Genomic DNA, 57,671 nt, shown 5'->3' with positions numbered 1-57,671 from the left:
TTACTTCAGCATTATCTGCCGTAATATTTTCTGCTACCTTAGCGATTTTACCGTCTTGTACGAGAAGATCTGTTGCTACAATTTTTCCTTCTTCATTCATATAACGACCATTTTTAAACAAGTAATTCATGTTTCATTCCTCCTAATACATTTGGTAAGGCGCGTTTTAGTACAGCCATTCTTACGTAAACTCCATTTTCCATTTGTTTAAATATGCGTGAACGCTCACACTCAACAAGTTCACTTGCAATTTCAACATCACGGTTTACGGGAGCTGGATGCATAATAATGCTTCCTTCTTTCATACGCTTTTCTCTTTCTACTGTTAATCCGTGTTTCTCATGATATTCTTTCATAATGTCTGTTTCATAATGATCATGACGCTCATGTTGTACACGGAGTAACATCATTACATCCACTTCTGGAACAAGTTCATCTAATGGTTTGTATGTTCCAAATGTGTTGTCTTCACCTTTCCACTCTTCTGGACTTGCAAAGTAAATTGTTGCACCAAGCTTCGTTAATGCTTCTGCATTAGAACGTGCTACTCGGCTATGACGAACATCTCCTACTATTGCAATCTTCAAACCTTCAAATCTTCCAAACTCTTGTTTAATTGTAAGAAGGTCGAGTAGGCACTGCGTTGGGTGGTTTCCACATCCATCTCCAGCGTTTAAGATCGGGATATTCACCTGATCTTTTAGTTCATCGAAGTAGCGATCTTGCTCATGGCGGATGACCACTGCTTTTGTTCCGATTGATTCTAGTGTTCTTATCGTATCGTATAAAGTTTCTCCTTTTTGTACGCTAGATGCATCAGCTGAAAAGTTTAAAACATCTAGTCCTAATCTCTTCTCAGCAACTTCAAAGCTAAATCTCGTTCTCGTACTATTCTCAAAGAACAAGTTTGCAACAAAAGTTTGCTCTGTCGTTTTGCTCTCTTTTCCATTCGCAAAATCTTCTGCGTCTTTTAGGATTTCTGAAATTTCTACTTCCGATAATTCACTCATCGTTAACAAATGGCTCATCGTCATCCCTCATCTTTCTGATTTTTATGTTACCACTTTTGTATTTTTATAACAACCTTTGCATAAAAATACCCTAGTCATGTAAGACTAGGGTGCAAGGAAGAAGCCACCCTTTTCCGTCTCACAGGACTGAATTAAAAGGTTATTTTTATGAAGCAATCTGCTTAGATTGTTTTGTATGTTTTTCTTGTTTTGTTTCTGGTAGTAGTAGATTTAACAGTACACCTACAATTGCTGCAAGCGCCATTCCTTCGACTTGGAATGAATCCCCTACGTGAAGTACCGCTCCACCAATACCGATTACTAGTATTACTGATGCAATCATTAAGTTTCGTTTGTCACTTAAATCTGTTTTATCATCTACCATCATGCGTAATCCGCTTGATGCGATTACACCGAATAGTAAGATTGATACCCCGCCCATAACTGGTGTTGGGATCGAATGAATCAGTGCAGAAATCTTACCGATAAATCCGAACATGATTGCGAATACTGCTGAACCGATGAATAAGTATACACTGTATGCTCTCGTAATTGCTAGCACACCGATGTTTTCACCATACGTTGTATTCGGTGGCCCACCGATTAGTGATGCAATTAATGTTGCTACTCCGTCACCAAAGATCGAACGGTGTAAACCTGGTTTTTCAATTAAATCTCTTTTAATAACATTTCCAAGTACAATTTGATGTCCGATATGTTCTGATATTGTTACTAGTGCAACTGGTACCATCAAGAGTACAATCTTCCATGAAAACTCTGGTGTGTATGTTACAAATGGTACTGTGAAATCTGGTACAACAAACCATTTTGCCTCAGCTACCGGCTTTAAGTCTACTAGCCCTTGGAAGTAAGCGAAGATATATCCGCCGATAATGCCAAGTAACACTGGTATGATACTGAAAAATCCTCTTCCGAATATCGAGCAAATGATTGTAATTGCTAATGTTACTAATGCTACTGAAAAATGTGTAAAGCTGTATTTGCCATCCGCACCGTTCATCGCCATGTTAACTGCTGTATGTGCTAAAGCTAGACCGATTACCATTACTACTGGACCAACTACGATTGGTGGTAGTAGTTTCATAATCCACTCTGATCCTGATTTCTTAATTCCGAGTGAGATTAAGATGTACACAAGCCCTGCTAGCAAACCACCAAGCATTGCTGCTCCCGGCCCACCTGCCGTTTTCGCTGTTATAATCGGTGCGATAAAGGCGAATGATGATCCTAAATATGCTGGTACTTGACCTTTCGTTATAAGAAGAAACGCTAGCGTTCCTAATCCACTTGATATTAATGCTACTGATGGATTCAATCCTGTTAAAAACGGAACAAGCACTGTTGATCCAAACATCGCGAACAAATGTTGTATACTTAAAAATAACCATTTTCCCGGTTTCGGTACTTCATTAACGTCTAACACTGGCTTTTGTTCCATTGTTACATCCTCCTTCAGTTTAAATCTTTGCAATAAAAAAACTCTTTGTGCCTGTGCACAAAGAGTCCTATACTTTCGTATGCCAAATTTGACATATGAAAGCCAAGACCCTTTGGCAGCCTCACAGGACTACATTTAAAAGGGCTTTACTTATCGTATATGCTTACTCGATCTTGTTGATCTGTCTCTTGCAAATCAACTTCGATACGCTCTTCACTTGATGTTGGAATGTTCTTTCCTACATAATCAGCGCGAATTGGTAATTCACGATGACCTCTATCAACAAGAACCGCCAATTGAATTTGAGATGGTCTACCTAAATCCATAAGAGCATCCATTGCTGCTCGAACTGTTCTTCCTGTATATAATACGTCATCAACGAGGATAACTTTTTTCTTCGTAATATCTACAGGGATATCAGAACCTTTTACAAGTGGTTCTTTATTTTTGGATTGTAGTGTTAAATCATCACGATATAACGTAATGTCTAACTCTCCAACTTCCATTTCTTTTCCTTCAATTTGACCAATTCGTTCTGCCAAACGTTGTGCAATAAAAATTCCACGAGTTTTAATTCCGACAAGAACACAATTATCGACACCTTTATTTCGTTCCACGATTTCATGACTAATTCGTGTTAAAGCGCGGCGAATCATTTGGTCATCTAAAACGACAGCTTTCTCTTGCATGCTCTACACCTCCAAGCTTTTTTTCTTGCGTGAGAGTAATGGTATAAAAAAAGTCCTCTCAGCGTGTGCGAGAGGACTTTTGAAAAAAGGGTACAACATACCCTAAGTATTTCAAACCGTTACCTTCTCAACCTCACGGGGCTGTGTTAAAGGATCATTATTTAACTGTTGTCAGTATCTCAGTTTTCTTATGATTTGTCAATACTATTTTCGTAAAATATTTAATGCGTCTTCAAACACTTCTGGAATCGGTGCCTCAAACTGAATATATTCACCAGTACGAGGATGATCAAAGCCTAAAATACCCGCATGAAGTGCTTGTCCATTCATATCTAATGTTTTCTTCGGACCATACTTCGGATCTCCTGCAAGTGGATAGCCAATATATTTCATATGAACACGAATTTGGTGCGTACGTCCCGTTTCTAAGCGACATTCTACAAGTGTAAAGTCTTTAAAACGTTCTAACACTTGGAAGTGCGTAACAGCGTTCTTACCATTTTCATCAACTGTCATACTTTGACGCTCTTTCTTATCACGACCAATTGGTGCATCGATAGTTCCCTTATCATGCGGAATCACACCGTGTACAATCGCTTTGTAACGTCTCGTTACTGTTTTGGCTACAAGCTGATTTACAAGCGATTCATGTGCCATATCATTTTTAGCAACCATTAATAGTCCAGATGTATCTTTATCAATACGATGCACGATACCTGGACGCATTACACCGTTAATGCCTGATAAGTCTGTACAATGGTGCATAAGGCCGTTTACAAGTGTACCACTTGTATGCCCTGGTGCTGGATGTACAACCATGCCACGTGGCTTATTTACAACAAGCACATCTGCATCTTCATAATAAATTTCTAAATTTAAATCCTCTGGTTGAATATCTAGCGCTTCTGGCTCAGGAATCGTTACTGTAATTTCATCCTCTTCTTTTACTTTATAATTCACTTTTACTGCTTTCCCGTTCACTGTCACAACATCATCTTTAATCCATTGCTGTACTTGTGAACGTGACCATTCGTTATTTATCCCTGTAACGAATTTATCAATTCGCTCGTTTTTTTGCTCTGCTGCAACTGTTACTTGTACTACTTCACTCATTCAATTACTCCTTCGCTTTCTTGCCTTCTAATAATGTTTGAATAATAATTAATACAACACCAATACATAATGCTGAATCAGCTATATTGAATACTGGATAGTTGTACGAGAAAATATACACGTGAATGAAATCCACTACTTCTTGTCTAAATACACGATCAATAAAGTTACCAATTGCCCCGCCCAAAATTAGACCTAACGAAATACCTAGAAGCTTGTCTGTTTTCGCATACTTTTTCATATAAAATACGATAAACACTACAAAAACAACTGTAATAATGTAGAAGAACCACATTTTATTTTCTAAAATACCCCAAGCAGCGCCTCTATTTCGATGTGATGTTATGTATAATACATTGTCGATAATCGGAATACTCGTACCCAATTCCATGTTCTTTACAATTAACCACTTCGATATTTGATCGATAGCAATGACAAATAACGCTATTACATAATATATCATTTTCATTTCCCCCACAAAGACAGTGTACCTCAAAATTTTAGCATAGCTGCTACCTTTTCACAATGAACCTTTATAGAAGAATAAAATAAATTAAAAAAAGGTAATATAATATCGTTGTGCGTATTCATACATTTACCTTTTCATAGAAGAATTCATGAATCGTACGAGCAGTCGGCATTGTCTTCATTTGCTTTGTCGAAATTAATCTCCCCGTCTCTTCACAAATACCGTACATGTCTATTTCCATTTTAAATAATGCGCGTTCTACATCCTTTAAATCCTCTTTTATATCATGTAATAGCAATTTTTTCTTTATCTCTTCCTTAATTTCATATCCAAGCTCTTGGCTGAACTCGACATCATATTTGTGCATTACTTCTTTAGCTAGTCTCTCTTGCAACTCTTTTCTCATCAATTGCAATTCTTCTTTTATTTCCATGTAAATTTCATTCACGTGTACATTCCTCCTAGCTGTAATGTACAGTTAGTGTGTCCGAAATTTATTTGCTTACCTCACACACATTTTTCCTTCACAGGAAAGAGTCTGAAAAGTTTTTTTGATATGCCATCAACAAAAAAACTGACTGCATGAATAGCAGTCAGTTTTTTATTATTTTACATAGTTTTCTTTAACAACTGTTGCACAACGCTCACATAATGTTTCATGTTCAGCATCTTTACCAATTGTTTCTGAAACTACCCAACAACGTTCACATGTTTCACCAGTTGCTTGAGCAACAACAACCGCTGTATGTTCATACTTCGGTGCATCTGCTGGCGCTTCATCCATCATACCACCAAGTTTATACTCAGAAACGATGAATAATTGCTTTAAGTCTTCGCTAATAGACTCTAACATAGCTTTCATTTCTGCAGTTGGATATAGCGTAATGCTTGCATTTAATGACTTACCGATTACTTTTTCATTACGAGCTACTTCTAGTGCTTTTAACACGTCATCACGTAATGTCATAAATGCATCCCATTTTGTTTTTAACGCTTCCGCGTCATCTAATTGTACAGCTTCTGGCATATCAGTTAATTGTACACTTTCTTCTGTTACGCCTGGAATGTATGGCCATACTTCATCAGCTGTATGCGGTAAGATTGGTGTTACAAGTTTCGTTAACGCAACAAGAACATCATATAATACAGTTTGAATTGCACGACGATCTTCGTGATTTGCACCTTCAATGTATAAAATGTCTTTTGCAAAGTCTAAGTAGAATGAACTTAAATCAATTGTACAGAAGTTATGAATTGCATGATACACAGCAGCGAAGTCGTATGTCTCATATGCTTCTTTAACTTTTGTAATTAAGTCATTTAATTTCACTAACATGTAACGATCTACTTCACGAAGTTCAGCTACAGCTACTGCATTTTCACTTGGCTTAAAGTCGTCTAAATTTCCTAATAAGAAACGGAATGTGTTACGGATTTTACGATACACTTCTGCTACTTGTTTTAAAATATCATCTGAAATACGTACGTCAGATTGATAGTCAACAGAAGATACCCATAAGCGTAAAATGTCTCCGCCTAATTGATCCATAATTTTCTTCGGTACGACGATGTTTCCAATCGACTTACTCATTTTACGTCCTTCACCATCTAGTACGAAACCGTGACTTAATACGCCTTTATATGGAGCTTTACCTGTTACAGCAACTGCTGTTGATAATGAAGAGTTAAACCAACCACGATACTGGTCAGATCCTTCTAAATATAAATCAGCTGGACGCTGTAAATCTTCGCGCTCTTCTAATACCGCTTGGTGAGAAGAACCTGAATCGAACCATACATCCATGATGTCTGTTTCTTTACGGAATTCGCCATTTGGGCTACCCGGATGTGTAAATCCTTCTGGTAATAGATCTTTCGCTTCACGCTCGAACCATACGTTAGAACCGTGTTCACGGAATAAATCTGCTACATGGTTAATTGTTTCATCCGTAATAATTGGATCACCATTCTCAGCATAGAATACCGGAATTGGCACACCCCATGCACGCTGACGAGAAATACACCAGTCACCACGGTCACGAACCATATTATGAAGACGAGTTTCTCCCCATGCTGGTACCCATTTCGTTTCCGCTACAGCTTCTATTAATTCTTTACGGAATGCTTCAATAGATGCAAACCACTGTGCTGTCGCACGGAAAATAATTGGTTTTTTCGTTCTCCAATCATGTGGGTATGAATGTGTAATGAATGTTAGTTTCAGTAACGCGCCTACTTCTTCTAATTTTTCTGTAATTGGCTTGTTAGCTTTATCATAGAATAAGCCTTCAAATCCAGGTGCTTCATTTGTTAATACACCTTTATCATCGACTGGGCAAAGTACTTCTAATCCATACTTTTTACCAACAACGAAGTCATCTTCCCCGTGTCCTGGTGCTGTATGAACACAACCTGTACCTGCATCTGTTGTTACGTGATCTCCTAGCATAACTAATGAATCACGATCGTAGAATGGATGTTTTGCAACTGTGTACTCAAGTTCGCTACCTTTTACTGTTTTCACAACTTCAGCATTTTCCCACTCTAACGTTTTTGCAACTGTCTCAAACAGCTCAGAAGCAATGATATATTTCTCATCATTTACTTTTACAATACTATATTCAAGCTCTGGGTGAACAGAAATACCTAAGTTTGCAGGTAATGTCCAAGGTGTTGTTGTCCAAATGATGTACTTTTCATCACCTTCTAATACATTCTTTCCATCTTTTACAGGGAATGCTACGTAAATAGATGCTGATTTTTTATCTTGATATTCAATTTCAGCTTCTGCTAAAGCAGATTCACTCGTTGGAGACCAGTAAACTGGTTTTTGACCTTTATAGATATAACCTTTTTTCGCCATGTCACCAAACACTTTAATTTGTTGTGCTTCATAAGCTGGCTCTAAAGTAATATATGGATTATCCCAATCTGCACGTACACCTAAACGCTTAAATTGTTCACGTTGACGTTCTACTTGTTCATATGCATACTCTGCACATAACTTACGGAACTCAGCAACTGTCATTTCTTTACGTTTTACGCCTTTATTTGTTAAAGCTTGTTCAATTGGTAAACCGTGCGTATCCCATCCTGGAACATATGGCGCACTAAAACCAGTCATTGATTTATAACGAACAATAAAGTCTTTTAATACTTTATTTAATGCATGTCCCATATGAATGTCACCATTCGCATATGGAGGTCCATCATGCAATACAAATAAAGGACGACCTTTTGTATGTTCTTGTACTTTTTCGTAAATATTCATTTCAGCCCATTTTTCTTGCATTGCAGGCTCACGTTTTGGTAAGTTCCCACGCATTGGGAACTCTGTTTTCGGCATCAGTAATGTATTTTTGTACTCCATGCTCAATTCCTCCTTACATGTATAAAAGAAATACTTAAAAAACGGAATAAAAAAGAGACTTTCTCATCCCAAAAAGGGACGAGAAAGTCTCCCGCGGTACCACCCTAGTAGATCATATACATATGTATAGAATCCTCTTTATATTCTTAACGCGAATACACGCCTACGCTTACTCTATTTATTCAGCGCGGAACTCCAGGGTGATATTCCCACTATCTCCTTATCCTGAGCTTACACCATCCTCAGTTCGCTATATAAGGTTTGAAAAGGTACTTATCCCTATCTTCGTTTTTCTTAATAAATATGTTGTTTAAAATTATATGTAATAATGAGAAAAACGTCAAGCTTACACTGTTTCTTCTTTTTTCAACAGTTCATCTACTTCGTCTTCTAACTCAATTAGTTTATCCCAATCATCGTTGTTTAACATTTCAAGCTGTGTTTCTAATAACATACGGAAACGAGTTCGGAATACTTTCGCTTGTTTCTTTAGCTCTTCAATATCAAAAGCAACTTTTCTTGATTTTACTAATGCTTCGTTAATAATACGATCAGCATTCTTTTCAGCTTCACGCACAATTAATTTCGCTTCTTTTTGCGCATTACGTTTTACTTCTTCCGCTGCTTCTTGCGCAACAACGATAGATTTGTTTAACGTATCTTCAATATTAGAGAAATGATCTAACTTCCCTTCTAACTGCGCAACTTTTTCTTCTAAAGCTTTTTTCTCACGAATGACCAATTCATAATCTTTGATAATTTGATCAAGAAACTCATTTACTTGATCTTCATCATAGCCACGGAATCCGCGACCAAATTCTTTGTTATGAATATCTAATGGTGTTAACGGCACAACGCCACCTCCAAGTAGTTATCTAAATTTCCTCTTTCAATTATATCTTTTCTTCGACAAAATAGGAGGATTTCCTTCTAAAAAACCAATCATTTTAGTATACCATACAAAATTCTCCATTTGTCGCGTTTTGTTCTACCTTCTACAGAAAATAATTTACTTCGGCCATATCCTCTAACAGAAAAAACGTCTCCTGGATAACATTCATAAGAAGTTTGCTCCACTGTTTTCCAATTGACTTTTACTAAACCATTTTTTATGAAAGGTTGTACTTTCTGTCTAGATAAATGTAACATTTCAGCTAACATAACATCTAAACGAAGTGAAGAAACCGTTCCAGATTTCTCCCCCCACGTTTCATGTATTTGTAGAATTTGTTCTCCTTGTACTGCTGATAAGGAGACTTTTACTTTTCCTATTGCTTGTAAGTTCATCTCAATGTACGATACGATTTCTTTCGCAACTACAATTTGGGCACGATTTTCTTGCAGCAAAATATCACCACATTTTTCTCTCGTTAAACCAAGAGACATAAATGTACCTAATATTTGCCTATGTTCTAGCGTATAAAACTTGGAAGGATAGTCAATTTCTAATACTTCTACTTGAAATTCTTCTTCATTTAATTCTAGATAGTCTGGATAAATGAGAGCTCTTTTACGCTCTGCATTAGGCGTTGCACCACCAAATTGTACAGCGACATCTCCTTGTCCAATTACCATAGAAACAATTTGTTGCTGTCTTGGATCAAGGAAATCTGTTAATTTCACTTGATGGTACTCCGCTGTTCGCTTCCACTCCAGCACTTTATCTACAAAGACCTCTTCATCAGGCCTAAAATGTTCGTAAATGCTCATGTATTTAACCTCTTACTATAAGAAATAGCTGAACAAACTGAACAAACCACTTTTAGCAAGTTTTAACGCAAAAATCGCAACGAGTGGAGAAATATCAATCATACCAAGCGGCGGAATAAATCTGCGGAATGGTTCTAAATACGGTTCACAAATTCGCGCCAAGAACTCTCCAAAAGATGATTCCTTTGCACCAGGAAACCATGATAGGAGAATGTAAATAATCAGTGCCCACGAGTAAATCTCGATAGCAGAACTTAACACCATTAAAACTGTTGTCATGGCGTATTACCACCTCTTTATATTTGTTTCTTCTTCTTCACCGAATAACTCTGAAATTGCCCCAACAATATCAACATTTTCAGGTGTACACATAAATGTTTTCGGTCCTATTTTTTGAATGTCCCCGCCTATAGCGTATACAGTACCACTTAAAAAGTCAACGATACGTACCGCTTGATCAGTAGACATTCTCTGCAAATTAATTACAACAGCTCGTCTACCTTTTAAGTGGTCCGCAATCCCTTGTGCTTCCGAATATGTGCGTGGTTCTAATAAAACAACTTTTGAAGATTGTTTTGCTGTTTCAATACTCACAACATTTTGCTTCGGTTGCGCTTTTGGAAACGTAACATCTTGTTGTTCTGGTGGATCTTGCTGCTTTTTCATGTCTGTTTGCTCCTTTTCATAACCATATTGAGCTGCTTCTTTTTCTTCCGGTGTATCAAAAAAGAAGTATTTTACTTTTGACCAACTCATAATAAGATTCTCCTTCCTTTTACGCTTTTCCTACTAAAATCGTTCCCAAACGAATATATGTAGCCCCTTCTTCAATTGCAATCGTGTAATCGTTGGACATTCCCATTGATAATTCTTTACATGGCGCATGTAATAACTCTAGCTCCTGCACCTTTGTTTGCAACATACGTAATTCCTTAAAACAGCGTCTGATTTCTTCCTCTTCTTCTGTAAATGGAGCCATCGTCATTAGTCCAACCACTTCAATTTTATCGAATTCTTGCAAACTTTGAATAAAAGAAACAACCTCTTCTATTGCTAATCCTTGCTTCGATTCTTCAGATGAGGTTTTCACTTGAATAAAGCATTTCACTTTCTTATCAGCACGTTTCTGAATTTCTTTCGCCAGGGAAAGACGATCTAACGAATGTAAATAATCAATTTCATTAATGATTTCTTTTACTTTTCTCGTTTGTAATGAGCCAATAAAGTGCCAATTAACTTTTGAACCGAAATGCTCATATTTCTGTAAGAAACCTTCATTTCTATTTTCACCTAAATCGATAATTCCAGTTTCAATTACTTCGTTTGTTTTTTCAATCCCTACAGTTTTTGTCACTGCAACAAGTTTAATATCTTGCAACGAACGTCCAGCTCGAACGCAAGATTCTTTAATAGCTTCGTTTACAATTACTAAATTTTCTTGTACTGTCACTTGCTTCCTTCCTCCTTAAAACCTATGAAACTCAACATTCTTCCTGTCTTACCTTGATCACGACGATGAGAGAAAAATAGTTGCTCTTCACAGCTTGTACAAAGAGATGACATTACAATATGCTCTTCTTTTATGCCTGCTTGTACACATAATATACGATTAATTTCTTTTAAATTAATTGCGTACTGCCCGTCAGAAATTTTTTGATGAGGAACAGCACCGTTAATTACTTTCTGTGCTGCTGTTAATACACGATCATCCACAACATAACAACAAGATCCAATCGACGGTCCAATTGCAACATGAATTTCATCACTTGAAATACCTTCCGCATTCCACTTTTGAATCATTTCCTTTGCAATCTCTTGTACAGTGCCTTTCCATCCAGCATGCGCAAGTCCTATCATACCATGTGATGGTGCATAAAAATAGAGCGGAACACAATCCGCGTAACAAGACGTTAACAGAACATCTTCATTACTCGTATAAATGCCATCTGTTTTTGAAATGCCGTCCTCATATGAATAAACGCCACTCCCTTTTTCCTGTTGCCCTACTTTTTCAACATGATGATCATGAACTTGTTCAGAGCAAATCCAGTTTTCTAATGGTTTTTGTAACTTATTTGCTAAAATGCGTCTGTTTTCATGAACGTTCTCCACGATATCATTCACATGTAATCCTAAATTCATCGCATGAAAGGAGCCCGTACTTATCCCACCATCTTTTGTCGTAAATCCAGCAGTAATGTTTCCAAGTTCTTTCCACGCTTGTAAATACAGTATACCGTCCACATATTTAAATGGTTCTCTCATAATAAAGCGGCTCCTTTTAATTAAAATAACAGAAAAAAGCATGGTACTTCCTGTCTATTTTACCATACTTTTATTTTTTCATAATCCTAACAGAAAAAAAAGAGGAATTTGTAATATTCTTTATGAAATTGTCGGTGTTTGTATTGATTCTGTTACAGTATTAACAGGATCTACTCTTACAAGTATGACATCCTCCCCAATTTTCACAATTTCCTTCCAAGGAATTACAATCTCAACATCTTTTCCAAAAATACCTAGCATACGTGTCTGTTTGGAAATAATAACAGAACAAACTTGCCCTGTGTTCATATCAATTTCAATATCTCCAATATTCCCAATCCTTTTTCCATCTGAAATATTTATAACATCCTTCATCTGTAACTCTGAAATTCGTATCACCATTTTTACCCTCTCCCTTATATGACGAATTGGAAGCTGTTTCTCATATTTACAGGAAGCCACCTATACGAAACACCATGCTAGTTTCATTATATGAACACTAATCCCCTACTATGAGCACAAACCATATTACATATAAAAAGGTCTCACCATAATTGGTGAGACCTTATCCTTGAATCGTTTTATTCATTTGTTTAATGGCTGACTTCTCTAAACGTGATACTTGAGCTTGGGAAATCCCAATTTCTTCTGCAACTTCCATCTGTGTCTTTCCTTGGAAGAAACGTTTTCTAATAATCATTTTCTCTCGATCATTTAAACGCTTCATTCCTTCTTTCAATGCTAGTTCTTCAACCCACTGCTCGTCCTTTTGTTTTTCATCACTTAACTGATCCATAACAAAGATAGGATCTCCTCCATCATTATAAATCGGTTCAAATAATGAAACTGGATCTTGAATTGCATCTAAAGCAAATACTATCTCTTCATGAGTTACTTCTAGCACTTTTGCAATATCCATTGCTGTTGGTTCTTTTGAATTTTCTGCAATTAACTTCTCTCTTACTTGCAAAGCTTTATACGCAATATCTCGCAATGAGCGCGATACGCGAATCGGATTATTATCACGCAAATATCTGCGTATTTCCCCAATAATCATCGGCACAGCATACGTTGAAAATTTTACATTTTGGCCTAAATCAAAATTATCAATTGATTTCATAAGTCCGATGCAACCAACTTGGAATAAATCGTCAACATATTCTCCTCTGTTATTAAATCTTTGGATGACGCTCAGTACAAGACGTAAGTTTCCATTCACTAATTTTTCTCTTGCGCTTATCTCTCCACTTTGCATTTCACGAAATAATTTACGCATCTCTTCATTTTTTAATACTGGAAGTTTAGCTGTATCAACACCGCAAATTTCTACTTTGTTTCTCGTCAAAGTGTTCCCTCCTATCGGGAGTTGCTGTACAGTGTAAAGTATTTCCTTTGAAGGGGATTTTATGCATATGGTTTTTTCACGATTTTTCATTTAAATTATCTTTCCTAATACAACTAAATAGAATAAGACCAGCCTACATAACGGCTGGTCTTATTCTTCACACCATTTTATTAAATTCTTTTCGTAATCTTTTTATAATTCTTTTTTCTAAACGCGAAATGTATGACTGTGAAATCCCAAGCATATCCGCCACATCTTTTTGCGTCTTTTCCTCTCCTCCAGCAAGCCCAAACCGAAGTTCCATAATTTGTTTTTCACGATCATTTAATTGGTGTAATGCTTTCATTAAAAGGTGACGATCTACAGTAGCTTCTAAATCTTTTGTAATAATATCATCATCTGTACCTAACACGTCAGACAACAATAGTTCATTCCCATCCCAATCAATGTTTAGCGGTTCATCAAAAGAAACTTCCGAACGATTTTTGTTATTCCGACGTAAATGCATTAAAATTTCATTTTCTATACAACGCGATGCATATGTTGCTAATTTTATTTTCTTTTCTGGATTAAATGTATTTACCGCTTTAATAAGGCCGATTGTTCCTATACTAATTAAATCTTCAATATTTATCCCTGTATTTTCAAACTTTCTTGCTATATATACAACGAGCCTTAAGTTGCGTTCAATAAGTAATGACCTTGCTGCCTGATCTCCTTTTGGCAATTTATTCAAAAGAACTTCCTCTTCTTCTTTCGTTAACGGTGGTGGCAACGCTTCACTTCCACCAATATAATAAATTTCATCGGTCTTAATTCCTAATTTCAGCAATACTTTATACCAAAGGTATACTAAATAAAATTTTAATTTCATCATATTATCCCGCCTCTCATTATTAAGCGATCACCATTTTTTGTGAAATCAACATTTTGGGATGCACAATACATTGATACTCCCCATTAGTAGACAGTTGTTGTGTATTTAATCCAATTAATACTTTGTTTACAACAATAGAACTACCTTCATGATCAACTTGCACACTGTCAGGCTTAATTGCCCACAAAAATTGACTTTCTACTCCTACTGCACGGAAAGGAATTAAACGTAATTTTGTCGCCCAACCAGAATCATTTTCTGGTATTTGAGGAATTTCTGTTTTGGAATAAATTTGTTCTGTTAACCAAGATGGTAAGCAATGTTCTAATGATGAAACATGCATAATCATAACGGGTGTTTTTGTTAATGGGTCGTAAAGTTGGTTCCCACTGTCAATAAGACCTGCCAGTTCTAGTTCTTCTTCTGCTAATTGAATTTTTACTTTCACAATTTGGTCATAGTGTATTTTCGTGACCTCTACGCTTTCAATACGCTTTTTAGAAAAATAATAAATTACCGGAAAACCAAAAATAACAAATAACCAACTAATTGGATCGCCGTAAGAAATTGACTGAGATTGAACCAATCCATTTACCATTTCATTCGTTTGCAAAAAGAAATGAGTTCCAATTAATCCTCCGCCAACCATAAAGGTTACAAAGTAAAAAGTAAAAACAGTTTGTGCATAATTTCTAAATGTTGTAAACCCAAATGCTGTATACACAATAAGTAACGAGTACAGTAGTTTCATAATTGGATGTGTCATCATAGAAGCAAAAGGAGTAAAGGCAAAAATAACAATAGTTGAACCTATAAATGCCCCTAACACAAGCCTCCATCTTTTGATCTTCTTTTTTAACACGGTAGCTGTTAATAAAAGCAAAAGAAAATCAATGCAGGCGTTTAACAACCAAACAACGTCGGCGTAAACAACCAAACAATTCACCTCTTTTTTCAAGTTGAGACTAGTATAATGCATATCCAATAGGAAAGTGTGTCAATTTGCGGAGGTGTTTTTTTGTTATTTTGTGATTTCTAGACATAATCTGTCGGTAAAAAATAAAAGTACAAATTCATAGAATGATATACTCTTATTTTCACCAACAAAATATATTGAAATATACGAAATAAAAAAAGACCTGCTTAGCAGGTCTTTTCCATTTAAAAAACAAAAAAGGAGCATGAAAGCTCCTTTTTTTATCGTCTACGACGGTTACGTAAAAATGCTGGAATATCGATATCATCTGAATCTGAATGACGCTCATGTACAACTGGCTCTTCACGCTTCATTTCACGTTTTACTTCACGTTGTTTTGAAGGTTGAGCTACTGGTTGTTGCTGTTGTTGCGTGTGGTTCGCATTCGGACGAATAATTGGTTTTGGTGGTTGAGTTGCAATGCTATCATCAAAACCAGTTGCAATTACAGTTACAACGATATCATCTTTTAATCCTTCGTTAATAACAGAACCGAAGATCATATTTACTTCTGGATCTGAAGCTGAAGCTACGATATCTGCCGCTTCTTGTACTTCATATAAGCTTAAGTTAGCGCCACCCGTAATGTTCATGATAACACCTTGAGCTCCATCAATAGATGTTTCTAGTAATGGACTAGAAATCGCTTTTTTCGCAGCTTCTGCAGCACGATTTTCCCCGTTACCAGAACCAATACCCATTAAAGCAGAACCTCTATTAGACATAATTGTCTTTACGTCTGCAAAGTCTAAGTTAATTAAACCTGGCGTTGCAATTAAATCCGAAATACCTTGAACACCTTGACGTAATACGTTATCAGCTTCACGGAATGCTTCTAACATTGGCGTATTTTTATCAACAATCTCTAATAAGCGATCGTTTGGAATTACAATAAGAGTATCTACATTTTCTTTAAATGCTGCAATACCAGATGCTGCTTGCGTCGCACGCTTACGTCCTTCAAAAGTAAATGGACGTGTTACAACACCAACTGTTAAAGCACCTAATTCTTTTGCAACTTGAGCAACAACTGGAGCTGCACCAGTTCCAGTTCCACCGCCCATACCGGCAGTTACGAAGACCATATCCGCACCACGAAGTGCTTCTTGGATCTGTTCTTTACTTTCTTCTGCAGCTTTTTTCCCTACTTCAGGGTTTGCGCCTGCACCAAGTCCACGCGTTAATTTTCCACCAATCTGCATTTTCGTTTCAGCTTTTGATAGATTTAATGCTTGTGCATCAGTGTTCACAGCGATAAAGTCTACACCTTGTACACCGTGTTCAATCATACGGTTTACAGCATTGTTTCCGCCACCGCCGACACCGATAACTTTTATATTCGCTAATTGATCTTGAGTAGTATCAAACTCTAACATGTCGAAATCCCCCTAGAACCTCATTTTTCGTGTCCAATTTTAATCCCATAAATAACGGAATACACGTTTTACTTTTGACATCATGCGGTCATCATTTTGATTATTATTGTTTTGATTACGAGTTTTTTGTTTTGCAGGTTGCTGTTGTACCGGCGTTGGTGCTGGTGCTGGTACTGGTTCAAAATGCTCTTGCTTTTCCTGCACATTTTTCCCACGTAATTTAGCTTTTTGATAAGAATGTTTAATTAATCCAACTCCACTTGTATATTGGGGCTCACGCACACCAATATAATCAGGAGTTGCTACACGAACATTTTCATGTAAAATATCATATGCAAGGTCAAGAACACCTGGCATAGAAGCAATTCCACCAGTTAGTACATAACCAGAAGCCACTTGCTTTACTCCTAACTTACGCACTTCATCTTGAACAAACATTAAAATTTCCTCTACACGAGCCTCTATTATATCCGATAATTCCAACTGAGAATATTGTTCTGTTTGATCACTTCCCATAATAGGAACCGTAAACATCTCTTCTTCAGATGCTGTATCATAAAAAGCATGTCCATATTTCAACTTAATTTGATCTGCATTTTCTGTTGAAGTTTTCAACCCAATCGCAATATCCTTCGTTATATGGTCTCCACCTAATGGTAATACGCTCGTCGCTTGTAACTCTCCATCTTTAAAAATAGATAAAGTTGTAGATCCTCCCCCCATATCAACAAGGGCTACTCCTCTATTTTTTTCATCTGAAGATATAGCAACTGTTGCAGCCGCTAAAGGTTGAAGACAAATATCAACAATTTCAAGACCTGCTTTTTCTACACAACGAAGTAGGTTATGTAGTAAAGTTCTCGAGCCTGTAATAAGTGTACCTTCCATTTCTAATCTTACACCGATCATCCCGCGTGGATCGTTAATCTCGTCAAGACCGTCTACGATGAACTGTCGAGGTACCACATCAATAAACTCACGTTCTGGAGCAATTGACACAACTTGTGCTGCATCTAGAACGCGTAAGACATCTTCATTCCCGATTTCACGATCTTCATTTGAAACAGCGACTACTCCGTGACAAGGAAGTAGCTGTACCTGGTTTGCATTGACACCTACTACAACTTGCTCAATGTGGATTCCCACCATGCGCTCAGCTTGTTCAATTGCTTTTTTAATTGATCGAACAGTCTCGTCTATATCAACTATCGATCCCTTCTTTAAACCATTTGATTTTACATTTCCAACACCAATAATGTTTAAGCTGTCATTAACCATTTCACCAATGATGACTTTAACATTGGATGTACCGATGTCAAGACTAACATATATTTCATTGCTGTTCATTCTTTGGCACCTCCTTCTTTATTTATACCATACAACTCAATATATGGAACAACAATCGCAACTTTACTATTTATAAGAAAAATATTCAACGTCTTTATACGTTTCCCTTTTTTAACCCTATATTTTTCTTATTTTTATTTAGCATTCAATTAAGAATATCGCAGTAAACTATGAATAACTGCTTATCTTGAAATAATTCTATTTCGAGTGTAAAGTTTACCGCCAAGTATAAGTCTACACTAAGATGTACTCATAGAAAAGTGAAACTTGTACCAATACTAGTATGAATCTAAGAATTTTTACATATTTTTCATCAAATGAACCATTCTTCTAAATTCGTATACATATAATAGAACATTCGTTTTGTTTTTTCTGCTATAATCAACGAAAACTACCATTCTATTCTTTTTTTTCTTCCGCACCTAATTCTTTCGTATATGCACCTACTTCTAAGTCAATTAATACCTTCTTACCTGGCTCAATTGTTTTTAAAATAAGCGGATAGGCTTCCATACGTTTTGCAAAATTTTGAATCGTAGTGCTCACTTCATAACCTTCATTCATATATAAAGTAAGATGATCTTCATTCGCATTCGTTGGTGAATAGCGAATCTCCGAAATAGATTTTAAAATAGCTGGTGTTAATTTTTCTAGTTCAGCGATTAACTCCTTCATTTTCTCTTCTTTAAAAGGTTCGAAAATCGGTGCTGCAACAGGAAGTTTTCCATTAGGTAGTACATCAAGCGTTTTTCCATTTTCTAATAACGGTTGTAATTTTCCCTCTTTATTTATATAACCAATCGTTAAATATTCTTCGATATGAATATCAATCTTGTTTGGAAAACGTTTTTTTACATTTACTGCTTTAATTTCTTTTCGCTTCGTTAAGTTTTCTTCAGCTTTATGTGCTGTCACTCGGAAATAACTTGTATCATATGTCACGCCTGAATCCTTCATTACTTGCTCATCCGTCATATAGTGATTTCCAAACACACTAATCTTTTTTATATTACTAAGCGGAGACCGAAAATAAATTAAAAAGAGCACTAATAAAAATAAAATTGATATGTATAAAATCAATCGATGATTAACATTTTTTTTGTTTTTTTTCTTTTGATTTTTCAATTTTGGTACACGATCTTGTAGTTTAATCACTTTACTATTATTCATGTACGATCCCCCTATGTAACATAAAGAACGGCATGTTCCTCATGCCGTTCTTATCTTCTTATTATAACATAAATGATAATGAGCGGAACGAATAACCGTTATCTTCCAATGATTTCTACTTCTGTATGCATATCTACATCAAATTTATCCTTAATTGTATGTTTTATTAATTCAATTAAGGACAATACATCTTGCGCTGAAGCTCCCCCGGTATTAACAATAAAATTGCCATGCATTTCAGAAATTTGAGCTCCACCAATCCTATAACCACGAAGCCCTGCTTTTTCTACTAAATCTCCTGCAAAATGTGGGATTGGATTCCGAAATACACTTCCTGCACACGGGTGATTCCATGGTTGCGTTTCACGGCGGTAATCTTTATTATTTTGCATGCTACGTACAATTTCTTCACGTTTTCCCGCCTGTAATTGAAACTCCGCCTCTAAAACAATACCAGGACGTTTCGTTTGCAATACAGATGCCCGATAAGAAAACTCCAGTTCTTTATTCATTAACCAGTCAATTGTACCGTCTTCAAACAGAATGAGAGCCTTCGATAATACACTCGATATATCCGATTTATGTGCACCTGCATTCATATATACTGCACCACCGACACTTCCTGGAATACCGCTTGCAAACTCCAATCCAGCTAACCCTTGACGACTAAGTAAAGTTGACAATTTAATAAGAGGATATCCACTACCAACTCTTACCTTATGTTTTTCGACCTCTAAGTGATCTAATCCTTCTCCTAAACGAATAACAACACCTTCTATGCCTTGATCAGATACAAGAAGGTTTGAACCGCGCCCAATTACAGTCCACTTCGTTTTGTATTGCTTTACTAACTGTAATGTTTTTTCAATACCGGCTACATGCTTTGGCACAATTAAAATATCCGCTGGTCCACCTATTTTCATAGTTGTATAACGTGCTAACAACTCGTTAACTAAAACACGACCAACGTCTGCTTCTATAAGCTCATTTACTAATTGTTCCATAGACAATCTCCCCCATATTAAGTCTCCTTATGACAATAATATGCAGGGCGTTCACCTAACGTTATCCCTCTATTTACGGGCAGTACAGCTCCTAAATCAAAATTCGGCGGTAACAAAGAAGTTAGGCGAGAATCGGGATGCCAGTAAACATCCGATTAGTGAAAGGTAATAATCAACGAGAAAGAATCACTCCCCACCGATTAAAGCCTCACTTTATTTTTTTACAAGCTTATTCATTACTTCATACAGCTTATTTGCTGCATCTGGAATACCTAGTTGCTTAGCAGCTAGCTTCATATTTTGTAATGTTTGTGCATCCAATAAAATCTCATCAATATCACGAATAAGCGTTTCAGCTGTTAAATCTTTTTCAAGTAACATTTTTGCCGCTCCTTTATCAACAACTGAACGTGCATTCTTTTCCTGATGATTATTTGTTACGTACGGACTCGGTATTAACACACTTGGTTTTCCTAACGCTGTTAATTCTGCAAGTGTTGTTGCCCCAGCCCTTGAAACAACAAGGTCTACACCAGTTAGTACCTCTGGCATATTATGAATGAACGGCTTAATAATAACATTGTTCGGGTTCCCTTTTTGCTTCACGGCTTCCATCACTTTGTCATAATGCACTTCACCTGTTACATATAGTATTTCGTAGCTTTTGTTCCCAAACTGTTCAATTGCTTCAACGAAGGCATCGTTAATCGGTCTAGCTCCACGACTTCCACCAAATATAAGTACAGACTTTTTAGGAAGAGAAAGCCCAACTGAACGTTTCCCTTTCATTCCATTTTGATCCATTACCTCTGATGCTCGCGGATTACCTGTCATTACCACTTTTGACTCTGGAAAATGCTCTGTAGCTGCTTCAAAACAAACAGCAACTTTATCAACATAACGACTTAAAAATTTGTTCGTTACACCTGGTACACTATTTTGTTCATGTACAATAGTTGGAATACCTAATTTGGCTGCAGCGTATACAACTGGTCCACATACATATCCACCCGTTCCAATTACGATATCCGGATTAAAACGACGAATATATCGTTTACTATCCTGTACACCTTTTAGAAAACGCATTACTGTTTTCACATTATCTAATGATATTTTTCGTTTAAATCCACTTATAACAATAGACTGAAATGGTATACCTGCTTTTGGAACGATTGTACTCTCTAGTCCATTTTCCGTACCAATATATAAAAATCTTGCTTCTGGATTTAACTTTTTTATTTCTCTAATTAAAGCAAGAGCTGGATAAATATGACCACCAGTACCCCCACCACTAACTAATACACGCACTACTAACTCCTCCGCTTCTCTTTTCTTATTTCCATTATATTTATTTCTATATACATATTGCATTTTTACACACATACGAAAAACCCTGTCTTATAAACAGGGTTTAGTAGCGAGAATGGCGACTTATATTTAATAATACACCTACTGCCATTAACATTAATGTCAAACTTGATCCACCATAACTTAAAAACGGCAAGGTAATACCCGTAACAGGCATCAGTCCTGTTACAACACCAACATTAATCATTACTTGAATCGCAATCATCGCCACAATACCTACTGCTAAAAACGTACCATATAAATCTGGCGCTCCTAATGCGATACGAATCCCGCGCCATAATAATAGACTAAATAATAATAACACAAATGAACCACCAATAAAACCTAATTCCTCGGATAAGATCGCAAATATAAAGTCAGTTTGTGGTTCAGGTAAATAAAGAAATTTTTGTCTACTTTGTCCAAGTCCAAGCCCAAATAATCCACCAGGTCCAATTGCGAGTAATGATTGGATAATTTGAAATCCACTTCCAAGCGGATCTGACCACGGATCTAAATATGATGTAATGCGTTTCATTCGATACGGTGCTGATGCAATTAATCCTACAAATCCCGCTACACCAATCAAACCAAACATTGCAAAGTGAAAGACCCTCGCTCCCGAAATAAATATCATAATGATACATGTCCCAACCATTACCGTTCCTGTCCCAAGGTCTGGCTGTAACATAATCATCCCAAAAGCAAGAAACACAAAACTAAGAGCCGGTAATAAACCACGTTTAAAAGATGTGATCAATTTTTGCCGTTCCGCTAAAAACTTTGCCAAGAAAATAATCATCGCAAACTTCATAAATTCTGATGGTTGAATCGAAAATGCTCCGATCCCAATCCAACTTCGTGCTCCTCCTCGAACAAGACCTACTCCAGGAATAAGAACGAGAATAAGAAGAATGAAGCAAACTAGCAAAATTACTTTTGAATACGTACGCCACACCCAATAATCAATTTTCATAATAAAAAACATAGCTACTACACCAAGACCCGCAAACAGTAATTGTCTTTTTGCAAAAAAGAATGAGTCCCCCATTTTATAAGAGGCCCAAACTGCACTCGCACTATAAACCATAATCATTCCGATTGTCAACAACGAAAGTGTTACGATGATGAGCATAAAATCAGGCGTTTTCTTCATTACCCACAAACACCACCTCTTTAGGCAGAACCTTTTGCCCTATGTAACAAAACATCAGTAGGTGTTAGCCTACTGATGTTTTGATTTACTTTATATAAGTTTATGCACAGCTTGTATAAAAATGTCTCCTCTTTCTTCAAATGTTTTAAATTGATCCCAGCTTGCACACGCTGGAGAAAGAAGAACAACATCACCTTCTTTAGAATGAGCATAAGCTTTCACCACTGCTTCATCTAAAGTATCGACACTTTCAATTATATCTAATCCCGCTTTTTCTGCCGCTCTTACTAGTTTGGGAGCTGTTTGTCCAAATGTTACAATCGCTTTTACATTTTTGAAATACGGAATTAAATCATCGAATTCATTTCCGCGGTCAAGCCCACCTGCTAGTAACACAATCGGTTGTGTAAACGCAGATAGTGCTTTCTCAGTCGCTAACATATTCGTTGCTTTTGAGTCATTATAAAACTTACGGTTGTTAATCGTTGTTACATATTCTAAACGATGTTTTACACCCGTAAAACGTTTTAACACGACCGTAATTGCTTCATTAGAAGTACCTAATAATTTCGCAATACTCATCGCAGCTAAAATATTTTCTAGATTATGTTGACCAGGTAAAACGATATCGCTTACTTCAACAACTTTTTCACCTTTGAAATAAAGAGCGTTATCTTTTATACACGCGCCATCTTCAATTTCTTTCGTTGTCGAAAACAAGATTTTTTGACCTTTAGTATCCGCAGATAAAGCCATCACATCTGCATCATCCGCATTTATTACACTATAATCGTTTTCTGTTTGGTTTTTAAAAACATTTGCTTTTGCTAAACCATATTCCTTCTTCGTCCCATGATAATCTAAGTGGGCTTCAAATAAGTTTAAGAACGCTGCAATTTTAGGTTGGAACGATTCTACTCCCATCAATTGGAACGATGAAAGTTCTGTAACTACAACTTCATTTTCTTTTGCATCCTGTGCTACTTCACAAGCTACAGTTCCTATATTCCCTGCAATAACAGGATGCTTTTGTCCTTCTTTTAACATTTCAAATGTCAGCATTGTTGTCGTCGTTTTACCATTAGATCCTGTAATTCCAACAAATGGCGCTTTTGAAATACGATATGCTAATTCAACTTCCGTAACAATTGGAATTTGCTTTTCTTTCGCAGCAACTAATATTGGATTAGAATACGGGATTCCTGGATTTTTAACGACAAGAGAAATATTTCTCTCTAATAATTCTAAAGGATGGCCACCGCATACAACGTCCATTCCTTTTGCTTGTAATTCTGCAGCAAGTACATTGTCTGCTAAAGGCTTTCCGTCATTTACAATGACATTCGCCCCTAACTTTTGTAACAATGTAGCTGCTGCATAACCACTTTTTGCAATGCCTAATACAAGAATATTCTTATTTTGAAATTCAGTTACAGTTTTCAATTACATCCACACCCCGATATAAATTCCTAACACAGCTAATAAAAATCCTGCAGACCAAAACGTCACAACAACACGCCACTCTGACCAACCACATAATTCATAATGATGGTGTAATGGACTCATTTTAAAGACACGTTTTCCTGTTGTTTTAAATGAAATGACCTGAATAATAACCGATAAAGTTTCCATGACGAATACTCCGCCAATAATTACAAGTAGCAATTCTTGTTTTAATAAAATCGCTACAGCTGCAATGGCTCCACCTAAAGCTAATGAACCTGTATCTCCCATAAACACTTTTGCTGGATTCGCATTGAATACTAAGAATCCAAGTACAGCTCCTACCACTGCCATACAGAATATCGCTACTCCAAATTGCTCTTGTGCCACAGCAATAATACTAAATGCTCCAAATGCAATAGCAGCTGTTCCTGATAATAAACCATCTAAACCGTCAGTTAAGTTAACTGCATTTGATCCACCAATAAGCATAAATAGTACAAGTACAAAATACGCCCAACCTAATTCAAACTTAACATCCGTTCCCGGAATCATGATGTATGTGTGGAACGCTTGCCCTTTTCCAATTAAAAAGAATGCAATAGCAATAACAAGCTGCCCTACTAATTTTTGTTTTGATGTTAAACCAAGATTTCTCTTCTTAACTACCTTTATGTAGTCATCTAAAAATCCGATTAATCCGTAACCAAACGTCACTAATAGTAATAACGAAACCTCTGCACCTAAATAATTAAACTTAATCGCCATAATAAGTGAAGTTACCATCATAGATACGTATATGACGATACCACCCATTGTCGGTGTCCCTGATTTTTTTTGATGTGACTTTGGTCCCTCATCACGAATACTCTGTCCGAACTTTAATTTTCTTAAAAATGGAATAAACAATGGCGAAAGGGCAACAGAAATTAAGAATGCTACCCCAGCCGTTACTAATAAACCTTGCTCAAGCACATGTAGTCCTCCTCTCACGTTGTTACTCTTCGTTGTTTAAACGCCCTGTAATTGCTTCTTTCGCAACTTCTCGATCATCAAAATGATGAACTTCTTTACCAATAATTTGATACGTTTCATGACCCTTACCAGCAATAATAATGATATCATCTGCTTTTACTTTAGTGATTGCATGGTGTATCGCTTCTTTTCTATCAATAATCACTTCATAATTATTTCCACTTGCACCATGTACCATATCATCTAAAATAGCCGCTGGATCTTCACTTCTTGGATTATCTGATGTGTAAATTGCATGAGTTGCATATTTTGTTGCAACACTTGCCATTATCGGTCTCTTCGTTCGGTCCCTATCGCCACCACAACCAACGATACAATACACATCACCTTTTGCAAATTGTTTTGCAGTTTTTAATACATTTTCTAAACTATCCGGCGTATGTGCGTAATCAACAATAACTGTATAATTTTGTCCTCCATCAACAACTTCAAAACGCCCTGGAACCCCAGCTAGTTCCTTTATAACAGCAATGATTGTTTCTAATTTCACACCCGAAACAAGTCCTGCTGCTGTTGCTGCAAGTACGTTATATACATTAAATTTACCTATTAATTTCATCGTAACATTTACACTTTCATACGGTGTGACAAGGGTAAATGTAGTTCCGCCACTCGTCATAACGATATTTTTTGCCATAATGTCACTTGTTGTATCAATACCATATGTTACAACAGTTGCTGCAGTACTTCTCATATACTCTTCTGTTACATTATCATCGCTATTCAGCACAGCGTACTTTTCACGATTATGATTATAACTATTGCCAAGCTGTGCAAATAGTAACCCTTTTGCATGTTTATATTCTTCCATCGTTTTATGATAGTCTAAATGATCTTGTGTTAAGTTCGTAAACACCGCTACATCGTAATCACATCCGTGTACACGACCAAGATCTAACGCATGTGACGAAACTTCCATTACCGTGCTGTCCACACCTTGTTCAACCATTTTTGAAAACGTCTGTTGAAGTGTTAGTGCATCTGGTGTTGTATTTTTCACCTCAAATGTTTCATCACCGATTTTCATATTAATCGTTCCAATTAGCCCTGTTTTATGACCATGTGCTCGCATAATCTCATCCATAATATGCGATGTTGTTGTCTTTCCATTTGTACCTGTAATTCCGATTAAATGTAACTTGTGTGTCGGTTGACCATAAAAATAATCAGCTAAAACCGCTAACGAACGAAAAGTATTTTTCACAAGTACAACTGGAACGTCAACATCAATTGGTCTTTCCGCAACAATAGCAGCCGCTCCTTGTGCCGCTGCTTGCTTAGCAAAATCATGGCTATCAACCGTATATCCTTTCATACATACAAATAAGCTTCCTTCTTTCACTTTACGTGAATCAGCTTCTATAGATGTGATTTCTGGATTTTCTTTTGGAACAACTGGAAAATCATGCAAACATGATAAAAGTGTATGCAACTTCATTTCACTAAACCCTCTCTACATTGTTTATTTATCTTTTTTTCAGTAAGCAACACATTACCTCCTATATAAGGAGGTAAGTGCTACTGGCCTATTTATGACTGAGACACTTATTGTCTCAAGTTAAGTAACTGTTCTATAAAGAACTCACTCCCACCAATTGTACCATAAAACGTACTATGTTACCTTTAATTCCCGAAGTAAATTCTAATTTTTGAGCCTTCTTTTACTTTAGCTCCCGCTTCTGGTGATTGCTTAATTACTTTCTCTCCATCTCCACTTATATCAAGCTGCAAATCGACGAGTTGTGTTTGTAAATCTTTCTTTTTCATTCCAATTAAATTCGGAACTTCCACAGTTGGTGTATCGCCCCATTTATATTCTTTTTCAACTTGTTCTTTTCTCGGTTTCACTCCCATAACAGGAAGCGCATCTCGAAGGATATTCCCGACAATTGGAGCTGCTACCACTCCACCAAACTGTGTAACCCCTTTTGGATTATCAACAGCAACATACACAACAATCTCTGGATCATCCGCTGGAGCAAATCCGATAAAAGATACAATATAATTATTCTCTAAATATTTACCATCTTTCACCTTTTGAGCAGTACCCGTTTTTCCACCTACACGATATCCATCAATATAAGCACCTTTACCAGAACCTTTCGCTACAACATTCTCTAATGCATAACGAACTTTTTCTGAAGTTTCCTTGGAAATAACTTTTCTTTTCTCAACAGGTGTCTTTTTACTAACAACTTGATTATTTTTCGGATCAATAAACTCCTTAGCTATATACGGCTGATACAATGTTCCACCATTTACAGCCGCCGCTACAGCTGCTACTTGTTGAATTGGTGTAACAGAAACCCCTTGGCCGAATGAAGTTGTCGCTTGCTCTACTGGACCAACTTTATCTAAATTAAATAAAATCCCACTGCCTTCACCTTGCAAGTCAATCCCAGTCTTCTGCCCAAAACCAAAATTACGAATGTATTTAAATAATCGGTCTTTACCAAGGCGATCACCAAGTTCAATAAATCCCGGGTTACATGAGTTTTGAACGACTTCTAAAAACGTTTGACTGCCATGACCTCCTGCTTTCCAGCATTTCAATCTAGCTCCACCGACTTCAGCTGCTCCATCATCATAAAACGTATCCTTCTCTAAGTCTACTAAATTTTCATTCAATGCTGCAGCTAGTGTAATGATCTTAAATGTTGAACCAGGCTCATACGTACTCCACACAGGTAGATTTCTGTTATACACTTCTGGAGAGACACTTTGAAAATCCGCTGGATCAAAACTCGGCCGACTAGACATCCCTAAAATTTCACCATTTTTAGGGTTCATTGCAATTGCAATCATACCGTCTGGATTATAAGTTGACTCCGCAATATTCATTTCTCTTTCCATAATCCTTGTAATACGCGCATCGATTGTTAATCCTAAATTTAAACCGGCTTCTGGTTTTTTGAAATCATCACCAACATTAGGCATCCTTTGCCCTTTCGCATCTGCAAAAAAACGCACATGACCTTTGTCTCCATTTAGCTCTTTATCATAATATTTTTCTAGTCCCATAAGACCTTGGTTATCGCTACCTGCAAAACCTAATACATGTGATAAAAAGTTTCCAAATGGATAGTACCGGATAGAATCCTCTGCGATATACACGCCCTTCAAACTTAATCCTCGTACTTCTTTCGCTTTGTCATGTGATATTTTCCTTCCGCCTTTATCTAACCTTACAATCGATTCTTTTTTTGTAATTCTTTTATAAATCTCATCTTTTTCCACACCTAATACTGCAGCTAACTTCTCTGCAGTCTCTGCTGGTTTTTCAATTTGCCTTGGTACAACAAAGACAGTTGGAGCACTTTTATTCGTGGCAAGTTCCACACCATTTCGGTCTAAAATTTTCCCACGTTCGGGTTCAAAAGTAATATTACGACTCCATGAATCTTTCGCACGATCCGTTAACATATTCCCAAGAAAAAATTGCACATATCCAAGACGAATATCGATAATAGTGAAAATAAGTATACCTGATATAAGTATAAAAATAAGTCGTTTTCTAACTGTTACATTTGATACACGCATATCGGAACAAGCCTCCCTTACGCCTAGCTTGTTCCAATATATGCTTGTACTTATTTAATTAGAACTTCTTCTCTTTTACCATTACGGCTTTTCTGCTTCTTGTTGTGGTTCGAGTGGCGGTACGAGTGTGACACCTAATTCTGTACCAGGTTGTAATAATGTTCCTTCCGCCACACTTTGTTCTGTTACGTATCCTGTACCAGAAGGTTTCAAGTTAAGCTGTAATGTCTTCGCTAAATTCATAACATCACGCAGTGCCCATCCTTGTATATTTGGCATTGTAGGCTTATCTCCTACCAAGAAGACTCGGTCGCCTTTTAATGTTTGTTCAGTCGCTTTTGGTACTTGTTGCTGTACTTTCCCTTCACCTAGTACGATTGGACGAAGTTTTGCTTTATCAATCGCTTTCCCCGCTTCAGCCATCGTTTTACCAGTTACATCTGGAACAGTAGTTTGTTGTTCTTTCAGATGTTTTTTCGGATCTTTCACTTCATTTGGCTTAATCTTTAAATACTCTAAACTATTTTTTGTTACATATTTAAAAATATCAGCTAAAGGTTGTGCGCCGTTCTCATCATCTTTTAATTTCGGCTGTTTAACAGCTACATACACAACAAGTTGTGGATCGTCCATTGGTGCCATACCTAAGAATGAGAATATATAATTCTGTCTTCCTGTCATATAGCCGCCTTTTCCATCCGGAATTTGCGCTGTACCTGTTTTACCACCAACTGAATATCCATCAATTTTATAAGCTGTCCCTGTACCTTTCGGAGATGTAACAACACGTTCTAATAACTGTCTTACTTGCGCTGCTGTTTCCTTTGTAACAGGTTTTCCTACTTCTTCTGGCTTATGTTCTAATTTTACTTTGTCTGTTATTGGATCTACAATTTTATCAATTGCATAAGGTTTCATCATTTTCCCATCATTTGCAATGGCCGTTGCAGCTTGTACAAGCTGAATTGGTGTTACAGTGGAACCTTGTCCAAAAGCTGTTGTCACTTGTTGTATTTGCTGATCAAATAAAATTGTATTCGATCCTTCACCTGATAAATCAATGTTCGTTTTTTCATCTAATCCAAAACTATGAATATATTTTCGGAAACGTTCTGGACCAAGTTTTTGATCTCCTAAAATTGCAAACGCTACGTTTGAAGAACGCTCTACCCCTTCATCAAACGTGATAGAGCCCCAACCAGCACCACCGTTATGATCTTTTATTTTCCTATTTCCGACTTGATATGTCCCGGACTGATAATAATCTTGCCCTTTGTACACACCTTCATTAATAGCTGCCGCTAACGTGAAAATTTTCATTGTTGATCCCGGTTCAAATGCATTGGCAATTGCGTCATTGAAGAAATATTTAATTTGACGATCATTAGGGTCATAACTAGGTTTAGTAGACATCGCTAATATTTTTCCGGTTTTCGGATCTGCAACAATCCCTATTAAACTTTCTGGCTCATATTGCTTACTTGCTGCTTTCATCGCGTCTTCTAAATAACTTTGGACACGTTGATCAATTGTTAAATAAGCGTTATCTCCATTTTTAGGTGCCTTTACATTAACTTTTCCACCATCAAGGGATACACCTTTACGATCACCTGTATACGCTACTTCTCCATTAGAAGCACTTAAGTATTTATCCAAGCTTTTTTCTATGCCAAATTGACCTACCGAGGTTCCATTCTCATTTGGTTTTGCATGACCTATAACGTAAGATGCAAAATCACCGTTTGGATACACCCTTGCATTTTCTGTAATAAAAGATATTCCCGGCAATTTCAACGCTTCTATTTGTTCCTTCTTTTCTTTCGTCAAATCCTTGCCTAACGTTCCAAATTCGACTTGACTTCTACCTTCCTTATTTAAAGAAGCTAAAATATCCTCTTCGCCTTTTCCAAGTACTCCTGCAATTTTCTTTGCAGTATCTTCTTTATTCTCAACAGAGTTAGCACCTTTTAGCGCAGCTACTATTTTATAAGAGTTTGCGTCTTGTGCTAACACATGACCGTTTTGATCATAAATGGTTCCTCGGTTCGCTTCAAGAACTCCTTTTTTACTATGCTTTTGTTTAGCAAGTGCATCTAAATCCTGATTATGAACTGTTCCTGTTGATTGTATGTAAAAAAATCGGGCTAATAACAGCAAAAAGAGCAGGAGGAAAAATATCATAAAATAACCTGCTCCCTTATTGGTATGAAATTTAGTCATATTCTTCTTCATCGTTCCTTCACACCTATTGCCTTATTTGAGGCCTTTCACATTATTCGCATTAATTTCTAGCCCATGTTTTTTTGCAACTTCAGCGATTCGTTCATAGCGACTTAACTTCTCTACTTCAGCTTGTAATTCTTGATTTTCTTTTTGCTGCTGTACAATTTTTTCTTCTATCGTCGCTGCTTCTACATTAACTTGATAAAGGCCTGCTTTATTTCCAATAAACGCGACACAGGCATACAATAAAAAGCCAATAAACGCTACATACAACAGTTTTTCGATTCTTGTAATTTTCGCTTTAACCTTCGGCTTAGCCATCTGCTGTGGGGGCGTTTGAATTTGCACCTCTTCTTGCGCTTGTTGTTTGTACTTTACAGCTAAATTAGTCATACCTCTCTCTCCCTTTTATCGTTTTTCAGCGATTCTCAACTTCGCAGAACGCGCACGATTATTTTCTTCTAGCTCTATATCAGAAGGTAAAATCGGTTTTCTTGTAATAAGCTTTAATTTCGGCTTAAATTCATCAGGAATAATCGGTAATCCTGGTGGCAATTGTGGCGTTGTACTATTTCGCTTAAACGTTGTTTTACAAATACGATCTTCCAATGAATGGAATGTTATAACACTAACCCTTCCACCTGGCTTAACCATCTCAATAGCAGATTCCAATGCTTCTTCAAATACTTTTAATTCATCATTTACAGCTATACGAATTGCCTGAAACACCCGCTTAGCAGGATGCCCACCAGTTCTACGAGCAGGAGCCGGAATACCTTCTTTAATTAGCTCTACTAATTCTCCTGTCGTTTCAATAGCTTTATTCTCACGATAAGCTTCAATTTTTCTTGCAATTTGTTTTGAAAATTTCTCTTCACCGTATTGGAAGAAAATCCTTACAAGTTGTTCATATGACCAGCTATTTACAACATCATATGCTGTTAATGGGGCATCTTGATCCATCCGCATATCTAACGGTGCATCATGATGATAACTAAAGCCTCGCTCTGGTGTATCTAATTGTGGGGATGAAACACCTAAATCAAATAAAATACCGTCTACTTCTGTTATACCTATTTCTTGCAGTTTTTCAGCTAAATAACGGAAGTTACTCTTTACTGTTATAAACTGTTCACCGTATGAAGAGAACTTTTCTTTCGCGTTTTGAATCGCTATCTCATCTTGATCAAACGCTATTAATTTTCCACCTTCAGTTAATTGAGATAATAAATAAGAACTATGTCCTCCTCCCCCCAGTGTACAATCTACATATGTACCATCTGGCTTTATATCTAAGCCGTCTACTGTTTCCTTTAAAAGCACTGTTACGTGTTTAAACATTGTTGCACCTACTCTTTTTCCAATTAATTATGTTGAATGTATCCCTTCCTCTAAGCACATATTTCACGCTTAGAGAATGAAATAATACGAAAGAACGACTCATTTAACTTACCAACAAAGGCAACATACTATACAAATCGCTATTTTCTTTTATTATATACTAAATTTTATCATCTTTTGCGGGAATTTAAATAAAAAACTGTCGAAAAAGCGAATAATACGTTTACATTTTGTGCTATTTTGTCATATATTTAAGTATCCAACACAATTACCATATCCAACACTTTTTTGATTGATAATTCAGAAAAAAATCACTTCACAGTAAATTCAACGGAATAAAAATAAAATCCTGCTCCAAAGAGCAAGATTTTATAGTTTTATAACATGATGTTTTCCGTCCCAAGAAAAAGGGTTTTCCATTACACGATCAACGAAATCCAAACCAAACTGATTTAAATAATAACATACATTCCACACACGTTCTTGCGGCGCACCTAATGGACGAAGTGCGAATTGTATACGGCGGAATTTATTTAGCTGAACCTCATACTTTTTCTCAACATTTCTTTTCAACATTCTTTCCAGCAGTTCAATTTGTTCATTAATTTTCAATTCGTTTTTCCCTGCAAACGCACCTAATCCTGGCTCTATTTTCTTTACAAATTGCTGTAAAGATATATGAATATCGGCAATTTCTTTTTTCGCCTTTTCAAAATGATCATCAATCGGTTCCTCTACTCGATTAGACAACCAGTTTTCACGCAGTTTATCGACATCATTTAAAAACGGATCACTTTCTCTCAATTGCAGATCGAATAAATCTGTCGCTATATCTCTCTCCACATAAGTAATTGTAAGACGAGGAACGACAGGTGGCATTTGAAAACCGACAGTATGGAATACTTGTTGTAATTCACTCCAATAAGCTAATTCCCCTGGACCTCCAATAAATGCGAGCGTAGGAAATACATACTCTTGCATAAGAGGACGCGTTACAACATTATTACTAAAACGTGCCGGATTTCTCTCCATTTCTTCAATCAACTCTTCATATGAAAAGGAATGCGCCCCATCCTTTCCAACAAACTTACCTTGATGCTCTTCAAGCAATACTCGTTCATTATCTATTTCCATGAATATATGCACTGCATGAGACTTCGTTTCAATAATCGGTTTGTATCCTAGTTCTTTAATTACTTCCTGCTGATTACGAAGCCCCTCTTGCACCTCTTTATACTTACTTATAATTCGCTTAAAAAATGGAATTTCTAACTTTCTTAATTCAGGATGATGTGAATCAACAAGGATTAAACCAGAATTAGCAAAGATTTTCGTAATAAGATGAGCAAAGAAATCTACATACGTATTCGATTTTTTCAAAGCATCATCAACAAATTTTAATACATCCTTTGTAAAATTTGTTTCTGGGTATGTTTTAAAAATCTCTTCAATCCAACTTCTACAATCTTCAACAGAAAGTTCAGACTCAGAAGCACTCGCCTTTTTCGGATTACGATCATAAAAAATAGTTTTTTTCATCTTTTTATTTTTCGCTACAAAAGTATGGTTAATCTCATCCATATCATGATCTTCACCCGCAATCCAGAAGACAGGGACAACTTTAACCCCTAAACTTTCTTCCTTTTCCTTTGCAAGCTGTAAAATTGAAATAACTTTATGAATTGTATAAAGCGGTCCAGTTAATAACCCCGCTTGTTGTCCAGCTATAACAACATATGTATTTTCATCTCCAAGCGCTTTTACATTTTGAAGTGTAGATTCTCCCGCTTGTAATTTTGTATTATATTCTAATAAATGCGCTACTAAATCTTGGCGGAAAAACTCCCTTTCACGCAAATCATGTAAACGTTGTTTAAAAGCATCTTCTGTTAACATATAATCAAAACATGACTGTATCTCTTTTTTACCGTTCATATAGTCCGCTACAACACCTTGTTGCGGAACAGAGATTTCTTTTATCTCCATATAATTCTTCCTTTCGTATCCAGTTCTCTCACCAATCCACATTGTAGTCAATGTTTCACTTAAAAGCAAAGAATAACACTTATACTCTTGTTTCTAACCCCTTTATTGCATCGAACAAAAATTGAAGTGTCGGAACTGGTCGTTGCTGTTTCTTAGCCTCTTCTAATACATACCCAACAATCGCATTAATTTCCGTCTGTCTATTCGCTCTTACATCCGCTAACATAGAGGATGTATTACGAGACGTTCCTTCACACACATTTCGTACCATTTGCCATACCATTTCTTTTTCTCCTCTAATAAGAAATGCGACCTCCTGAAACACTTGCTCCATCATTTGATAAAAAAAACGATTCGTGATTAATTCACCATTCTTTACTCCCAATAACGCTGTCAACGGATTGATACATACATTTACTACTAATTTTTTGCGCATAATCTCTTCCCAATCTGTTTCTATTTGAACTGGAAAATAAGCAACAGGAAAAGAATGAAATATTTTTTTAAAATGTATAGATTGGCCACAAACCACTCCAAATCTCGTTACACCTACTCCAGTATGATGAACGATGTGCCCTCCCTCTTTTTTCGCACCATGTTCTACAATACCAACAGCTATATTTTCACTCCCTATTTGCAGCATCTTTGGGAGATGCGACATTCCGTTTTGCAAAAAGATTAATGATGATGCACCTTCCACAAACGGTAGTATGTCATCTATATGATATTGCTTCACAGCAATAAATATATAATCTAAATTTTGCGCTACCATACTTTCTATCGGTAAAACAGGCGGATATACTGTTTCCCATCTTCCATCTCTAATACAAGTTACACCTGTTTCATTTAATTCTTCAGCCTGCTTAGCTGTTCTTGTAAACAACGTAACATCTTGGTTACTTTTTTGTAAATAAAATGTATACAATAGACCAATAGCACCTGGTCCGACAATTCCAATTTTCATTTTCACACAAGGGATTCACATTAAGTGCCCTTGCCTCCCCCCTTTTTCATATCTTTTTAAAGTACATGAGCACGCCCTATAATTTCGTTGTCCTCTGCCAAACAAATACACTCTCATTTTTCACTATGTATATACTGCCTATTAATACACTTATACTCTTAGTTTAGCAAATCCTCAAAAAAATAATAAAAGAAATATACTATCTTCTTCATAAAAATAAAAAAATGAGTTATACTATTATTATAAATATTTTTACTTTTCTGCATTCAACGAGATAAGAAAAGGATGTGATGTAATGGGATTCCCAAAAGTTGAGCGCTTGCTCATCAATTATAAAACGTTAGATGAATTCAAAAAATTTAAAGGGTGCGGAGCCCAGGAACTATCTATGCTGGAAGAATTGCAAGCAAACATTATTGAAAACGACAGTGAATCTCCATTTTACGGTATTTATTATGGCGGATCACTAATCGCACGTATGAGTCTATATATGAAAAGAAACGGCGGAGAACCATTCGAAATTACAGGTCCTTACCTAGAACTTTATAAACTTGAAGTATTACCAACTTTTCAAAAACAAGGATTCGGACAAATGCTTGTAAATCATGCGAAACAACTGCAATTTCCTATTAAAACGATAGCGCGTATTCATTCAGCTGGTTTTTGGGATAAATTAAATTTCAGCCCCGTATCAGTAACTGATGGAGATTTTTATATTTGGCATCCAGAAACAAATTTGAATGCGGTTACAAATGAAGAATCGGCTTAAGAAATAAAAAAAACAGCTGTATAACAGCTGTTTTTTTATTTCTTAAGCTTCTCTAACTTCTCAGTCGAGCGAGCATTGTTTCTTTCCGCTACCATTACACTTCTTTTTTGATCGATATAATCAAGCAATGTTCTATACTCTTCCTCATATACTGATAATCGCTCCAGAAGACGCTCTCTTTCTGTTTGTAATGATTCAACTTGTTGTTGCAACACCGTTAAAGAGTTTTCATCTTTATAATTTTGCAAGAAATCAATAACATCATTCAACGTAATTGACGTAGGTTCTAACACTTTTGTCTCTTTCACTTCATAATTTTCTACTTTACGAAGTTGCTTCGCTTCCTCAATACGTTCTTTATATTGCTTTCTTACGTAAGAATTCCACCTAAATCCACATGCTGCTGGTGTACGAGATAAATTTTTCCCCACTTCCTTAAAGGCAGAAAGTTGTGTTCCACCTTCTCGAATATGCCGGAGTACTACTTCTGCCAGAAGCAAATCTTCATCATCAGTCCAAGCATCTTGTCTTGTTGTCGCCATTTCTCTAGTCCTCCCTATGCATTTTTTATTAAGCATATGCAGTTACTAGAAAAGATAGAATACAACAACTAAAGATTAAGACAAAAAAAATAAACGCAGAAGATATCTTCTGCGTTTATTTTCCTGCAATTACTTGCTGATTACTTCTTTACCTTTGTAAGTACCGCATGCTTTACATACACGGTGAGCTAATTTCGCTTCACCACAGCTTGGGCACTCTACCATACCAGGTACTGATAATTTGAAATGCGTACGACGCTTTCTTTTTACTGTTTTAGAAGTTCTTCTAAAAGGTACAGCCATTCTTCCCACCTCCTTAAAAGAAATAGTTATTTTCATATGAAGGCCTGAACCAGTCTTCCGATTATTTGTCAAAAAACTTTGCAAGTCCTGCCAATCTTGGATCAACAGTCTTTTCTTTGTCTTCTTCCGAAATCACTTGCCAGTCTTGACCTTGCGTCGGTGCTCCACCAGAAACATCATCACTGAAAATTTGCATTGGAATCTCCAAAAGTATATTTTCCTTGATTACGGGCAGTAAGTCAAGTACTTCTCCTTCTAAACAATGAATTTCAGCTTCAGTTTCAAATTCTTCTTGTGAAGTTTGGAACACCTCAGTTGTTTTAATGTCAAATGGTAATGTCACATCTACTAAAGAACGAGAACATGGTAAAACCATGCTTCCAGTTATGTGTAGATGAAACGTAAACTTACCGGAGCCAAAATCAACTCTTCCCGTTACATGAACAGGATTAATTTCACGAATATCTTTCTCGACCTCTTTTAGCTCACTTACATCTACCATCTCATCCAATGTCAATCCTTTATTTCTCAATTTATTCAATTGATGGATGGACCATTTCATATCATATCACCTCAAGGCAACAAACAAAATTATAGCTAGCCATTTTATATTTGTCAATGTTTTTTCTTTACACCTCTAAAGATGCATTGTGTCCATTATGTGATAAAACGTGTATTCTTGTCCAGCTATATTTTCTATTTTAGACAAAATGGACATAAAGTAAATAATAAATGTGGTACAAGTTGTGGTCAATGTGGTCTGCGTGGTCAAAAGAGAGTGGTCGTTTGTGATCACTCTCTTCTTATATATATTCCCCTATACTTTTCTTGTTATTGCCTACAGAATTAAATTTCTTGGATTACATATACTTTTACAAACACATCATATTTTGCTGCCAGTTGCTCCAACTTCTTTTCTCTATATTTTGTAATGGTGAAGAAATGGATAACTGGCACTTTTCCTTTATATTTTTGCTTATATATTTTAGTAAACTCTTCATAACATTTTAATTTCTCTTCATTAACTACCATCTTTTGAGTACGATCTATTTCTACTGCGTGAAGTATCCTATCTTCATCACGAAACTTCACATCTGGAATAATCTTCTTTTTCTTATCATCTTTTATATACCTTATTTCTGTTTCAATCTGCCAATCATCCGGACAAAATAGTTGTAACCATGCTTCATTACGTAAAATAGCATGTGCTACTCTACTATGATGAACTACTTTTCCTTCACCAAATAACTTGTGCCCTGATTGATTTAAATAATAAACATATTCTTTATTATGAGTTAATTTACTGGTGTAAGAAGAGAGATCCTTCATAATTCGATTTGCATTTCTTATCCCACCCATTTCATGCACACTCATTAAATGCCTTCTTGTTGCAAACTGTAGCTTCCTAATCGTCGCAAGTATCGCCATTTGACGGTTGATTTGCATATGCGTTTGCATCCTCATGTTTCTCCACCTCATATTGTTTTAAATAATTCCACATCATTTCATTACTAATATAAGGAACTTGTATTTCGGTAAGCCTATCCGTTTTAAAAATTGCACGTCCAGGAATGCTTTTTATTGATTCTAATCCTGGTTCATCTATAACAACGCTTGAAGCTGTTTGAGTCGGTAATCTAAAACCTAATTTCGCATCACTATTTTGTTTCACTTGACGTGGTAATGTATCTCCTGTCGGATACTGTGTACAGAAAATTAATCTAAATCCTAAAGCACCACCTATACGCGCTATATGAGAAAGCATTTGTTGACAAGCTCCCAATAACCTTTGTTGCTCCTTTTTCATACTTTTATCAGGACACAATTCAGCGCCTTCGTCTACTATAATGAAAGAGCGCTCTTTAATACTTGTTTCTACAACATTTGTATAATGTCTATCTTTCATGTATTGCATTTTCTCTTCCATCTTCTCAAGAATATCCTTTAATACCATAAAGGCTTCTATGGGCTTCTCAGCAATGGAAACTATTTGTTTTAAATTCTTATATGGCCCGAACTCCAAACCGCCTTTTAAATCAATAATGTATAAATTTATATGCTCTGGTTGCGCTAAAGTAAGGGAAGTAACTACATTCTTTAGAAACACCGTCTTACCCATTCGGGTGAGACCACCTAGTGTCATATGTGGAGTTTTATCAAAATCATGGTAGATAAGTTTTTCTAAACTTTGGCCCATTGGTACACGCCATTTCCCTTGTGTCACTAAATCCGTAGACCATGACCATTTTTTCGGTATATCTCTATGAAAAACACGAATATTTAATTTGTAATTGTCGTAATCAATTCGAACGGGTTTGTTCAATCCTTCAGAAACAACATCCTCAACCTTTTGTATTAATTTAGATGGCATCCCTACCGGTAATCGATATACATAAGTTGTGCTTCGATCATCATTTTTTTGCTCAAGAAAAACCGGATACTGTAATCTCTCCCCAATCCGGATAGCAATTCCACTTACCTCAAAAAATACTTGTATCTTTTTACGGTCATCATCTTTACTTTTAAGTATATCACCAAGTATAGCGAATAATAATCCAGCGATTGGTACCGATAATAGCTCCAACATAAAATCACTCCCTATCCCCCTCTTATAGAGGGTATATATCCCTGTTTCAAGGAATACGTGCATACAAGCTAAACTCCTTATGACATAAAGAATAATAAGATTCCACATCGCATTCCATCATAGAAACATAACTAGAACATAACGTAGAAGGTATAGAAACGAGCCTGTAAGCGTTGTGTACAAAGTAATACGTGGAAGCCAATGTGGAACACTCTTCCCCATTTTTTCTGCCACCTTCATTGCAACTACTGACAAACCTGTCACCGTCCAAATAACTACCGCTTCTCCTGCGAGTGTCATACCTATTCCTCCTCTTTTTTTTCACGGAATATAATACCTTTTCTCGAAAGGACTACATCATAACAGTCCATTAGGATTTCCCAATTTAAAATGTCTTCTTCCTCACCGTATAGATCTTCTTCGATAACCTGAGATAAACTGAAATATCTTTTATATTCCTTGTTATTAAACACTTCATAATTTTTCATATGATTCATAATCGATTCTGTTTCTGATCTTGATTTTGATTCGTTATACATTTGACGTAATTCTTTTGAAGGATGTAGATATGGAGTTGTATTCAAGTGGTTATACTGCCAACGCATGTAATCTCCCCCCCTCTTGATGTCCTTAGTTCCACTTGGTATTCCTCGTGGTCTTGATATAGGTATATGAACTAGAAAATAAAAACTTGTTTGTCCATCTTAAAAAAAGTAAATAGGAATTTTCACTTTGTTATCGAATATACGAAGATGAGGTGAATAGATATGAAATGTAGGCTCAAAGAAATTTTAGATAATCGGATGATAAAACAAGGAGCGTTAGCAAAAAGAGTGCAAATTACACCACAGCAACTAAGTCAAATCGTACATGGTAAAAGTGAGCCTTCTTTACGAAATGCTATTAAAATCGCAAAAACATTAAATTTACATGTAGAAGATATTTGGATTGAAGAAGAATCAAATATTAAATAAATTTCAAGGTGGAGATTATATGAAAGCCATAAGATCTATTTTTAACGCATATCGTATATTCGGTAAAATATTGAGACCTATATTGCGCGCATTAAATAAGAAGTAAATTTTAAAAATCGTAGAAAATAAAAAAAGAGCCGTCAACTGACGGCCCTTTTTGTTTACAAAATTATTCTTTTGTATAGTAATAATTTAATCCTTTGGCATCTAACCACGCTGTCGCTTTATCTAGATCACTACCTTGACGGTAATCCGACTCGAAATAAACAAGCCCCTGACGATCTCCTCGGGAAACAATTTTTGAAGTGTATCCAAGCTTATCCATCATTTGAATCATTTCAGGAATTAAATTTACACCAAATTCATAAGTAACCACCTTATTATGTTTGTTCACGATAATCTCCACTCCTTCTTCTTTATACGATTTATTTGTAAACCAATCTAACGACTTGCTTCCAATTAATTTATTTAAATCACACTTTCCAATACCAGGTACATTACCTGTTTCAGTGTATTGCCAGATATCGCATGGATAATCTGGTTTCTTTCCGCCATAACGCGGAATCCAAACAAAGTCAGCTTTCACATTTGCCATACCAAATGGAGCATACATATGATGGCCAACATATAAACCAACTTTCTTAGCACCTAATCTACGTAATTCATCGATAAAAGCCTGTGTACCTGCTCGCATGTCATCCATTGTTTTCACTTCTACATCAGCCACCCAGACTGTCGCGCTCTTATCTCCACGATTCCAGAAGTCTCGTGCTTCTACACGTGCGTCATTCTCAGAAACGAAACGACAGAATGCATAGTTACCAAAAGGAATACCATGTTGCTTCATAGCTTGTACATATCCCTTATATAATGGATCTACATAATTCGAACCATCTTGTACACGAGCGATGATGAAATCAATATGTTGTTTTGCCACAGGCCAATTAATATCACCATTCCATTTTGAAATATCTACAGTGTAACCCATTATTTATCCTCTCCTTCGCTATTTACATCATGATCAGACCAAATCCCCAATGTGATACCAACAGTCAATAAATAAGGCGCTAATTCATCTAAAAAGCTTTTTGCCTCTGGAACACCAAACTTCGTAAATAAAAATCCAAGCAAAGAAAAAACCGCAACCCATGTTTTCCAGTTGCGGAGTCGTTTTTTAATATTCTCTTTTGTCATAGTTAATTTATCTCCTTTTCTACATTATCTAAGCGTTTATGCGCTTGTTTGGCACTCTCTTCAACTCTTGTAATGCGCTCTCCAAGTACAATCATTTGCTTTTCATTTGCCTTTAAATCAATACGAATATCATCAACTCCTTTACTGATGTACTCCAATTTCGCATTTGTTTCTGCCCCTTGTCTACCATCTGACTTAATCTCTTTCGAGCGATTCAGTGAATAAGACATATATCCTATCAATGCTGACGCGATTGTGATAAGTACTCCTACTTCAATTGTCATTTCTTCACTCCTTTTTATGCTGCAAAGTAACTTGGATCCATTCCAAATATCTCTGCAATATCTTCCTCACTTCTATCTTTCAAATAAGATTCAGTTGTGGAAATATCAGAATGATTAGCGAGTGATTTTAGTTTTTCAAGCGGTACTCCTTGTACTTTCAAATTATCTAATCTGCTATGACGGAAACAGTGAGGATTCATTTTAAATTCCTTTCCTTCCTTTTCAATCAGCATCTTAGCAAATATGTCGCACCAATAATTAAATACACTCTTGTTCAATCTTTTTCTCTCACCATTCTTATAAACACGCACAAACAAATCTGGAATAGTATCCTTACCTCGCTGATTTATATATAAACGAATGCATTTCTGCACCCGGTGATTGTAATATAATCTAAACTTCTTACCGCGTTTTCCTCGTACCACATTTGTATAATATTGTTCTGTCAGCCCTTCTTTTTGAACCTGGTATACCTCATTCTTTCTAGCTGCACTGTAATAAGAAAGTGCTAAATACGTTGCTAACATATATTTTTCTTGCTCAAGTAATTTATCGATTAACCAATTAATCTGATCCTCAGTAATAAACGTAATTTCTCTAATTGGATTCTTAGGTAAACCACGTACCCGTGAACCTACATTAAATTCATAATCATAGTCATCATCATCCGCACAAAACTCAAGTGCTGAACGTAAAGCGCTCATCAATCCATTTACACGAGCATTAGACATTCCCGTCTCTTGAAAAATAATAGATAAGTTTCGAATGTCTTTACGTGTTAATTCAACCAGATTTTTATTTTCGAAGTGTTGATGTATTAGAAACAAAATAATTCGCAAATCCCAACCATATTGTTTTAAAGTGCTTGCCGCTTTTCCTTGTGCTTTCTTTTCGATTAGAAAATCTTTGACTAGGTTTTTGTTTTCTTGGCTAACATGCTTTTCATAAATTACTTGATTTACTATTCGTTTCACACTAATCATCTCCTCAAAATAAAAAGAGAAGCGAATTCGCTCCTCTTGATCTATGAATTGAATTTATTCAAAGTCGTATTTTACCCAAAAATTATTTGCATCCAACCGAAAAAAGAAAACCATAACATTAAAGATAGAACTGATCCTAAGAAAAATCCTTGTATAAAGTTACCTTCTCTCTCCATAACTCCTCCTATTTTCAGTTGACTTGCAAATAATAGTAATCTGAAAACATTAAATATCTAATACTTTAATGTTAATTAAATGTAAAAATTTCATAAATGATGAATTAATTTTCTATTAAAAAACCAATAAATATCTAATGTCAGATATTTATTACAAAACAACTTTTATTTCTTATAAATTAAATCCTTTCTTTCTTTAAAATCTTTAAGTGTATCGTCAAAAGTTCTTTCTCCAAACACTCCAAATCCAATGTCATTTAGACTAATGCAAGATGATATTGTTAAATTAGAGCTCATCATCTCACCCTTCCTAGTATCCCCTGTGCTTACTACCCTTCTAATGGCATCATCAAATTCTTGTTCCATTTCTTTTAAAATACTAATCATATAATCATAAATTTTACGCGCATATTCTAAAACATTTTGGTGTTTTGGAAAATCCCCATTATGAATTACTCTATTTCTAAAGTTAGATAGTGTCCTTCCATCAATTTTGAATTCATTTATATTTTCAGGAGCTTTACCAAAAGTATTTAAATATGAGATATAAAAGGCTCCTAATTGTCTTTCTGATGACGATGCAAAGTATTTCCATGTTTTACTGAACTCATCATGTGAAGTACGGTTATGATCTAGCATTACTTTTACACAAAATTCATGAAATCGTTCTAGAGAAGCTGCGAAGTTACTTACAGCTTCTCTGTAGTAACCATCAAGTAAAGCTAAAATGCCCATATCAAACAATATTTCAAACGGTTCTTCTTGTACGTAGACTTCTGAAGTATGTCCCCTAGTACAGGTCAAAGTATATATTTTGTTACTGTGAATTTCCAAGTAATCATATCCATAGATATCCTGGTGATTATTCTTTACACATTCAAAACAAGAAATAAATATCTTCATTTTATACAATCTCCTTCTCGTTGATTTAAAATTAAACATCTATCCCTAGTTTAATAGAATAACTAAAGTTTTCAAACGTTAACTCCCTAATAAAACAACTCCAAAATGACAATTCTCTTGAATATCACTTAACTTAACTCTTGTTCCATTTCTATTGGAGAACACAATGTCAACATAATCTTTTGTAGAGTTACCTATATACATTTGGTAGTTCATCCCAAAGGATGCAAAATCTATACCTGGAACCGGAACTGGTCTCTTATTAGGAAATCGTTGCGCGAATGTAATCCTTAATGTGGATTCGTCTACAACTGATAGTACACCTCCATCATTTTGAAAATCTGTTCTTATTTCGAAATCTGAAGCGTTCTTTTTTAAATAGTACGATTTAGTGATTTTTTCAATTGTTTCAGGAACATATTTTCTTTTTGTTTTAATGTTGACTCTTAAATTCCTCATTTCGAAGTTCCCTGCATCAGCGTTATATAATCCGATATTAAACATTAGTTTCTTAGAGTTGTTTAAATTTCTAAAAACATATTTATAATAGACAGTCTCCCATTCGCCTTGTTTAACAGATTGATATACATGTATATCAAATGGATTCCCTGATGAATTAAATTCACGGAATGCCACCTTAACCTTTATTCCAGTTATATTTCTAACCTCAGCTACAACTTCGATTACATCACCTGCAATCAATTCGGTAAATGTATCTACAAATGTACCAGCTTTAGTTGAATCTACATTAACTCCAACAACTCCATTGCCCTCATCAAAAGAAAATGAATTTAATGTTCCGGGTACGGTAGAATAAGCTAATGTTGTATACTTCTTTAGTTTGTCAGCGTAATCATATGATTTGAAGTTATTATAGTAAGTCAATTTATTCACACTCCTCTCGGTAATAGTGAATTAGTCGTGATTATATCTACACCTAACGTTGTAAGATTTCTCGCTTCTTCTTCACTATCTGTTGTCCAAGCTCCTACTTTTAATCCATTATTATGTGCTAACTGGCAAAAATTTTTAGTAATAACTGATTTATTAACTGAAACATAGTCACTATCGATTGATTTAGCATTGTCTAAATCAACTTGATCAGCTGTATTCGATAACAAGCATAAAGCCATATCTTTATTAAGACCTCTTAATTTAGTTAAAGTCCCCATTCCAAATGCCATGACAATACATTTATTTAAATAACCTGTATCTTTCAGAATAGTAATTAAATCAGATAAATTAGTATCATTGTTATATACTTTCACTTCTATAACAGGCGTTGCATTCCACTTTGTACAGAAACCAAGGAATTCTTCAAAAGTCGGTATTTTTGTTCCTGGATACGTAGTGAGCATAGTATCAACTGTTAATGCTTTTGCCTCAATTAATGTTTTATCCTTGAACAAGCCTGTCCCATCTGTCATAGCTGTTACATCATCATCATGGAATGCCATCCAAACGTTGTCTTTTGTTGTCCGGATATCTACCTCGAAATATTTATGACCAGCTTCGGCTGCTAATTCATATGCAGGAAGACAATTGATTGGAGCTATATAATTAAACCCATTGTGAGAAATGTAAACCGGAAATTTCTCTCCAATAAAAGTACGAGGTTTGGATAAAATCTTAATTTGAGAAGAATCTACATCTAGTCTAGCTTTTAAATATGGGTATACAACCCCTTCATCATCTACCCTTGCTTGTGCAGCTTCAACTGATGAATCGCCGTTAATAACAATTTCATTTAATTGATTTTGTATACTAATAGATAATTCGTTAGCTTGATTCGCAAAATCTTTTGCTGCCGATGCTTCCGCTGCGGCTCGGCTATTTATTTCTTCTAATGCCATTTCATTTAATTCTTGAATTAATTTTTCTAAATCTGAAAAATAAGATTCAGATGGAATACGATTTGTCGTCGCGTCTGGTAATGTGATTAATACAAAATCTTGTGTTGTCGCTCGTATTGCATTATCTTTTTCAATCGATATAAACGCCTGTTTTGCTTTACCGATTGCCCCAAACGTTTCAGGGGGAAATGTATATTCAAAGTGTCCTTTTGCGACATCAATCATTTTAACGCCATTATCATCACGAATAACTGTGTTGTCAGGCTTTGCGCATTCAAAAAACACTTTTAGTCCTGTTAAATTATATGGAATTCCTCCGTCTATTACATAGACATCTACAACGTTACTTACTTTATCTCCAACGCGACCAGTGACAATAGAATTGAGTTGAGCGTATTGTGTTTTATTAACGTCTAGAATTAATTTAGTTTTCATAAATGATTTCTTCTCCTTTGTACTCAGATTCATCAATTCTGATCTTGTTGTCCACAGTTACTTCTTCTGGCATATCACCAGCCATGTCAAAAATACTCGATCTTCTTTTTACAGATCGAGCTAACATAGGTCGTATTGATAATTCTTCTTCTTTTACAATCTTGATTTCATAAGAAAATGAAATATCATTATCGCTTTCCACAATAAAATATTTTTCATTACGTTCAGAAACCCAAATGTCACCACGTCCATACTTACTAATAAAAACATGGTAATTACTTGTTTCATTTTGGAAGAATATAGGTAAGTCGATCTTAACTTGTCCCTCCACAGTTTCACTTTCTCCAATGTGGGTAAAAGTTTCGGAAGAACTCATTACACTAGCCATATTCTTAGTTGCATTAACTGTTGTTAACGATCTAGCGAAAGACATTGGTTGATCTATATTGTTATTAACTAAAGTCCTATTTAAAGAAGTGTTAACAATTGACCAATTATGCATATTTAACTCACCATAAGCATCTAAATTGTTCTTGTTTGCTACAGTGAACACTTGGTAAAAGTTACCATCAACTGCGTAACATAACATTAATTTAGTTGCACTGCTTAAAGCCAATGAAGAGCTAGATGTTTTAAAAATACCGTTGTTAACAATGGTTGTCCCCATTCCGTCTAAACCTATACCGGCGTTAGTATAAAGGTAGCCATTAGAATAAAAGTAATCATTTCTGATCCCTGCTATATTGATCATTGCGTCTCCTGACAAACGACTAAGGTTTATGCCGGTATCAGAAACTATAGCTAATTTATCACCATCCGAGCTGCCTACTTTTTGTATAAATTTATAAGCTTTTCCGTTGCTACCTTCATTAAAGACTATTCTAAAACCGTTAGTTATTAAATTTTCCCATAGATGGTTGCCTTTCATTCCATACATGCTAGGGTCATCTACGATCTCAAAATAAGGATTGTAGAAATTCGTAGCCGCATTGTAAACCGATAAACTTAAGAATCTATTCGGATGTATAGCTACGGAAACACCTCTCTTATTCGGGTCATTTTCTTTAAATTGAGCGCCGAGGAAACCAACCTTAGATTCATTATCATCAAATATATTAAGTCTTCCTATATTATCTAATTGCATCCGTCTTTTTCCGCCAACCCGCGACTCCAAACCTTCAGGTAATAATTTAATTACACTGCCAAATTCATTAAATCCAGTTTGCACCATTGATGCATTTAACTTACCAGTTGTTATGAAATCAGCTACGATTGATCCATCCATTGTCATTGCTAAGCCGTATGGCCCATTAATACCTTGAGAAGAATAACCCAAACCGTTAATATTCCATTGCCATACTTTTTTAGCTGTCGCCTCTTTCTCCGTATCCATAATTAAAATTCTTTCTGGATAAACGCGAACATGACCACCAAAACCACTGTTAATTAAATCTGTAGCACGTTCTTTTGCCTTTTCTAAGAAACTTGTTTCTAATCCGTCTAAATTATCTTGTATTCTATCAACTTTGTTAGAAACATCCGTGAATGATTCTTTATAGTTGCCAATCGTGATATCTGTATACTCTTCGTTCAATGGATCATACTTGTAAGATACAACCTTAGCCTTTACATCAATTCCTTCGTCCAAATGTTGAACAGTTACCGTATCACCCATGTAAACACGCTGTAATACAGCTAAATCTTTGTATTCTTCTGTTTGTGATAACTCCTGGAATTTAATTTTATATGTCGCTAAAGGTTGATCTACATGCTGATTATTGAACATCGCTATCGCAAGAGCCCGCAATTTGTTTAATGCATCCGGTAATGGTAATGCATCGTCGTCATTAGCAGCATCGCCTATTTTAGCTTTAACTTCAGGGAAATCGATCTTTCTAATTTTAGGATTAACATACTTATTAACCAGTGGACTAGTAACATACTTTTCTGGTAATAGTAGTTCATTTGCGCCTTGTGGCATTATCTTTGTAATTGGACTTTGCCAATCAATATCAGCTTCATATCCTAATAAATCCTTTTTATGTTGGATTACAACACCACGATCCCTACCGCGTCTAGCTAACATTCGAACATTGAAATTGTCACGTAGTAATTCGCCGCCCCAACGATTTAAGAAGGAGTTATCTTGTCCGTTATCCAATAAGAATTCTACAGGGTTTTTTCTAACTAATCGCGCGTTCGCGATGTTCTCAATATCGCTATAAAAATCAAATTTAGTTGGATATTGTAGAGCGCCTTTAACTTGATCTAAAGCGCCCATTCCTGATTTACCCACGATGTTTGTATCTTCTATGAAGTTATCCACCAAGTCGTAGAAAATGTGATAACAAAACACTTGTACAATACCATTAGTTGGATGTGGATTTGCCACACGGAACAATTGATCTCCATCAGGAGTTGGCGCTTTGATTAAATATTGTCCATCTATTTCTAAGCCATGTGGAGAAAAAAGAGGATATTTAAAACTTAGTGTATAAACACCGTTTAAAATTTCCTCAATTTCAGCTTCATAAATATTATTATCAAGAATACCTATACCATTGTGGGTAAAGTCTGTTTCGTTAGGCTTATAAAGTGTAATCAAATATATCGCCACCTTGTTTCTATATCGATTTTAGATACACTCCCCGTCCACGAAATTGTGTTTTCTCCCTCTTTTAATGCAGGGAACTTCCCAACCATTTTGTTATTCATAGGAGTTGTATTGTAGTAGCATTCCATTAAATCAGAATCAACAATAACAAAAGAATTAACGTCTTTTACTTGGAATGAAATGCCGTTAATCTGTATTGTTATATTTCCTGTTCCATAAATCGTTAATTTCGGTAAAGAATGTAATGTACCTTGATTCATAATCGTAACGGGATTTGTTATTGTAATTGGCTGTTCAATAGCGTACTCATATGGATCAGCTTTAAAAAGAACTTCGAACTTACCGTATTCCTCTATTTCGTTATCTATATCTCCAATTTCAACTGACTTTATCTTTCTATAAACATAGTCGTCAGTGAATGAAACAATCTTAGCGCTCATTATCCACGCTTTTATTTTTCTTAATAAAGGTTTGATATTTTCATCTTCGAGTAAATTAAACTCAACTGTAAACTCAACATCTTCATAACCTTTTTCTTTTGTTAACGTTCCATTTTCTCTTCCGTCAACTTCAATAAATTCAATTTTCTTTTTAGCGGTCGGTATTTTAGGGCGCTCTACCATACAAAGATGGTAGTCTTGCCCTAACATTTCATTTATTCGAATATCAACCACGTCGCGCCCTCCCTATACCTATATTTAATGATTGTCCTTTCTTAACAAACCAATCATCGGCTTTTTCAAACATACGATCAATATCACGTTCATTATTAATTGTGTTATAAAAATTAATTTCAACAGGACCACTACCAATTGGCTGAACAATCGGTTGAACTGCTCCTGTCGCCAATGTAGACAGATTAGAAGCGATGTTATCTTGTTTATTTATTCCATATAAATTTAACTTTTTAAAAGTATCATCCACCATGTTTGAGATATTGTTGAAAGCGGATTGCAACGCATTTTCTTTGTTTGCATTATTGTTAGGAGCATTGTAAAAATCTTTTAGGATTTGTTCCCTGAAACCAGATATTTTTTTACCGATTTCTAGCCACTTATTGGATTCCTTAAATTCTCTTAGTATATCTTGGGATGGGTTCCCACCCTCTAATATGCTACGAATATACCGCGCAATAGGACTATCGTCTTCTACTCCATCGAGAGTGAACTGTTCTAATTCTTTACCCACTGCTTTTAACGCATCCCTCATATCCATTGGTAAATGAGTAATCCAATCATTAAGATAATCTCCATCGTATAATATTGCTTCAAAATAACTCCTAAGAGGATTATTATTCATCATTCCGCTTATAGCGGAACTATTGAACGCACCTAACGTATTTTCTAATACGGAATAGACAGAAGTTGCTAAGTTTTTAGCCGCTGCAAGAACCGTCGATACAGAATGCTCCATACCAACAGCTAGACCAGCACCAATTTGTTTACCAACCTGATCTCTCATTTTTCGAGATGGACTATGAATATCAAAGAATCCAGTAAAACCGTCAAGAATACTGCTGCCAATAGATTTCACCTTATTTAACACTTTACCAGCCATACTACCTAGACCGTCTATCAATCCACTTATAATATCTTTACCTATCTTGAATAAATCAATCTTCTTTAATGTATCAACAATCTTCGGTACAATATCTGTTACGATTGTAGAACCTAATTTTCCAACCATACTCACAATACCTTTTATTAAAGCCCAGATCAGTTGAACACCAGCTTCAAGGATTTTAGGTAGATTCTTAATTAACTCTCCTGCTAAAGTAACAATCAGCTTTAATGCCGCCGCAATTAATTCCGGTAGCACCTTTACGATACCAGCAATTAACATAAGTAAGATTTTCACACCAGCTTCCAGTATCTTCGGTAAGTTCGCAATTAAAGTAGATGCTATTTTGACAATTAAATCTAATGCCGCAATAATAAGCTGGGGTAATACTTGTACAATTCCATCAATAATGGCCATTAAAATCTTTACACCGGATTCAATTATTTTAGGTAAGTTTGTTAATAAAGTATCCGCCACTTTGGTGATAAGATTTATCGCCAAATCAATAAGTTGCGGTAGCATTTTAATGATTCCGTCTATTAAGCTAGTTAAAACTTTAACACCAGCTTCAATAATCATAGGTAAATTCGCTGTAATGGCTTCAATTAAAGTTGTAATGACTGTAATAATCGCTAAAGCAATCATTGGTAAAGCTTGTGTGATTCCTGTAATTAATGAAACTAATAAATTTATTCCCATTTCAATTAGCTGAGGTAAAAATGACATAATTCCATTAATAATAGTTTGAATAATCGTTACAGCTATTTGGATTAACTGTGGAAGCATCTGCATAATTCCATTTATTAAGGTTAGAATCAATTGAAGCCCTGTTTCTATCAGTGTAGGTAATACTTGTACAATTCCAGAAATTAAAGTTTGAATGATTTGTATCCCCGTTTGAACAATCATAGGGAGATAGGTAGCAATCATCTGTGAAATTGTATTTATAATCCCAACAATGGCTTCAAGCATAATTGGAGCCGCTACAACCAAACCATTCACAAGATTTGAAATCATTTGTGATCCCGTTTCAAGAAATTGCGGTAATATCGTTGTTACGAAATTGGCTATATTGGTAAAGATATTTGTAATAGTTTCAAGAATAATTCCTGAGTTTGCATTCAAATATTCTGCAATAGCTGGCAAATAACGAGATACAGATACAAGAATACCTGGAAGTCCCCCAATAATTGCCCCCGCTATAGTAGGACCGATCATCTTAAAGATTTCGCCTAACTGGCTAAAGTCTCCCGAAAAAACAGCTTTTACAGCATCAAAAAGATGAAGGCATGCTTCGCGTATCTTACTGACTGCCAATCCTATCATTTCAGCCGCATTTTGAAATCCTTTTGGCAAATGAGTAATCCAATCATTTAAATAATCTCCATCAACAGCCGTATAGAATAGATATTTACCTAGTGAAGATAATGCGTGTCCAAAGTTTTGAACGCTTTCAATTACATTCGTAATGCTATTTTTGAACCCTTCATTGGTTTGCCATAAATTCCGTATCCAAATAATCAATCCAGCAATAGCTGCCGATGCGGCTATCACTCCACCTGCTACTAATGCAACTGGACCAGCAACAGCCCCAATGCTCACACCCAATATACCAGCTATACTGGATAAGGTGACAAATACTGGGGCTAACGCCATACATGCTCCAACAAGAATTCCGAGCGCGGATACAATTGTTGTTATAGCTGCTGATAACGCTGGATGTTCCGAAACGAATCCCGCAAAAGCACTAATTACATCCGCAATGACGCCCAGAACAGGCTCAAGCGCCATTTTCAAGTCGTTCATAGCTTTTTGAAACTTTACCGCTGGACTAGCATCCATCTTCTTAATCATTTCGTTTAGCTGTTCTTGATTCTTATTTAAATCTATAACTTTATCTTGAGCGCCAATAAGCGTATTGGTGATATTCTGCCCTTGATCTTCATACATCGTTCCGAAAAGCTTAACACCAATCTCGTTTCGCTTTGTTTCATCTTCAATACTAGCCAATGCTTTAGCAATCTCTGTCATTGCTGCCGAGCCTTCTTTACCACCTTTAGCGACAGATTTCCCCCACTTTTCTAACTGATCAGCCGAAATTTTAGTGCCTTCAAGAGCTTCTTTCATAGACTTATCGACACCTTGACCAAATTCAGCCGCTTTAATACGGCCTTCTTTTAGTCCATCTAAGAGATTATCAATATTCCAAGTACCTGTATCAACACCAGCTTCCATAATTGCTTGTACTTCTTCAGCATTGTAACCAGCTCGTGTTAACTGACCACCATATTCAGCGATAATGTCCAATTGCTCAGGAGGGAAACCGATTTTTAAAAGACGATTTGTTAGACCTAAAGCCGTATCACTAGTTATTCCTAATTCATTACCGATTTCATTCGCTTCTTGAATTAACTCAGTAAAATCTATACCTGCATAAGCACTTGCAATGGCTCCTGCACCTTTTACAATGGAAGCATTAGCTTTATCGCTTACAGTTTGATTTAATGCCCATTGTCTACGTGTACCCTCCAGTGCTTCTTCCACATCAACACCATAAGCTTCTAAACCGCGAACCGCTTCTTCTACTGATTTTTTAGAGGATGCTGGAACTTCAAAAGAAACATCAATTTTTGTTTTTAATTTAGAGGTATCAAGCGCTTGCTCAATGGCTCCTGAAATACCACCACCAGCCATTAATCCACCTAGAATATTTTCTAAACCGATATCTAATTCTTTGAAACTGTGCGACGCTCTCTCTGCTTCTCGTGAAAGGTCTCTCAAATCATTTCGAACTTGTTGTAATGAGTTCCCATCATCTATAGAACGAAGAGATCGCTGTAATTTCTCAATATCTGCTTCTGAACCTAATGCTTCACGACCGATGATTTGAATTGCTTGTTCTAACTGCCTTGCTGTCGCTGTACCGTTTCGTATTGCGTTTGTAAGGTTATTCCCTAATGCATTTGCAAAATGGTCTACACTCGTTTCAGTCGCATCAAAGAATGTCTTTAATTGTTTCGTTGCATTTTCTTGTTCCTGTAAACTTCTATTCGTCGCACTTAATTGATTTTGCAACTGCTGTTCTGCTGTCCGAGCTTGTATAAGCTGTGTTTCATATCTTTGAATTTCACTAGCGTTTTCGCCATACTGCTGTTTGGCTTGATCTAACTGTTTTTGATAGTTTTGTACTTTACTAGCTGCAACAGTATGTTGCTCTCCAAGATTATCTATTTTCAAACGTAACTTTTCTATTTCTGAAGCATTCTCACCAAGCGTTGCTTTTTGTAACTCGTATTGAGCATTTAACTTAGAAAGAGAAGATTGCAACTGCTCTTCCTGTCCTTTTAGCTCTTTCAGTTTTTGAGCTGCCTTAGCTGTTTCGCTTGTTCTTTCTTGTTCAGCATCTCTCGCCTGTTTTAAACTTTCAGAAGTTTGTTTAATACTATTGGCTAACTGTTGTTCTGTTATTTGTTGACTTCGTAATTTTGATTCCAGCTTTGCTACAACAGTAGAATTTTCTCCGTACAATTCTTTAGCACGTTGTAAATGTTCAGCCGTTGCTTGCGTAGCCCTTTGTGCAACTGCATATTGTTGAGAAAGATTTTGAATCTTTGCTTGTAGTTTTTCTGAATCAGTAGCATTTAACTTCATCTGCTCTTCTTGCAATTTCATTTCTTGACGAAGTTTTTTAGTTTCCTGATTCATGCCCTTCATGGCATCATTAAAATCTTTATTTTGCGCTTTAAATATAACTTCAACTTCCGAATTATTTCTGGCCATTTTCTCACCTACCTTTACTTGGGATTGTTACGCCATGCTTCAAACGCTGTAATCCCTGCGTAAATACGCTCAACAGACGAAATTGGCTCATGCCAAAAAGTCTCTGGATCTATTCCAGAGACTAGACAATACAAGACGTATTTATCTTCCACACATTCAATTTTAATGTCTGGATTTTTTACTTTTTTTCACCGTTACCGCCGCTATTTGTACTTTTTTTCAGTGCTGCGGCAAATTGATTTGGATCTTGACTAATTACATCAACAACCAGTTTCGTATATAGTTCCATAGATTCTGCTAACGAATCATGATACTTCTTTAGGAATTCATCAAATGTTAACTTTTCTTTAGGGTTCGCTCCTTTAAATGCCATATAAATCACTTTATGAATACTTGTTTGATCAATTTGTTCTAATGCCGATAAGTCTTTATTATCCTTATCTCTTAGCCCATCTAAAGCTTGGAACTTTACAATATCAGCAATAATCGAACTAGTAATAAGCCCTTCTTCCTGACCTTTTTTCAAAGCGTAATTTGTTAAAAACGCCGGATAGTCTTGTTCATTAACAAATCGCTGTTCATACTCACCATCTACTTTTACAAATTCCGCTTCTTTTAATGTTATTTTTTGAACTTTCATCTGCTATTTCCTCACTTTCATTTTTCTTATTTAAACCCAAAAGAAAAAGCCCTGTATGAAACTAGGGCTTTTTTTAAGGTGCTGGTGTTGTTCCTTGAACAAGAGCTGAATTAAATTGTGTATGCCATTTTTGTGCTACTGTTGCATCTTCTAACTCATCCACAAATGCCTCATAATAGAAGTGATTTAAGTCATCAGGTAAGGCTGTGAATTCTAATTCCAGCATTGCCAATTCCTCTTCACCATTCGCAATAGCAAATTTAAAACCTGTGGAATTTGAGCAATTTGGAAACGCAATAAGTTTTACTAAATCCTCAAATTCGTCTACAACATCAGCTGTAAATACAAAATCGTATCCTTTAGATTCACTACCGTACGCCCAAACGCCTTTCTTTAATCCTGTTGTATCAAAACCAAAATAATCCCTTGCTACTTTAACAGGAATATGCGCTGAAACAGTAATTTTAAGTTCCGTGGTTTTCGATTTCTTTTTCAACGTCACGCCACCACATATTTTTTTCGTTTCCTTGTTTTCTGGTTCCCCTTCAATCGTTCCAACGCAACCGAATTTCTCACCTGGTTCTTGGTCACCTTTCTTTTTAAATTGAATACTTGCATTCGCAATCGTCACGGAATCAAATTCTTCAATTACTTTAACCATTTAAAATTCCTCCTCCAATACTTTATCTACACCTTTGTGTAATTCTTCTAAAATTCTTGGTCTAGCGTTTACAATCCCACGTTCCGCAAATCGCTGCTCTAAAGGATTATGCGAACCTCTTCCTTCGTTTGGGAAGACTAGATAACCAAACGATCCTTTTTTATTAGCTGCTCCACCACGGGCCAATATCCTAAAACCTAAATTCATCTTTTCACTTTTTGACCAGTTGCTATCTTTGGCATGGGTCTTATTTCGAACACTCCATTTAGAACGAGATACCGGAATCAGCTTTGTAATCTCTTCTATTGCAATTCGTATACCATCCGTATGAAGAATGGTATTGATTGCGGGTTCCATTTTATTTGGTAATACCCGCATTTTTTCTTCAAGCTTTTCTATGGCTTCATAATCAAGCTCAAATGCACTCAAGTGGAATCACCCTCTTAAACGTAAAAACAACACGATCAATAAAACGATCTGTATCTTTCACTTGAAGACGGTCACTTTTAGAAACTACAAAGGATACCATTTTCACCTTGCTAACCCACGAAATAATGTCAATGACCTGCTCATCTAAATTCGATTGATTTTCCGATAAATAACTAACGTATATACTTTGAGAAATTGTACGCTCATTTGAAGATGGCCGAAACTCACCATATTCCAATATAAAACAATTGTATCCCTCTTCTGTTAGCTGCGATTCCTCATCTTCTGCTAGTTCATCCTCAACAACTAAAAGCTTAAATCCACCTTCAAGAGCTTTTTTAACACCACTTCTCTGCTCCTTCATAAGCTTTTTAGATTTTTCATTCACGAGATTTCACCGCCTGCTGCAAATAAAAGAAAAGGTATTGTTTGTTAGAATCATGATCTGCTTTAATCACGTCATATTCGATTCCATCCATTAATACCTTAAGTTTATTTTTATTTATTTTTCTAAATGAAGGTGGATAGAGTGTTTTAACTTTTAAATCTAATCCCGTTGTTAAAACGCCCACCATTTTGTAATCACTGTCCCGTAAAGACATTACTTTATAGGCGAGCTTTCCTTCTTCATGAAACTTCTCACCTATTCTTTTCCCCTCTTCTGAGCGTTCTGTTTTTTTATATCCATATTGTAGAAAACCATCATTTAAGGTTTCTCTATACGCTTTTAGAACCATTAATTACACCAACTTTTCCTAAAGCTACATCTAAAATAAGCCTGGATAATTCTTTTTTATAATTTTTTTCAAACTCATCACCTGCATTGTTATAGACATATCGACACCGCTCTAATAGCAAATCTTTCGGTGTTAACTCTTTTGAAAAATCAAAAGACGCATTCGTTAATCCAAACAAATACGCCTTCCCTTTATCTAAAATACTATTTAAATGATTATCTTCTTCGTTCCATGTTATTTTAAGAACATCTTTTAATTCAGCAAGAAGATTGTCTTCCAATCGAACCACCTACTTCTCTTCTTGATCTGACTGTTTTTCCGTAGACTTACTTGTCTTTTTTGCTTTTTCAAGTTTAGGACCTAAGAAAGCAATTTGATATGGATTTTCGATTGATTGTAAATATTTCACCCGTTTATCGTTAGACTTAAATCCAGCCTTTGGATATTGCTCACCCTTTTTATAAGTAGTATCATCATGCTCTTTTTCAATAAAATCATTTAATACTTGGTACATATTATTCACTCCTTTTAAGGCGTTGGCGTTCCTTCTTTCGGCTCAAGTGCTGTAATATCAAATACTGTGAATGAATCGTGATCAAGTGGGCGACCATTTGCAAGCTGACGAATGAGATATAATCGTTGATCTTCAATCATTCGAAGAACATCGGTTGATTCTAATTTTTGTTCGCTACCAACACCCATAAAGTAATCTTTAGGTTTTCCGGAAATCATTCGATTTAATGGCACCGCTGGTGATTGAACCATCGTTAATCCTGGAACACCAAAATTATCATAAGTCCAAGTACCATCGTCTTTACGTTTTGCACCAATCGGGAAAAATTTCGTTGCATAGTCTAACGGATTCACAATTAAAGTGACGCCAGTATAACGGCGTGTCCCTTTTTTAGTTGTTGGCGCTAAAATCTCTTTACCAATTGTTGTTGGGCTAAAATCTTTTAATACAACAGGTTCTTTGTCTGGATAAATACCATCCGTTACAGCACCTTTTAGATTTTTAATCATACCAATTGG

Annotated in this window: 60 protein-coding genes and 1 other annotated feature (2 of these 61 cut by a window edge); of the genes, 2 read left to right on the top strand and 58 right to left on the bottom strand. The window is 35.9% G+C overall.

Annotation, left to right across the window (positions count from 1 at the left end):
* The 33 genes from pyrC to panE form a co-directional block, all read right to left on the bottom strand.
* Nucleotides 1–130 carry the beginning of a dihydroorotase gene (gene pyrC / locus ACO6VI_RS03730; RefSeq protein WP_063548505.1) on the bottom strand. Its footprint begins 1,157 nt before the window's first position, so the window shows 130 of its 1,287 coding nt (coding positions 1–130); its start codon is at nucleotides 128–130; the stop codon falls past the left edge of the window.
* A complete protein-coding gene (pyrB, locus tag ACO6VI_RS03725) occupies nucleotides 114–1,028 on the bottom strand; it encodes an aspartate carbamoyltransferase (protein WP_000018860.1) in 915 nt (304 codons plus the stop codon). The genes pyrC and pyrB overlap by 17 nt, the downstream gene beginning before the upstream one ends.
* Before the next feature lie 148 nt (nucleotides 1,029–1,176).
* The gene (gene uraA / locus ACO6VI_RS03720) at nucleotides 1,177–2,469 is read right to left on the bottom strand and encodes a uracil permease (protein ID WP_053563749.1); all 1,293 of its coding nucleotides are present in this window, start codon (nucleotides 2,467–2,469) and stop codon (nucleotides 1,177–1,179) included.
* Nucleotides 2,470–2,615: 146 nt separating this feature from the next.
* The gene (gene pyrR, locus ACO6VI_RS03715) at nucleotides 2,616–3,158 is read right to left on the bottom strand and encodes a bifunctional pyrimidine operon transcriptional regulator/uracil phosphoribosyltransferase (RefSeq protein WP_001156491.1); all 543 of its coding nucleotides are present in this window, start codon (nucleotides 3,156–3,158) and stop codon (nucleotides 2,616–2,618) included.
* 204 nt (nucleotides 3,159–3,362) lie between these two features.
* Nucleotides 3,363–4,271 (bottom strand): RluA family pseudouridine synthase, encoded by a 909-nt coding sequence (locus tag ACO6VI_RS03710; protein WP_000005832.1) that lies wholly within the window; start codon nucleotides 4,269–4,271, stop codon nucleotides 3,363–3,365.
* A 4-nt stretch (nucleotides 4,272–4,275) separates the two neighbouring features.
* Nucleotides 4,276–4,734: a lipoprotein signal peptidase LspA gene (gene lspA, locus ACO6VI_RS03705; protein WP_000642180.1), complete on the bottom strand. Its 459-nt coding sequence runs from the start codon at nucleotides 4,732–4,734 to the stop codon at nucleotides 4,276–4,278.
* Between the two features lie 124 nt (nucleotides 4,735–4,858).
* On the bottom strand, nucleotides 4,859–5,188 hold the full coding sequence (locus ACO6VI_RS03700; RefSeq protein ID WP_001002956.1) for a molecular chaperone DnaK: 330 nt from the start codon (nucleotides 5,186–5,188) through the stop codon (nucleotides 4,859–4,861).
* 156 nt (nucleotides 5,189–5,344) lie between these two features.
* Nucleotides 5,345–8,110: an isoleucine--tRNA ligase gene (ileS2, locus tag ACO6VI_RS03695; RefSeq protein WP_000455951.1), complete on the bottom strand. Its 2,766-nt coding sequence runs from the start codon at nucleotides 8,108–8,110 to the stop codon at nucleotides 5,345–5,347.
* A 71-nt stretch (nucleotides 8,111–8,181) separates the two neighbouring features.
* Nucleotides 8,182–8,405: a binding site (T-box leader), on the bottom strand.
* Nucleotides 8,406–8,456: 51 nt separating this feature from the next.
* Nucleotides 8,457–8,963: a septum site-determining protein DivIVA gene (gene divIVA, locus ACO6VI_RS03690; RefSeq protein ID WP_001131611.1), complete on the bottom strand. Its 507-nt coding sequence runs from the start codon at nucleotides 8,961–8,963 to the stop codon at nucleotides 8,457–8,459.
* 89 nt (nucleotides 8,964–9,052) lie between these two features.
* Complete coding sequence (locus tag ACO6VI_RS03685) at nucleotides 9,053–9,820, bottom strand: RNA-binding protein (RefSeq protein WP_000029713.1); 768 nt, start codon at nucleotides 9,818–9,820, stop codon at nucleotides 9,053–9,055.
* A 15-nt stretch (nucleotides 9,821–9,835) separates the two neighbouring features.
* Nucleotides 9,836–10,099, bottom strand: coding sequence for a YggT family protein (locus tag ACO6VI_RS03680; RefSeq protein WP_000214324.1), 264 nt, complete (start codon nucleotides 10,097–10,099; stop codon nucleotides 9,836–9,838).
* 6 nt (nucleotides 10,100–10,105) lie between these two features.
* Nucleotides 10,106–10,576: a cell division protein SepF gene (locus ACO6VI_RS03675; RefSeq protein WP_000119129.1), complete on the bottom strand. Its 471-nt coding sequence runs from the start codon at nucleotides 10,574–10,576 to the stop codon at nucleotides 10,106–10,108.
* Nucleotides 10,577–10,595: 19 nt separating this feature from the next.
* Nucleotides 10,596–11,270 (bottom strand): YggS family pyridoxal phosphate-dependent enzyme, encoded by a 675-nt coding sequence (locus ACO6VI_RS03670; protein WP_000218011.1) that lies wholly within the window; start codon nucleotides 11,268–11,270, stop codon nucleotides 10,596–10,598.
* Nucleotides 11,267–12,085 carry a peptidoglycan editing factor PgeF gene (gene pgeF / locus ACO6VI_RS03665; RefSeq protein WP_001209012.1) on the bottom strand — a complete coding sequence of 273 codons (819 nt, stop codon included), beginning with the start codon at nucleotides 12,083–12,085 and terminating at the stop codon, nucleotides 11,267–11,269. The genes ACO6VI_RS03670 and pgeF overlap by 4 nt, the downstream gene beginning before the upstream one ends.
* 120 nt (nucleotides 12,086–12,205) lie before the next feature.
* Nucleotides 12,206–12,487 (bottom strand): YlmC/YmxH family sporulation protein, encoded by a 282-nt coding sequence (locus ACO6VI_RS03660; protein ID WP_000236749.1) that lies wholly within the window; start codon nucleotides 12,485–12,487, stop codon nucleotides 12,206–12,208.
* 163 nt (nucleotides 12,488–12,650) lie between these two features.
* Entirely contained in the window at nucleotides 12,651–13,430 is a 780-nt protein-coding gene (sigG, locus tag ACO6VI_RS03655; RefSeq protein ID WP_000197755.1) for an RNA polymerase sporulation sigma factor SigG, read from the bottom strand.
* A gap of 157 nt (nucleotides 13,431–13,587) precedes the next feature.
* Nucleotides 13,588–14,307, bottom strand: coding sequence for an RNA polymerase sporulation sigma factor SigE (gene sigE, locus ACO6VI_RS03650; RefSeq protein WP_000976948.1), 720 nt, complete (start codon nucleotides 14,305–14,307; stop codon nucleotides 13,588–13,590).
* 19 nt (nucleotides 14,308–14,326) lie between these two features.
* Nucleotides 14,327–15,244 carry a sigma-E processing peptidase SpoIIGA gene (spoIIGA, locus tag ACO6VI_RS03645; protein WP_000261975.1) on the bottom strand — a complete coding sequence of 306 codons (918 nt, stop codon included), beginning with the start codon at nucleotides 15,242–15,244 and terminating at the stop codon, nucleotides 14,327–14,329.
* A gap of 260 nt (nucleotides 15,245–15,504) precedes the next feature.
* A complete protein-coding gene (gene ftsZ, locus ACO6VI_RS03640) occupies nucleotides 15,505–16,659 on the bottom strand; it encodes a cell division protein FtsZ (RefSeq protein WP_000888984.1) in 1,155 nt (384 codons plus the stop codon).
* Between the two features lie 39 nt (nucleotides 16,660–16,698).
* Nucleotides 16,699–18,006 (bottom strand): cell division protein FtsA, encoded by a 1,308-nt coding sequence (ftsA, locus tag ACO6VI_RS03635; protein WP_001087557.1) that lies wholly within the window; start codon nucleotides 18,004–18,006, stop codon nucleotides 16,699–16,701.
* Nucleotides 18,007–18,405: 399 nt separating this feature from the next.
* On the bottom strand, nucleotides 18,406–19,176 hold the full coding sequence (gene divIB / locus ACO6VI_RS03630; RefSeq protein ID WP_001065789.1) for a cell division protein DivIB: 771 nt from the start codon (nucleotides 19,174–19,176) through the stop codon (nucleotides 18,406–18,408).
* A 98-nt stretch (nucleotides 19,177–19,274) separates the two neighbouring features.
* The gene (murB, locus tag ACO6VI_RS03625; RefSeq protein WP_023522862.1) at nucleotides 19,275–20,180 is read right to left on the bottom strand and encodes a UDP-N-acetylmuramate dehydrogenase; all 906 of its coding nucleotides are present in this window, start codon (nucleotides 20,178–20,180) and stop codon (nucleotides 19,275–19,277) included.
* Between the two features lie 213 nt (nucleotides 20,181–20,393).
* Nucleotides 20,394–21,488: an undecaprenyldiphospho-muramoylpentapeptide beta-N-acetylglucosaminyltransferase gene (gene murG / locus ACO6VI_RS03620; RefSeq protein WP_024927913.1), complete on the bottom strand. Its 1,095-nt coding sequence runs from the start codon at nucleotides 21,486–21,488 to the stop codon at nucleotides 20,394–20,396.
* A 103-nt stretch (nucleotides 21,489–21,591) separates the two neighbouring features.
* A complete protein-coding gene (gene spoVE / locus ACO6VI_RS03615) occupies nucleotides 21,592–22,683 on the bottom strand; it encodes a stage V sporulation protein E (RefSeq protein WP_000753524.1) in 1,092 nt (363 codons plus the stop codon).
* A 90-nt stretch (nucleotides 22,684–22,773) separates the two neighbouring features.
* The gene (murD, locus tag ACO6VI_RS03610) at nucleotides 22,774–24,126 is read right to left on the bottom strand and encodes a UDP-N-acetylmuramoyl-L-alanine--D-glutamate ligase (RefSeq protein WP_000860103.1); all 1,353 of its coding nucleotides are present in this window, start codon (nucleotides 24,124–24,126) and stop codon (nucleotides 22,774–22,776) included.
* Nucleotides 24,127–25,101, bottom strand: coding sequence for a phospho-N-acetylmuramoyl-pentapeptide-transferase (gene mraY / locus ACO6VI_RS03605; protein ID WP_000893060.1), 975 nt, complete (start codon nucleotides 25,099–25,101; stop codon nucleotides 24,127–24,129).
* Between the two features lie 22 nt (nucleotides 25,102–25,123).
* Nucleotides 25,124–26,599 (bottom strand): UDP-N-acetylmuramoyl-L-alanyl-D-glutamate--2,6-diaminopimelate ligase, encoded by a 1,476-nt coding sequence (murE, locus tag ACO6VI_RS03600; RefSeq protein ID WP_000766289.1) that lies wholly within the window; start codon nucleotides 26,597–26,599, stop codon nucleotides 25,124–25,126.
* Nucleotides 26,600–26,784: 185 nt separating this feature from the next.
* On the bottom strand, nucleotides 26,785–28,701 hold the full coding sequence (locus ACO6VI_RS03595) for a stage V sporulation protein D (RefSeq protein ID WP_001266235.1): 1,917 nt from the start codon (nucleotides 28,699–28,701) through the stop codon (nucleotides 26,785–26,787).
* A gap of 81 nt (nucleotides 28,702–28,782) precedes the next feature.
* Nucleotides 28,783–30,882, bottom strand: coding sequence for a penicillin-binding protein (locus ACO6VI_RS03590; RefSeq protein WP_002094122.1), 2,100 nt, complete (start codon nucleotides 30,880–30,882; stop codon nucleotides 28,783–28,785).
* 72 nt (nucleotides 30,883–30,954) lie between these two features.
* A complete protein-coding gene (ftsL, locus tag ACO6VI_RS03585; RefSeq protein ID WP_000182804.1) occupies nucleotides 30,955–31,317 on the bottom strand; it encodes a cell division protein FtsL in 363 nt (120 codons plus the stop codon).
* A 15-nt stretch (nucleotides 31,318–31,332) separates the two neighbouring features.
* Nucleotides 31,333–32,265: a 16S rRNA (cytosine(1402)-N(4))-methyltransferase RsmH gene (gene rsmH / locus ACO6VI_RS03580; protein WP_000472508.1), complete on the bottom strand. Its 933-nt coding sequence runs from the start codon at nucleotides 32,263–32,265 to the stop codon at nucleotides 31,333–31,335.
* A 369-nt stretch (nucleotides 32,266–32,634) separates the two neighbouring features.
* Nucleotides 32,635–34,251, bottom strand: a complete 1,617-nt coding sequence (gene bshC, locus ACO6VI_RS03575; RefSeq protein ID WP_000403042.1) for a bacillithiol biosynthesis cysteine-adding enzyme BshC — start codon at nucleotides 34,249–34,251, stop codon at nucleotides 32,635–32,637.
* Between the two features lie 79 nt (nucleotides 34,252–34,330).
* Nucleotides 34,331–35,215, bottom strand: a complete 885-nt coding sequence (panE, locus tag ACO6VI_RS03570; protein ID WP_014482115.1) for a 2-dehydropantoate 2-reductase — start codon at nucleotides 35,213–35,215, stop codon at nucleotides 34,331–34,333.
* Between the two features lie 295 nt (nucleotides 35,216–35,510).
* On the opposite strand from panE, the gene ACO6VI_RS03565 reads away from it, so the two are divergent.
* Nucleotides 35,511–35,984, top strand: a complete 474-nt coding sequence (locus ACO6VI_RS03565) for an N-acetyltransferase (RefSeq protein ID WP_000506690.1) — start codon at nucleotides 35,511–35,513, stop codon at nucleotides 35,982–35,984.
* 35 nt (nucleotides 35,985–36,019) lie between these two features.
* Here ACO6VI_RS03565 and ACO6VI_RS03560 read toward each other — a convergent pair whose 3' ends face one another.
* From ACO6VI_RS03560 to ACO6VI_RS03530, 7 genes are all read right to left on the bottom strand, one after another.
* Entirely contained in the window at nucleotides 36,020–36,526 is a 507-nt protein-coding gene (locus ACO6VI_RS03560; protein WP_000246469.1) for an RsfA family transcriptional regulator, read from the bottom strand.
* Nucleotides 36,527–36,655: 129 nt separating this feature from the next.
* Complete coding sequence (gene rpmF / locus ACO6VI_RS03555; RefSeq protein WP_001984764.1) at nucleotides 36,656–36,829, bottom strand: 50S ribosomal protein L32; 174 nt, start codon at nucleotides 36,827–36,829, stop codon at nucleotides 36,656–36,658.
* A 61-nt stretch (nucleotides 36,830–36,890) separates the two neighbouring features.
* Nucleotides 36,891–37,391 (bottom strand): YceD family protein, encoded by a 501-nt coding sequence (locus ACO6VI_RS03550; protein WP_000872146.1) that lies wholly within the window; start codon nucleotides 37,389–37,391, stop codon nucleotides 36,891–36,893.
* A 284-nt stretch (nucleotides 37,392–37,675) separates the two neighbouring features.
* Nucleotides 37,676–38,293: a replication-relaxation family protein gene (locus ACO6VI_RS03545; RefSeq protein ID WP_033698125.1), complete on the bottom strand. Its 618-nt coding sequence runs from the start codon at nucleotides 38,291–38,293 to the stop codon at nucleotides 37,676–37,678.
* Nucleotides 38,235–39,416 carry an FtsK/SpoIIIE domain-containing protein gene (locus tag ACO6VI_RS03540; protein WP_033698123.1) on the bottom strand — a complete coding sequence of 394 codons (1,182 nt, stop codon included), beginning with the start codon at nucleotides 39,414–39,416 and terminating at the stop codon, nucleotides 38,235–38,237. The genes ACO6VI_RS03545 and ACO6VI_RS03540 overlap by 59 nt, the downstream gene beginning before the upstream one ends.
* Nucleotides 39,417–39,533: 117 nt before the next feature.
* Nucleotides 39,534–39,716, bottom strand: a complete 183-nt coding sequence (locus ACO6VI_RS03535) for a hypothetical protein (protein ID WP_033698121.1) — start codon at nucleotides 39,714–39,716, stop codon at nucleotides 39,534–39,536.
* Nucleotides 39,717–39,718: 2 nt separating this feature from the next.
* A complete protein-coding gene (locus ACO6VI_RS03530) occupies nucleotides 39,719–40,021 on the bottom strand; it encodes a hypothetical protein (protein ID WP_033698119.1) in 303 nt (100 codons plus the stop codon).
* A 162-nt stretch (nucleotides 40,022–40,183) separates the two neighbouring features.
* Here ACO6VI_RS03530 and ACO6VI_RS03525 point away from each other — a divergent pair, with 162 nt between their 5' ends.
* Complete coding sequence (locus ACO6VI_RS03525) at nucleotides 40,184–40,390, top strand: helix-turn-helix transcriptional regulator (RefSeq protein ID WP_033698117.1); 207 nt, start codon at nucleotides 40,184–40,186, stop codon at nucleotides 40,388–40,390.
* 169 nt (nucleotides 40,391–40,559) lie between these two features.
* Here ACO6VI_RS03525 and ACO6VI_RS03520 read toward each other — a convergent pair whose 3' ends face one another.
* The 18 genes from ACO6VI_RS03520 to ACO6VI_RS03435 form a co-directional block, all read right to left on the bottom strand.
* A complete protein-coding gene (locus ACO6VI_RS03520) occupies nucleotides 40,560–41,378 on the bottom strand; it encodes a GH25 family lysozyme (RefSeq protein ID WP_422422999.1) in 819 nt (272 codons plus the stop codon).
* Nucleotides 41,378–41,584, bottom strand: a complete 207-nt coding sequence (locus ACO6VI_RS03515) for a hypothetical protein (protein ID WP_000159647.1) — start codon at nucleotides 41,582–41,584, stop codon at nucleotides 41,378–41,380. The genes ACO6VI_RS03520 and ACO6VI_RS03515 overlap by 1 nt, the downstream gene beginning before the upstream one ends.
* Nucleotides 41,585–41,586: 2 nt before the next feature.
* Entirely contained in the window at nucleotides 41,587–41,868 is a 282-nt protein-coding gene (locus ACO6VI_RS03510; RefSeq protein ID WP_000151534.1) for a hypothetical protein, read from the bottom strand.
* A gap of 14 nt (nucleotides 41,869–41,882) precedes the next feature.
* Nucleotides 41,883–42,842: a tyrosine-type recombinase/integrase gene (locus ACO6VI_RS03505; protein ID WP_422422998.1), complete on the bottom strand. Its 960-nt coding sequence runs from the start codon at nucleotides 42,840–42,842 to the stop codon at nucleotides 41,883–41,885.
* Between the two features lie 350 nt (nucleotides 42,843–43,192).
* Complete coding sequence (locus ACO6VI_RS03500) at nucleotides 43,193–43,930, bottom strand: hypothetical protein (RefSeq protein WP_325097685.1); 738 nt, start codon at nucleotides 43,928–43,930, stop codon at nucleotides 43,193–43,195.
* Between the two features lie 78 nt (nucleotides 43,931–44,008).
* Nucleotides 44,009–44,815, bottom strand: a complete 807-nt coding sequence (locus ACO6VI_RS03495) for a hypothetical protein (RefSeq protein WP_325097683.1) — start codon at nucleotides 44,813–44,815, stop codon at nucleotides 44,009–44,011.
* Nucleotides 44,816–44,820: 5 nt separating this feature from the next.
* On the bottom strand, nucleotides 44,821–46,218 hold the full coding sequence (locus ACO6VI_RS03490; protein WP_325097682.1) for a glycerophosphodiester phosphodiesterase family protein: 1,398 nt from the start codon (nucleotides 46,216–46,218) through the stop codon (nucleotides 44,821–44,823).
* Nucleotides 46,208–48,823 (bottom strand): phage tail spike protein, encoded by a 2,616-nt coding sequence (locus ACO6VI_RS03485; RefSeq protein WP_422422997.1) that lies wholly within the window; start codon nucleotides 48,821–48,823, stop codon nucleotides 46,208–46,210. Before ACO6VI_RS03485 ends, ACO6VI_RS03490 begins: the two co-directional genes overlap by 11 nt.
* Nucleotides 48,820–49,506 carry a phage tail protein gene (locus ACO6VI_RS03480; protein ID WP_422422996.1) on the bottom strand — a complete coding sequence of 229 codons (687 nt, stop codon included), beginning with the start codon at nucleotides 49,504–49,506 and terminating at the stop codon, nucleotides 48,820–48,822. Before ACO6VI_RS03480 ends, ACO6VI_RS03485 begins: the two co-directional genes overlap by 4 nt.
* Nucleotides 49,499–54,172, bottom strand: a complete 4,674-nt coding sequence (locus ACO6VI_RS03475; RefSeq protein WP_422422995.1) for a hypothetical protein — start codon at nucleotides 54,170–54,172, stop codon at nucleotides 49,499–49,501. Before ACO6VI_RS03475 ends, ACO6VI_RS03480 begins: the two co-directional genes overlap by 8 nt.
* Nucleotides 54,173–54,350: 178 nt before the next feature.
* Nucleotides 54,351–54,812, bottom strand: a complete 462-nt coding sequence (locus ACO6VI_RS03470; protein WP_251199650.1) for a hypothetical protein — start codon at nucleotides 54,810–54,812, stop codon at nucleotides 54,351–54,353.
* A gap of 73 nt (nucleotides 54,813–54,885) precedes the next feature.
* The gene (locus ACO6VI_RS03465; protein WP_251199649.1) at nucleotides 54,886–55,473 is read right to left on the bottom strand and encodes a phage tail protein; all 588 of its coding nucleotides are present in this window, start codon (nucleotides 55,471–55,473) and stop codon (nucleotides 54,886–54,888) included.
* Nucleotides 55,474–55,902, bottom strand: coding sequence for a hypothetical protein (locus ACO6VI_RS03460; protein WP_422422994.1), 429 nt, complete (start codon nucleotides 55,900–55,902; stop codon nucleotides 55,474–55,476).
* The gene (locus ACO6VI_RS03455) at nucleotides 55,889–56,290 is read right to left on the bottom strand and encodes a hypothetical protein (protein ID WP_251199647.1); all 402 of its coding nucleotides are present in this window, start codon (nucleotides 56,288–56,290) and stop codon (nucleotides 55,889–55,891) included. The genes ACO6VI_RS03460 and ACO6VI_RS03455 overlap by 14 nt, the downstream gene beginning before the upstream one ends.
* Complete coding sequence (locus ACO6VI_RS03450) at nucleotides 56,283–56,639, bottom strand: phage head closure protein (RefSeq protein WP_000243069.1); 357 nt, start codon at nucleotides 56,637–56,639, stop codon at nucleotides 56,283–56,285. The genes ACO6VI_RS03455 and ACO6VI_RS03450 overlap by 8 nt, the downstream gene beginning before the upstream one ends.
* Complete coding sequence (locus ACO6VI_RS03445; protein WP_251199646.1) at nucleotides 56,620–56,919, bottom strand: hypothetical protein; 300 nt, start codon at nucleotides 56,917–56,919, stop codon at nucleotides 56,620–56,622. The genes ACO6VI_RS03450 and ACO6VI_RS03445 overlap by 20 nt, the downstream gene beginning before the upstream one ends.
* A gap of 9 nt (nucleotides 56,920–56,928) precedes the next feature.
* Nucleotides 56,929–57,153, bottom strand: coding sequence for a hypothetical protein (locus ACO6VI_RS03440; RefSeq protein WP_251199645.1), 225 nt, complete (start codon nucleotides 57,151–57,153; stop codon nucleotides 56,929–56,931).
* Between the two features lie 14 nt (nucleotides 57,154–57,167).
* Nucleotides 57,168–57,671, bottom strand: partial view of a phage major capsid protein gene (locus ACO6VI_RS03435; RefSeq protein ID WP_251199644.1) — the 3' portion only. It continues 660 nt past the right edge of the window; only the last 504 of its 1,164 coding nucleotides appear in the window; its start codon lies off the right edge, out of view; the stop codon is at nucleotides 57,168–57,170.

The organism is Bacillus sp. PSXD-155, assembly GCF_049310765.1.
Classification (GTDB): Bacteria; Bacillota; Bacilli; order Bacillales; family Bacillaceae_G; genus Bacillus_A; species Bacillus_A cereus.
Note: the sequence above shows the minus strand (reverse complement) of the source record. Positions and strands in the feature narration are given on the sequence as shown.

Excerpts from the sequence above, each read along its gene's own strand:
- pyrB (WP_000018860.1), bottom strand. The coding sequence starts at position 1,028 with ATGAGCCATTTGTTAACGATGAGTGAATTATCGGAAGTAGAAATTTCA.
- uraA (WP_053563749.1), bottom strand. The coding sequence starts at position 2,469 with ATGGAACAAAAGCCAGTGTTAGACGTTAATGAAGTACCGAAACCGGGA.
- pyrR (WP_001156491.1), bottom strand. The coding sequence starts at position 3,158 with ATGCAAGAGAAAGCTGTCGTTTTAGATGACCAAATGATTCGCCGCGCT.
- ACO6VI_RS03710 (WP_000005832.1), bottom strand. The coding sequence starts at position 4,271 with ATGAGTGAAGTAGTACAAGTAACAGTTGCAGCAGAGCAAAAAAACGAG.
- lspA (WP_000642180.1), bottom strand. The coding sequence starts at position 4,734 with ATGATATATTATGTAATAGCGTTATTTGTCATTGCTATCGATCAAATA.
- ileS2 (WP_000455951.1), bottom strand. The coding sequence starts at position 8,110 with ATGGAGTACAAAAATACATTACTGATGCCGAAAACAGAGTTCCCAATG.
- ACO6VI_RS03685 (WP_000029713.1), bottom strand. The coding sequence starts at position 9,820 with ATGAGCATTTACGAACATTTTAGGCCTGATGAAGAGGTCTTTGTAGAT.
- ACO6VI_RS03680 (WP_000214324.1), bottom strand. The coding sequence starts at position 10,099 with ATGACAACAGTTTTAATGGTGTTAAGTTCTGCTATCGAGATTTACTCG.
- ACO6VI_RS03675 (WP_000119129.1), bottom strand. The coding sequence starts at position 10,576 with ATGAGTTGGTCAAAAGTAAAATACTTCTTTTTTGATACACCGGAAGAA.
- pgeF (WP_001209012.1), bottom strand. The coding sequence starts at position 12,085 with ATGAGAGAACCATTTAAATATGTGGACGGTATACTGTATTTACAAGCG.
- ACO6VI_RS03660 (WP_000236749.1), bottom strand. The coding sequence starts at position 12,487 with ATGGTGATACGAATTTCAGAGTTACAGATGAAGGATGTTATAAATATT.
- sigE (WP_000976948.1), bottom strand. The coding sequence starts at position 14,307 with ATGATGAAATTAAAATTTTATTTAGTATACCTTTGGTATAAAGTATTG.
- ftsZ (WP_000888984.1), bottom strand. The coding sequence starts at position 16,659 with ATGTTAGAGTTTGATACTACTCAAGATCAATTAGCGAATATAAAAGTT.
- ftsA (WP_001087557.1), bottom strand. The coding sequence starts at position 18,006 with ATGAACAGCAATGAAATATATGTTAGTCTTGACATCGGTACATCCAAT.
- divIB (WP_001065789.1), bottom strand. The coding sequence starts at position 19,176 with ATGAATAATAGTAAAGTGATTAAACTACAAGATCGTGTACCAAAATTG.
- murB (WP_023522862.1), bottom strand. The coding sequence starts at position 20,180 with ATGGAACAATTAGTAAATGAGCTTATAGAAGCAGACGTTGGTCGTGTT.
- spoVE (WP_000753524.1), bottom strand. The coding sequence starts at position 22,683 with ATGAAGAAAACGCCTGATTTTATGCTCATCATCGTAACACTTTCGTTG.
- murE (WP_000766289.1), bottom strand. The coding sequence starts at position 26,599 with ATGAAGTTGCATACACTTTTATCATGTTTGCATGATTTTCCAGTTGTT.
- ACO6VI_RS03595 (WP_001266235.1), bottom strand. The coding sequence starts at position 28,701 with ATGCGTGTATCAAATGTAACAGTTAGAAAACGACTTATTTTTATACTT.
- ACO6VI_RS03590 (WP_002094122.1), bottom strand. The coding sequence starts at position 30,882 with ATGATATTTTTCCTCCTGCTCTTTTTGCTGTTATTAGCCCGATTTTTT.
- ftsL (WP_000182804.1), bottom strand. The coding sequence starts at position 31,317 with ATGACTAATTTAGCTGTAAAGTACAAACAACAAGCGCAAGAAGAGGTG.
- rsmH (WP_000472508.1), bottom strand. The coding sequence starts at position 32,265 with ATGTTTAAACACGTAACAGTGCTTTTAAAGGAAACAGTAGACGGCTTA.
- bshC (WP_000403042.1), bottom strand. The coding sequence starts at position 34,251 with ATGGAGATAAAAGAAATCTCTGTTCCGCAACAAGGTGTTGTAGCGGAC.
- panE (WP_014482115.1), bottom strand. The coding sequence starts at position 35,215 with ATGAAAATTGGAATTGTCGGACCAGGTGCTATTGGTCTATTGTATACA.
- ACO6VI_RS03565 (WP_000506690.1), top strand. The coding sequence starts at position 35,511 with ATGGGATTCCCAAAAGTTGAGCGCTTGCTCATCAATTATAAAACGTTA.
- ACO6VI_RS03560 (WP_000246469.1), bottom strand. The coding sequence starts at position 36,526 with ATGGCGACAACAAGACAAGATGCTTGGACTGATGATGAAGATTTGCTT.
- rpmF (WP_001984764.1), bottom strand. The coding sequence starts at position 36,829 with ATGGCTGTACCTTTTAGAAGAACTTCTAAAACAGTAAAAAGAAAGCGT.
- ACO6VI_RS03550 (WP_000872146.1), bottom strand. The coding sequence starts at position 37,391 with ATGAAATGGTCCATCCATCAATTGAATAAATTGAGAAATAAAGGATTG.
- ACO6VI_RS03545 (WP_033698125.1), bottom strand. The coding sequence starts at position 38,293 with ATGAGGATGCAAACGCATATGCAAATCAACCGTCAAATGGCGATACTT.
- ACO6VI_RS03540 (WP_033698123.1), bottom strand. The coding sequence starts at position 39,416 with ATGTTGGAGCTATTATCGGTACCAATCGCTGGATTATTATTCGCTATA.
- ACO6VI_RS03535 (WP_033698121.1), bottom strand. The coding sequence starts at position 39,716 with ATGACACTCGCAGGAGAAGCGGTAGTTATTTGGACGGTGACAGGTTTG.
- ACO6VI_RS03530 (WP_033698119.1), bottom strand. The coding sequence starts at position 40,021 with ATGCGTTGGCAGTATAACCACTTGAATACAACTCCATATCTACATCCT.
- ACO6VI_RS03525 (WP_033698117.1), top strand. The coding sequence starts at position 40,184 with ATGAAATGTAGGCTCAAAGAAATTTTAGATAATCGGATGATAAAACAA.
- ACO6VI_RS03520 (WP_422422999.1), bottom strand. The coding sequence starts at position 41,378 with ATGGGTTACACTGTAGATATTTCAAAATGGAATGGTGATATTAATTGG.
- ACO6VI_RS03515 (WP_000159647.1), bottom strand. The coding sequence starts at position 41,584 with ATGACAAAAGAGAATATTAAAAAACGACTCCGCAACTGGAAAACATGG.
- ACO6VI_RS03510 (WP_000151534.1), bottom strand. The coding sequence starts at position 41,868 with ATGACAATTGAAGTAGGAGTACTTATCACAATCGCGTCAGCATTGATA.
- ACO6VI_RS03500 (WP_325097685.1), bottom strand. The coding sequence starts at position 43,930 with ATGAAGATATTTATTTCTTGTTTTGAATGTGTAAAGAATAATCACCAG.
- ACO6VI_RS03490 (WP_325097682.1), bottom strand. The coding sequence starts at position 46,218 with ATGAAAACTAAATTAATTCTAGACGTTAATAAAACACAATACGCTCAA.
- ACO6VI_RS03475 (WP_422422995.1), bottom strand. The coding sequence starts at position 54,172 with ATGGCCAGAAATAATTCGGAAGTTGAAGTTATATTTAAAGCGCAAAAT.
- ACO6VI_RS03470 (WP_251199650.1), bottom strand. The coding sequence starts at position 54,812 with ATGAAAGTTCAAAAAATAACATTAAAAGAAGCGGAATTTGTAAAAGTA.
- ACO6VI_RS03465 (WP_251199649.1), bottom strand. The coding sequence starts at position 55,473 with ATGGTTAAAGTAATTGAAGAATTTGATTCCGTGACGATTGCGAATGCA.
- ACO6VI_RS03450 (WP_000243069.1), bottom strand. The coding sequence starts at position 56,639 with ATGGTTCTAAAAGCGTATAGAGAAACCTTAAATGATGGTTTTCTACAA.
- ACO6VI_RS03440 (WP_251199645.1), bottom strand. The coding sequence starts at position 57,153 with ATGTACCAAGTATTAAATGATTTTATTGAAAAAGAGCATGATGATACT.